Annotated in this window: 58 protein-coding genes and 2 pseudogenes (2 of these 60 only partly in view); 31 read left to right on the forward strand and 29 right to left on the reverse strand. The window is 65.5% G+C overall.

Annotation, left to right across the window (positions count from 1 at the left end):
• The 8 genes and pseudogenes from BST13_RS11095 to BST13_RS39300 all read left to right on the forward strand — a co-directional run.
• Nucleotides 1–388: the end of a CaiB/BaiF CoA transferase family protein gene (locus BST13_RS11095; RefSeq protein WP_245839506.1), read on the forward strand. The gene continues 851 nt to the left of window position 1, outside the view; the window shows 388 of its 1,239 coding nt (coding positions 852–1,239); the start codon falls outside the window, past its left edge; its stop codon occupies nt 386–388.
• Between the two features lies 1 nt (nt 389).
• Nucleotides 390–1,538, forward strand: a complete 1,149-nt coding sequence (locus BST13_RS11100) for a thiolase family protein (protein ID WP_083163648.1) — start codon at nt 390–392, stop codon at nt 1,536–1,538.
• A gap of 9 nt (nt 1,539–1,547) precedes the next feature.
• On the forward strand, nt 1,548–2,696 hold the full coding sequence (locus tag BST13_RS11105; protein WP_083163651.1) for an acyl-CoA dehydrogenase family protein: 1,149 nt from the start codon (nt 1,548–1,550) through the stop codon (nt 2,694–2,696).
• A 138-nt stretch (nt 2,697–2,834) separates the two neighbouring features.
• A complete protein-coding gene (locus BST13_RS11110) occupies nt 2,835–3,467 on the forward strand; it encodes a TetR/AcrR family transcriptional regulator (protein WP_083163653.1) in 633 nt (210 codons plus the stop codon).
• 14 nt (nt 3,468–3,481) lie between these two features.
• Nucleotides 3,482–3,982, forward strand: coding sequence for a hypothetical protein (locus tag BST13_RS11115; protein ID WP_083163899.1), 501 nt, complete (start codon nt 3,482–3,484; stop codon nt 3,980–3,982).
• A 131-nt stretch (nt 3,983–4,113) separates the two neighbouring features.
• A complete protein-coding gene (locus BST13_RS11120; RefSeq protein WP_083163656.1) occupies nt 4,114–4,488 on the forward strand; it encodes an Mtp family mycobacterial-type pilin in 375 nt (124 codons plus the stop codon).
• Between the two features lie 83 nt (nt 4,489–4,571).
• A pseudogene (locus tag BST13_RS11125) lies at nt 4,572–5,880 on the forward strand (adenylate/guanylate cyclase domain-containing protein).
• A gap of 251 nt (nt 5,881–6,131) precedes the next feature.
• Nucleotides 6,132–6,302 (forward strand): hypothetical protein, encoded by a 171-nt coding sequence (locus BST13_RS39300; RefSeq protein WP_170064275.1) that lies wholly within the window; start codon nt 6,132–6,134, stop codon nt 6,300–6,302.
• Nucleotides 6,303–6,374: 72 nt separating this feature from the next.
• On the opposite strand, the gene BST13_RS11130 is transcribed toward BST13_RS39300, so the two are convergent.
• From BST13_RS11130 to BST13_RS11150, 5 genes are all read right to left on the reverse strand, one after another.
• The gene (locus tag BST13_RS11130; protein ID WP_083163658.1) at nt 6,375–7,592 is read right to left on the reverse strand and encodes a cytochrome P450; all 1,218 of its coding nucleotides are present in this window, start codon (nt 7,590–7,592) and stop codon (nt 6,375–6,377) included.
• A gap of 87 nt (nt 7,593–7,679) precedes the next feature.
• Nucleotides 7,680–8,672, reverse strand: a complete 993-nt coding sequence (locus tag BST13_RS11135; protein WP_083163661.1) for an NADPH:quinone oxidoreductase family protein — start codon at nt 8,670–8,672, stop codon at nt 7,680–7,682.
• The gene (locus tag BST13_RS11140; RefSeq protein ID WP_083163901.1) at nt 8,669–9,652 is read right to left on the reverse strand and encodes a phosphotransferase family protein; all 984 of its coding nucleotides are present in this window, start codon (nt 9,650–9,652) and stop codon (nt 8,669–8,671) included. Before BST13_RS11140 ends, BST13_RS11135 begins: the two co-directional genes overlap by 4 nt.
• 59 nt (nt 9,653–9,711) lie before the next feature.
• Complete coding sequence (locus BST13_RS11145; protein WP_083163663.1) at nt 9,712–11,013, reverse strand: acyl-CoA dehydrogenase family protein; 1,302 nt, start codon at nt 11,011–11,013, stop codon at nt 9,712–9,714.
• A 16-nt stretch (nt 11,014–11,029) separates the two neighbouring features.
• Nucleotides 11,030–11,683, reverse strand: a complete 654-nt coding sequence (locus tag BST13_RS11150; RefSeq protein WP_083163666.1) for a TetR/AcrR family transcriptional regulator — start codon at nt 11,681–11,683, stop codon at nt 11,030–11,032.
• 186 nt (nt 11,684–11,869) lie between these two features.
• On the opposite strand from BST13_RS11150, the gene BST13_RS11155 reads away from it, so the two are divergent.
• Genes BST13_RS11155 through BST13_RS11165 form a run of 3 tightly spaced genes read left to right on the forward strand, consistent with a single transcriptional unit; the run spans nt 11,870 to nt 13,660 of the window.
• Complete coding sequence (locus BST13_RS11155) at nt 11,870–13,153, forward strand: cytochrome P450 (RefSeq protein ID WP_083163668.1); 1,284 nt, start codon at nt 11,870–11,872, stop codon at nt 13,151–13,153.
• On the forward strand, nt 13,150–13,344 hold the full coding sequence (locus BST13_RS11160; RefSeq protein ID WP_083163671.1) for a ferredoxin: 195 nt from the start codon (nt 13,150–13,152) through the stop codon (nt 13,342–13,344). Before BST13_RS11155 ends, BST13_RS11160 begins: the two co-directional genes overlap by 4 nt.
• Before the next feature lie 16 nt (nt 13,345–13,360).
• Nucleotides 13,361–13,660: a DUF1330 domain-containing protein gene (locus BST13_RS11165; RefSeq protein ID WP_083163673.1), complete on the forward strand. Its 300-nt coding sequence runs from the start codon at nt 13,361–13,363 to the stop codon at nt 13,658–13,660.
• Nucleotides 13,661–13,757: 97 nt separating this feature from the next.
• Here BST13_RS11165 and BST13_RS11170 read toward each other — a convergent pair whose 3' ends face one another.
• The 8 genes and pseudogenes from BST13_RS11170 to BST13_RS11205 all read right to left on the reverse strand — a co-directional run bounded on the left by BST13_RS11170 (nt 13,758) and on the right by BST13_RS11205 (nt 20,936).
• Nucleotides 13,758–13,955: a ferredoxin gene (locus tag BST13_RS11170; protein WP_245839508.1), complete on the reverse strand. Its 198-nt coding sequence runs from the start codon at nt 13,953–13,955 to the stop codon at nt 13,758–13,760.
• Nucleotides 13,952–15,154 carry a cytochrome P450 gene (locus BST13_RS11175; protein WP_083163905.1) on the reverse strand — a complete coding sequence of 401 codons (1,203 nt, stop codon included), beginning with the start codon at nt 15,152–15,154 and terminating at the stop codon, nt 13,952–13,954. The genes BST13_RS11170 and BST13_RS11175 overlap by 4 nt, the downstream gene beginning before the upstream one ends.
• Nucleotides 15,155–15,267: 113 nt before the next feature.
• Nucleotides 15,268–16,062, reverse strand: a complete 795-nt coding sequence (locus BST13_RS11180) for an NAD(P)-dependent oxidoreductase (RefSeq protein ID WP_083163676.1) — start codon at nt 16,060–16,062, stop codon at nt 15,268–15,270.
• Nucleotides 16,062–16,880 (reverse strand): NAD(P)-dependent oxidoreductase, encoded by an 819-nt coding sequence (locus BST13_RS11185; RefSeq protein WP_083163678.1) that lies wholly within the window; start codon nt 16,878–16,880, stop codon nt 16,062–16,064. The genes BST13_RS11180 and BST13_RS11185 overlap by 1 nt, the downstream gene beginning before the upstream one ends.
• Nucleotides 16,880–17,752, reverse strand: a complete 873-nt coding sequence (locus BST13_RS11190; RefSeq protein WP_083163681.1) for an alpha/beta fold hydrolase — start codon at nt 17,750–17,752, stop codon at nt 16,880–16,882. Before BST13_RS11190 ends, BST13_RS11185 begins: the two co-directional genes overlap by 1 nt.
• A gap of 5 nt (nt 17,753–17,757) precedes the next feature.
• The gene (locus BST13_RS11195; RefSeq protein ID WP_083163683.1) at nt 17,758–19,413 is read right to left on the reverse strand and encodes a thiolase C-terminal domain-containing protein; all 1,656 of its coding nucleotides are present in this window, start codon (nt 19,411–19,413) and stop codon (nt 17,758–17,760) included.
• Between the two features lie 33 nt (nt 19,414–19,446).
• Nucleotides 19,447–19,644: pseudogene (locus tag BST13_RS11200) on the reverse strand (ferredoxin); the annotation flags it as partial.
• Complete coding sequence (locus tag BST13_RS11205; protein ID WP_083163688.1) at nt 19,641–20,936, reverse strand: NADH-ubiquinone oxidoreductase-F iron-sulfur binding region domain-containing protein; 1,296 nt, start codon at nt 20,934–20,936, stop codon at nt 19,641–19,643. The pseudogene BST13_RS11200 and the gene BST13_RS11205, both read right to left, overlap by 4 nt.
• Nucleotides 20,937–20,968: 32 nt before the next feature.
• Here BST13_RS11205 and BST13_RS11210 point away from each other — a divergent pair, with 32 nt between their 5' ends.
• Nucleotides 20,969–21,442 (forward strand): hypothetical protein, encoded by a 474-nt coding sequence (locus BST13_RS11210; RefSeq protein WP_083163691.1) that lies wholly within the window; start codon nt 20,969–20,971, stop codon nt 21,440–21,442.
• A gap of 5 nt (nt 21,443–21,447) precedes the next feature.
• Here the strand turns inward: BST13_RS11210 and BST13_RS11215 are convergent, their stop codons facing one another.
• The 4 genes from BST13_RS11215 to BST13_RS11230 are packed head-to-tail and all read right to left on the reverse strand — an operon-like array spanning nt 21,448 to nt 25,031.
• Nucleotides 21,448–22,338: an alpha/beta fold hydrolase gene (locus BST13_RS11215; RefSeq protein WP_083163693.1), complete on the reverse strand. Its 891-nt coding sequence runs from the start codon at nt 22,336–22,338 to the stop codon at nt 21,448–21,450.
• A complete protein-coding gene (locus tag BST13_RS11220; protein WP_083163696.1) occupies nt 22,335–22,763 on the reverse strand; it encodes a Rieske (2Fe-2S) protein in 429 nt (142 codons plus the stop codon). The genes BST13_RS11215 and BST13_RS11220 overlap by 4 nt, the downstream gene beginning before the upstream one ends.
• A 1-nt stretch (nt 22,764) precedes the next feature.
• Nucleotides 22,765–23,907: an amidohydrolase family protein gene (locus tag BST13_RS11225; RefSeq protein ID WP_083163698.1), complete on the reverse strand. Its 1,143-nt coding sequence runs from the start codon at nt 23,905–23,907 to the stop codon at nt 22,765–22,767.
• A gap of 20 nt (nt 23,908–23,927) precedes the next feature.
• A complete protein-coding gene (locus tag BST13_RS11230) occupies nt 23,928–25,031 on the reverse strand; it encodes an amidohydrolase family protein (protein WP_083163701.1) in 1,104 nt (367 codons plus the stop codon).
• A 265-nt stretch (nt 25,032–25,296) separates the two neighbouring features.
• Here BST13_RS11230 and BST13_RS11235 point away from each other — a divergent pair, with 265 nt between their 5' ends.
• Together BST13_RS11235 and BST13_RS11240 are read left to right on the forward strand one after the other, a co-directional pair.
• Complete coding sequence (locus tag BST13_RS11235) at nt 25,297–26,301, forward strand: acyl-CoA dehydrogenase family protein (RefSeq protein ID WP_083163703.1); 1,005 nt, start codon at nt 25,297–25,299, stop codon at nt 26,299–26,301.
• A 1-nt stretch (nt 26,302) separates the two neighbouring features.
• Nucleotides 26,303–27,478 carry an acyl-CoA dehydrogenase family protein gene (locus tag BST13_RS11240; protein ID WP_083163706.1) on the forward strand — a complete coding sequence of 392 codons (1,176 nt, stop codon included), beginning with the start codon at nt 26,303–26,305 and terminating at the stop codon, nt 27,476–27,478.
• 73 nt (nt 27,479–27,551) lie between these two features.
• Here the strand turns inward: BST13_RS11240 and BST13_RS11245 are convergent, their stop codons facing one another.
• The 5 genes from BST13_RS11245 to BST13_RS11265 all read right to left on the reverse strand — a co-directional run bounded on the left by BST13_RS11245 (nt 27,552) and on the right by BST13_RS11265 (nt 31,224).
• The gene (locus BST13_RS11245; protein ID WP_245839521.1) at nt 27,552–27,884 is read right to left on the reverse strand and encodes a hemophore-related protein; all 333 of its coding nucleotides are present in this window, start codon (nt 27,882–27,884) and stop codon (nt 27,552–27,554) included.
• A gap of 138 nt (nt 27,885–28,022) precedes the next feature.
• Nucleotides 28,023–29,384 carry a cytochrome P450 gene (locus BST13_RS11250; RefSeq protein ID WP_083163711.1) on the reverse strand — a complete coding sequence of 454 codons (1,362 nt, stop codon included), beginning with the start codon at nt 29,382–29,384 and terminating at the stop codon, nt 28,023–28,025.
• 25 nt (nt 29,385–29,409) lie between these two features.
• Entirely contained in the window at nt 29,410–29,604 is a 195-nt protein-coding gene (locus BST13_RS11255) for a ferredoxin (RefSeq protein ID WP_083163713.1), read from the reverse strand.
• A gap of 28 nt (nt 29,605–29,632) precedes the next feature.
• Nucleotides 29,633–30,505: a mycofactocin-coupled SDR family oxidoreductase gene (locus BST13_RS11260; protein ID WP_083163716.1), complete on the reverse strand. Its 873-nt coding sequence runs from the start codon at nt 30,503–30,505 to the stop codon at nt 29,633–29,635.
• Between the two features lie 17 nt (nt 30,506–30,522).
• Nucleotides 30,523–31,224 carry an SDR family NAD(P)-dependent oxidoreductase gene (locus BST13_RS11265; RefSeq protein WP_083163719.1) on the reverse strand — a complete coding sequence of 234 codons (702 nt, stop codon included), beginning with the start codon at nt 31,222–31,224 and terminating at the stop codon, nt 30,523–30,525.
• Nucleotides 31,225–31,490: 266 nt separating this feature from the next.
• Between BST13_RS11265 and BST13_RS11270 the strand changes: the two genes are divergently transcribed.
• From BST13_RS11270 to BST13_RS11315, 10 genes are all read left to right on the forward strand, one after another.
• Complete coding sequence (locus BST13_RS11270; protein WP_083163907.1) at nt 31,491–32,963, forward strand: aldehyde dehydrogenase family protein; 1,473 nt, start codon at nt 31,491–31,493, stop codon at nt 32,961–32,963.
• A 56-nt stretch (nt 32,964–33,019) separates the two neighbouring features.
• Nucleotides 33,020–34,228, forward strand: coding sequence for a CaiB/BaiF CoA transferase family protein (locus BST13_RS11275; RefSeq protein WP_083163721.1), 1,209 nt, complete (start codon nt 33,020–33,022; stop codon nt 34,226–34,228).
• Between the two features lie 357 nt (nt 34,229–34,585).
• The gene (locus BST13_RS11280; protein WP_083163724.1) at nt 34,586–35,383 is read left to right on the forward strand and encodes an MlaE family ABC transporter permease; all 798 of its coding nucleotides are present in this window, start codon (nt 34,586–34,588) and stop codon (nt 35,381–35,383) included.
• Nucleotides 35,384–35,399: 16 nt separating this feature from the next.
• On the forward strand, nt 35,400–36,257 hold the full coding sequence (locus tag BST13_RS11285) for an MlaE family ABC transporter permease (RefSeq protein ID WP_083163726.1): 858 nt from the start codon (nt 35,400–35,402) through the stop codon (nt 36,255–36,257).
• 9 nt (nt 36,258–36,266) lie between these two features.
• Nucleotides 36,267–37,544 (forward strand): MCE family protein, encoded by a 1,278-nt coding sequence (locus tag BST13_RS11290; protein WP_083163729.1) that lies wholly within the window; start codon nt 36,267–36,269, stop codon nt 37,542–37,544.
• Nucleotides 37,541–38,566 carry an MCE family protein gene (locus tag BST13_RS11295; protein ID WP_083163731.1) on the forward strand — a complete coding sequence of 342 codons (1,026 nt, stop codon included), beginning with the start codon at nt 37,541–37,543 and terminating at the stop codon, nt 38,564–38,566. The genes BST13_RS11290 and BST13_RS11295 overlap by 4 nt, the downstream gene beginning before the upstream one ends.
• Nucleotides 38,566–39,648: an MCE family protein gene (locus BST13_RS11300; RefSeq protein WP_083163734.1), complete on the forward strand. Its 1,083-nt coding sequence runs from the start codon at nt 38,566–38,568 to the stop codon at nt 39,646–39,648. Before BST13_RS11295 ends, BST13_RS11300 begins: the two co-directional genes overlap by 1 nt.
• A complete protein-coding gene (locus tag BST13_RS11305) occupies nt 39,648–41,123 on the forward strand; it encodes an MCE family protein (RefSeq protein WP_083163736.1) in 1,476 nt (491 codons plus the stop codon). Before BST13_RS11300 ends, BST13_RS11305 begins: the two co-directional genes overlap by 1 nt.
• Complete coding sequence (locus BST13_RS11310; RefSeq protein WP_083163739.1) at nt 41,120–42,436, forward strand: MCE family protein; 1,317 nt, start codon at nt 41,120–41,122, stop codon at nt 42,434–42,436. Before BST13_RS11305 ends, BST13_RS11310 begins: the two co-directional genes overlap by 4 nt.
• Entirely contained in the window at nt 42,436–44,166 is a 1,731-nt protein-coding gene (locus tag BST13_RS11315) for an MCE family protein (protein WP_083163741.1), read from the forward strand. Before BST13_RS11310 ends, BST13_RS11315 begins: the two co-directional genes overlap by 1 nt.
• Nucleotides 44,167–44,189: 23 nt before the next feature.
• Here BST13_RS11315 and BST13_RS11320 read toward each other — a convergent pair whose 3' ends face one another.
• Nucleotides 44,190–44,699: an Rv2253/PknI dimerization domain-containing protein gene (locus tag BST13_RS11320; RefSeq protein ID WP_083163744.1), complete on the reverse strand. Its 510-nt coding sequence runs from the start codon at nt 44,697–44,699 to the stop codon at nt 44,190–44,192.
• A 149-nt stretch (nt 44,700–44,848) separates the two neighbouring features.
• Between BST13_RS11320 and BST13_RS11325 the strand changes: the two genes are divergently transcribed.
• A complete protein-coding gene (locus tag BST13_RS11325) occupies nt 44,849–45,235 on the forward strand; it encodes a hypothetical protein (RefSeq protein ID WP_211296064.1) in 387 nt (128 codons plus the stop codon).
• A 10-nt stretch (nt 45,236–45,245) separates the two neighbouring features.
• On the opposite strand, the gene BST13_RS11330 is transcribed toward BST13_RS11325, so the two are convergent.
• The 3 genes from BST13_RS11330 to BST13_RS11340 all read right to left on the reverse strand — a co-directional run bounded on the left by BST13_RS11330 (nt 45,246) and on the right by BST13_RS11340 (nt 47,574).
• On the reverse strand, nt 45,246–45,662 hold the full coding sequence (locus BST13_RS11330; protein WP_083163746.1) for a hypothetical protein: 417 nt from the start codon (nt 45,660–45,662) through the stop codon (nt 45,246–45,248).
• A gap of 2 nt (nt 45,663–45,664) precedes the next feature.
• Entirely contained in the window at nt 45,665–46,135 is a 471-nt protein-coding gene (locus BST13_RS11335) for a hypothetical protein (RefSeq protein ID WP_083163911.1), read from the reverse strand.
• 146 nt (nt 46,136–46,281) lie between these two features.
• On the reverse strand, nt 46,282–47,574 hold the full coding sequence (locus tag BST13_RS11340; protein WP_083163749.1) for a cytochrome P450: 1,293 nt from the start codon (nt 47,572–47,574) through the stop codon (nt 46,282–46,284).
• A 186-nt stretch (nt 47,575–47,760) separates the two neighbouring features.
• Between BST13_RS11340 and BST13_RS11345 the strand changes: the two genes are divergently transcribed.
• A complete protein-coding gene (locus BST13_RS11345; RefSeq protein WP_083163751.1) occupies nt 47,761–48,366 on the forward strand; it encodes a TetR/AcrR family transcriptional regulator in 606 nt (201 codons plus the stop codon).
• 130 nt (nt 48,367–48,496) lie between these two features.
• Here BST13_RS11345 and BST13_RS11350 read toward each other — a convergent pair whose 3' ends face one another.
• From BST13_RS11350 to BST13_RS11360, 3 genes are all read right to left on the reverse strand, one after another.
• Nucleotides 48,497–49,642 (reverse strand): thiolase family protein, encoded by a 1,146-nt coding sequence (locus tag BST13_RS11350; protein WP_083163754.1) that lies wholly within the window; start codon nt 49,640–49,642, stop codon nt 48,497–48,499.
• Nucleotides 49,639–50,070, reverse strand: coding sequence for a Zn-ribbon domain-containing OB-fold protein (locus tag BST13_RS11355; protein WP_425437006.1), 432 nt, complete (start codon nt 50,068–50,070; stop codon nt 49,639–49,641). The genes BST13_RS11350 and BST13_RS11355 overlap by 4 nt, the downstream gene beginning before the upstream one ends.
• 90 nt (nt 50,071–50,160) lie before the next feature.
• Nucleotides 50,161–50,877, reverse strand: a complete 717-nt coding sequence (locus BST13_RS11360) for an enoyl-CoA hydratase/isomerase family protein (protein ID WP_083163759.1) — start codon at nt 50,875–50,877, stop codon at nt 50,161–50,163.
• A gap of 57 nt (nt 50,878–50,934) precedes the next feature.
• Between BST13_RS11360 and BST13_RS11365 the strand changes: the two genes are divergently transcribed.
• The 5 genes from BST13_RS11365 to BST13_RS11385 all read left to right on the forward strand — a co-directional run.
• Nucleotides 50,935–52,512 carry an AMP-binding protein gene (locus BST13_RS11365; RefSeq protein ID WP_083163913.1) on the forward strand — a complete coding sequence of 526 codons (1,578 nt, stop codon included), beginning with the start codon at nt 50,935–50,937 and terminating at the stop codon, nt 52,510–52,512.
• A 35-nt stretch (nt 52,513–52,547) separates the two neighbouring features.
• Entirely contained in the window at nt 52,548–53,738 is a 1,191-nt protein-coding gene (locus BST13_RS11370; protein ID WP_083163762.1) for an amidohydrolase family protein, read from the forward strand.
• A gap of 58 nt (nt 53,739–53,796) precedes the next feature.
• Nucleotides 53,797–55,257 carry a FadD3 family acyl-CoA ligase gene (locus tag BST13_RS11375; RefSeq protein WP_083163765.1) on the forward strand — a complete coding sequence of 487 codons (1,461 nt, stop codon included), beginning with the start codon at nt 53,797–53,799 and terminating at the stop codon, nt 55,255–55,257.
• 148 nt (nt 55,258–55,405) lie between these two features.
• A complete protein-coding gene (locus tag BST13_RS11380; protein WP_083163767.1) occupies nt 55,406–56,230 on the forward strand; it encodes a hypothetical protein in 825 nt (274 codons plus the stop codon).
• Between the two features lie 74 nt (nt 56,231–56,304).
• Nucleotides 56,305–56,477 carry the beginning of a twin-arginine translocation pathway signal gene (locus BST13_RS11385; RefSeq protein WP_425437009.1) on the forward strand. It continues 346 nt past the right edge of the window, so 173 of the gene's 519 nt are visible here — the first part of the coding sequence; its start codon is at nt 56,305–56,307; its stop codon lies off the right edge, out of view.

The raw sequence follows: 56,477 nt of genomic DNA on the forward strand, positions 1-56,477 counted from the left end.
CGACCGCTGCGCGGGCCGTGACGTTCTCAACGAGGCGATCGGAACCTGGTGCGCGCAACACGATCTCGTCGAGATCCAGCAGATCGCCGATGAGGCGGGCATCGGCAACTCGCGATACAACCGGCCCAGTGAGGTGATCGTCCACCAGCACCTCAAGGACCGGGACCGGTGGCGTCCCGTCACGACCCCCAATGGGGAGATCAGTGCGCTGCTGCCGCCCCCGGTGATCGCGGGATTCGACCAACCGATGGGCGCGGTTCCTGGCCTGGGCCAGCACACCGATGCCATCCTGACCGATATGGGTCTGTCCGCCGCTCAGATCGATGCCCTGCGGGAGCAAGGTGCGATCGGCCCGGCCTACCCGAGTAACCGAGATCGGAGCAACTGATATGCGTGAAACCGTCATCGTCGAAGCCGTGCGCACGCCCGTCGGCAAGCGCAACGGCGGACTGTCCGGATTCCACGCCGCTGACCTCTCCGCACTGGTGCTCGACGCGCTCGTGGAGCGCGCGGGTATCACCCCCGACATCATCGACGACGTGGTGTGGGGCTGCGTCTCACAGGTCGGTGACCAATCCAGCAACATCGGTCGATATGCGGTCCTCGCGGCGGGCTGGCCGGAACACATCCCGGGGACCACGGTCAACCGGGCTTGCGGATCCAGCCAGCAGGCACTGGATTTCGCAGTCCAGGCGGTGATGTCGGGCCAACAGGACGTCGTCGTCGCAGGCGGGGTCGAGGTGATGAGCCGCGTCCCACTGGGCGCGGCACGCACCACGGGGCAGCCGTACGGCCCGAAAGTACTCGACCGGTACCAGGGTTTCGCGTTCAACCAGGGCATCTCGGCTGAAATGATCTCGAAGAAGTGGGGTTTCAGCCGGACCCAGCTTGACGAGTACTCCGTGGCATCGCACGAGCGGGCGGCCGCCGCGCAGGACAGTGGCGCCTTTGAGACGCAGATGATCACGGTGTTTCCCGACGACGGTGACCCCGTGGTGGACGACGAGGGTGTGCGGCGGGGGACCACCGTCGAGAAGCTGGCTGGGCTCAAACCCGCATTCGCCGAGGACGGCGTGATCCACGCAGGCAACTCGTCGCAGATCTCCGACGGGGCGGCCGCGTTGCTGGTGATGACCGAGGAAAATGCTGTGGCGCTGGGGCTTTCGCCGATCGTGCGATACCGGGCCGGCGCGGTCACCGGAGCCGATCCGGTGTTGATGCTGACGGGCCCGATTCCGGCCACCGAGAAGGTGCTGCACAAAGCGGGTGTGCGGTTGGAAGAGGTGGGCGTGTTCGAGGTCAACGAAGCGTTCGCGCCCGTGCCGCTGGCCTGGCTCGCCGAAACCGAGGCAGACGAGGCCAAGCTCAACCCGCTCGGTGGGGCGATCGCGCTGGGGCATCCGCTCGGGGCGTCGGGTGCGGTTCTGATGACTCGGATGATCAATCACATGCGCGACAAGGGAATTCAATACGGATTGCAGACCATGTGCGAAGGCGGCGGTACCGCGAACGCCACGCTGGTCGAACTTCTCGGCTAAGGAGAATGAGTGCAGCGAAATCTGTTCACCGACGACCACGAGGCGTTCCGGGTGCTGGCACGCGATTTCGTCGAAAAGGAGGTCGTCCCGGCCTACCCCGAATGGGAGAAGGCCGGCCGCATGCCGCGCGACGTCTTCAAAAAGATGGGCGCACTGGGCATGCTGGGCATGGCCATCCCGGAGGCTTACGGCGGCTCGGGGGTCACCGACTACCGCTACAACGTCGTGCTGCAGGAGGAGGCGGCCCGGGCGCTGGTCACCCTGTCGACGGTGCGCACCCAGCTCGAGGTGATCCTGCCGTACTTCCTGCGATACGCGAACGATGAACAGCGGCAGCGCTGGTTTCCGGGGCTGGCCGACGGGACGCTGTTGACCGCGGTGGCGATGACCGAGCCGGGCACCGGGTCAGACCTCGCGGGTATGCGGACCACGGCCGTGCGCGACGGGGACGACTATGTGCTCAACGGCGCCAAGACGTTCATCACCGGAGGCATCCAGGCTGACCTCGTCATCGTCGTCGCCCGCACCTCGACCGATCCGGAGAACCGGCGAAAAGGCTTGACCCTAGTGGTCGTCGAGGACGGGATGCCCGGCTTCACGCGGGGTCGTGAACTGGAAAAGATGGGCTGCAAGGTCCAGGACACGGCAGAGTTGTCGTTCACCGATGTGCGGGTGCCGGTCGCCAATGTGCTGGGTGAGGAGGGGGAGGCGTTCAGCTATCTGGGACACAACCTGCCGCAGGAACGGCTGACCGTGGCGGTCGGGTCGGTGGCCCAGGCTCGCTCGGCCATCGCCGCGGCGATCGACTACACCAAGGATCGCAAGGCGTTCGGAACCCCGGTCGCGTCGTTTCAGAACACCAAGTTCGAACTCGCGGCCTGCTCGACGGAGGTCGAGGCGGCCCAGGCGATGCTGGATCGTGCGGTTGCTCTGCATGTCGACGGCGAACTGTCCGGCGCCGACGCGGCACGCGTGAAGCTCTTCTGCACCGAGATGCAGGCGCGGGTGATCGATCGATGCCTGCAGTTGTTCGGCGGGTACGGCTACATGACGGAGTATCCGATCGCCCGGTTGTACACCGATGCCCGCGTGGCCCGGATCTACGCCGGGACCAGCGAAGTGATGAAGGTGATCATCGCCAAATCGCTGGGTCTGTAGCTGCGGCCCAGCAATCGCGCGTTACAGATCTTGGGACAGGCGTCACGAAAATAGTTCCGGTGAGACCCTTGTCACAGCCGCGAAACCTACCTACTGTGTGTTCACTAGGTTGGTTTGGCCGGAGTGTCAGGGAGTTCGGTGGCATCGGTTTCTGAGGGTCCAGCGGCACGGCCGTACGAGTCGCTGCTCGCGAAAGGCGAGGACCGCAAACAGCGGATCCTTTCCGTCGCGGAGAAGCTGCTGGCGCGCAACGGATGGCGCAACACCTCCCTGGCTCAGATCGCCAAGGAAGCCGGCGTCACCCCGGCGGGGCTGTTGCACCACTTCGAATCCAAGGAGCAACTGCTCAACGCAGTGCTCGACGCCCGCGACTACGACGACGACATCCACGCCGACCGCTCAGGGGATCTCGCGGAGGAGATCACCCGGGTCGCAGAACGTTTCGAGCGAGCACCCGAGCTGGTAGGCACCTTCACCGTGCTGCTCGTGGAGAACATCCAGCCCGACGCGCCCCTGCACGACCGGCTGCTCAAGCGCCAGCAGGACGCTCGCGCCATCGTCGCCGACATCCTCTGCCGCGGCCAGGACAGCGGCCGCTACCGCACAGATTTCGACGCGGCCAACAAGGCCGTGGAGATACTCGCCTTCGTAAACGGAATGGAGACCTCGTGGTTACTCGATCCCTCACTACCGCTGGTGGACGTGTTCAAGAGCTACGCGCAGATGCTGGCCCGGGACATCGAGGCGCCCGGCGGAGCGGCCGACCTGTGAGAGTGGAGGACGACATGCGGTATCGACTCGATGTGGTGGCTCCCTGCGTCGTCGATGCGGTGAAGTTCGCCGGCGGTTGGCTGGTCGACCGGGTGATGGCCGGCTGGGACGTCACGGTGCTCATCGGTGCCGACGAAGATGTCCGCCCCCTGGAGATCCTGGGCGTCGAAACCATGGATCTGGAAAGCGTGCTGGAATCGTGGGACGACCGGCCGCATCCGCACACCGTCGCGGTCGCCGCCGAGTTGTTCAACACCGACGACCGGGTGCGTCAAGGCGTGCTCAACGCCTTGGAGCAGGGCCGCACCGAGGTGACCCTGTGGGGTGAGGGTTGTCCCGAAGAACTGAGTGTCAGCCCCGTGCGACACGAATTATCCGCAGCCGCATGCGCTTTCAAGGCACAGGCGTTGACGGCGGTCGACGCCGCCGATGCCGTCGTCGGCAACACCGAGACATTCCGTTGCGGTGTCATGGCGATCCGGTCGGTGCCTGCCGACCTGATCGCGGTGGGCTGACATGGGTGCCCGCTGGGTGGGCGCTGAGTGCTACCGGCCAGCAAGCTGAAAAGTAGCCACTGACAACTACTTTGGCGGCCGCCGGTCGGCAGAAGGTGTTTGGGATCTGCTCTGCGGGCAATCCTCAGGGTATGAATACCGTCAAGATGAGAAGACCGTGGGTTCGGGCCTGTGCCACCGCGGTGGCCGCGGGGGCTCTCGGGTTGTCCGGCCTCGGACTGACCACCGGCATTGCTCAGGCCGTCCCTGCTCCTGCTCCGGCAGATCACCATCACTGGTGCCCGGGTGATCGTTGGGACTCCGCCTGGGGCGGCAACTCGGACTGGAACAACTGCCATGACTGGGACGACAACTTCCGCGGCGCGCCATACGGATATGGCGTACCGGACTGGGCGCCGGCGCCGCCACCGCCGCCGTTCTGGGCGCCGTGGGCCCAGGTGGTCTGGAATCCTGATATGAATGCGTGGGGCTTCTGGAACGGGCCAGGAATCTGGATTCCGCTGTAGAGCTCGAATTTGTAAAGCGTTGTGCCCCAAGGCTTCAGTCCTAAACGTCTGTCGACGCATTGCCGTGGAACTAGACTTCCGCAATGTTCTCGGAGACACGGTATGCACTGAACGGCGATTTGCGCGTCGCCTACCGTGCGTCCCGTGAAGGGGTGCGCGACTTCGTATTCGTCCCGAACTGGTTCACAAATTGCGAGCACCTGCCGGATCTACCCTCCATACAAGGGTGGGTCGAGGCGATGACGTCGCTTGGACGCCTGATCTTCTTCCGACCAGCCGGGTACGGGGGCATCGGATCCAGTCGAGCCGAGCTTGCCGCCGACATTGGAGCAATGGGCAGACAGCATCATCGCGGTGCTCGATGAATTAGGGATTCGCGAGGCGGTCCTCCTGGCGATCCCAGGTGCGCTGCCGGCAGCGGCACTATTCGCAGCAACACATCCATCGCGCACAACAGCATTGGTTGTGCTCGAAGGCAACGCAGATCCGTCAGGCATCGCCAATCTGGACGATGTGCTCGCTGCCTTCATCTCGACATGGGGTACGGGCGAGTTTGAACGTGTCCTGAATCCAGACATGCCGTGGAACGATGAGATTCGCGCGACGTGGGCACGCATGGAACGCCTCGCGAATAGGCCAGCTACCGTCGCACGGATGTTGGAGCTCGCAGCCAGACAGGACATGCGGGCTGTGCTGCCGACGATCCGCATACCCACCCTCGTCGTCCAACACGCGGACAACCCATTTATCGCGCCGGCAATGGGCAAGTACGTCGCCGACCACATACCGGGCGCGAAGTACGTAGAGCTGCCGGGTCGCAACATGTGGCACTGCGTCGAGCCGTGGCGCGACTCGTTCCAGGAGGTCGCCGAGTTCCTCACCGGCCGCCATGCCGACGTGTCCGACGATCGAGTGCTCGCGACGGTGCTGTTCACCGACATCGTCAACTCGACACGGCAGGCTGCCAAGATGGGTGACCGTGACTGGCATGCGCTGCTCGACGCGCACGACGCCGTCGTCCGGTCGCAACTTGCTCGGTTTCGGGGCCGCGAGGTGAACACTTCGGGTGACGGCTTTCTCGCGACGTTCGACGGGCCGCAACGAGCGATACGCTGCGCCATGGCAATTCGCGACGCGGTGCAGGCGCTGGGCATTCAGGTGCGTGCCGGGTTGCATACCGGCGAATGCGAAATTCGCGGTGACGGGATCGGCGGCATCGGCGTGCACATCGGCGCGCGAGTGAGCGCATTGGCCGGAGCGAACGATGTCCTGGTGTCCAGCACGCTGCGAGACCTCGTCATCGGATCCGGGCTGGAGTTCGACGAACGCGGCACGCACCAACTCAAGGGTGTGCCCGGCGAATGGCGGCTATTCGCCGTCTCCTCTCCGTAGCAGCGAGCGGTTTGCGCGATCGAACGCGCGAAGCTATCGGCTTGGTGTCGGAAACTTCGGCCGCCGTTTCGCGAAGGCGAGACTGCGGCCCATTTCTGCCAGCCGCCGAACAATTTCTGCCACCGGAATTATCCCGCTGACCTCCATGTTTGATGTGTCAGATCGGCAAGATGCACTACCAAATAGCCGACCATGGCGTCCGGGCCGCACGACTCGAACACCGCCCGACACATATGGAAGAAGGCTCCACAATGAACAAGATCGGATTTGCCACTCTGATCGCCAGTGGCGTGGCCGCAGCAGTGTTCGGCTTGGCGGCGCCGGCGCAGGCCGAGCCCGTGTCACCGGTTGGCCCGCACTACACCGTCGACAATCACGACGAAACCAACACCACGGGCGGCTTCGTCGACCTGCCCTTCTGATCTGCGGCAGCAAGCCCGCTCGATGTCCGCCCCGGACCGCACCACAGTGCCGGCCCGGGGCGGACATCTTGATCAAGAGATGAATGTGGGCATCGCGGCCCATCCCCGGACTGCGGCGGTTTCCGACGCCACCACGTTCGACCAGTCGACCTCCCACTCCGGAAATCGGTTGAGGATCTCCTCCATGGCGATGCGCAGCTCCAATCGAGCCAGCGCATTGCCCATGCAGAAATGCGTACCCGCGCCGAAAGTCAGATGCGAGTGATGTTCCCGGTGAATGTCGAAGACGTCCCCGTCGGGAGCAAACCTGCGGTGGTCGCGGTTGGCCGCGCCGACCAGCAGCAGCATCGCCGAACCTTCCGGCACCGTGTGGCCGTGGTAGTCGACGTCGCGGGTGACATAGCGGGCGAGCTGTAGCGCCGGTGGTTCCCAGCGCAAGATCTCCTCGATTGCCTGGGGTATCAGTTCAGGATTCAGTGCCAGGTCGCGCCGTTGATCCGGAACTTCGGCCAGAGTCTTACCGGCCCAGCCGAGCAGCCGCGTGGTGGTTTCGGAGCCGGCAGTGGCGATCACGGTCAGATACAGCAGCAGCTCGTCGCGGCGCAGCTTGCGCAGCGTGCCGGTTTCGTCGGTGAATTCGGCGTTGAGTAGATCGGTCATGATGTCGTCGGACGGGTGTTCGGCCCGCCAGTCGATGAACTCTGCGAACACTTCGCCGGTGGCCAGCGTCTCGACCGTCTTGCCTTGCAGGGACTCCTCGCCGTGGTCGGTGATCCGCTGCTGCTGGTCTTCGGGGATGCCGAGCAGCATGCCGATGACTCGCATCGGCATCTGCTCGCCGAGATCGTTGACGAAGTCGAACCGGTCCGACCCGACCAGCGGATCCAGACAGCGCGTGGTGAACTCGCGGATCTGTGGTTCGAGTGCGAGCACCTTACGCGGCGTGAACACGCGTGACAGCAGGTTGCGGTGGATGTTGTGGATCGGTGGATCCTCGAAGATCAATGTGCCCGGTGGGATTTCCATGCCGGACTTGATGAGCTCCAGCAGTGCTCCGCGCCCGGAGATGAACGTGTCGTGGTCGATGACGGCCTTGTTGACGTCGTCGTAGCGGCTCAGCGCATAGAAGTCGTGCTGTTCGTTGTAGTACAGCGGGGCTTCTTCCCTGAACCGGGCGAATACCGGGTAGGGATTCATATTGAGGTCGACGTTGTACGGGTCGTAGTACAGATCGGCTTCGGTTGACGTGGGCACAGCTGATCTCCTGACCGGATCGAAGGTGCTGTGCATCTGCTTAGCAGGCCGAGGATCGCTCGGTCAAGGATTTCCAGGTGTATCTATTGCCATTACAATATTTCCGCAAGATGTAATACACGGTCACGGTGTGGCGTGAGCGCTTCCATCAGTCGAAAGAACGATGAGCACCTTACCCACGGCGCGCCCGTCGGCGACGGTGCGCAGTGCAGTGGCGACCTCGGACAGGGGATACACCGCGCCGACGTGCGGCACGATGGTGCCGCTGGCCAGCAGCCCGCGCAATTCGGCCTCATTGCGCGCGAACTCCTCGGAGGGCACGTCCTGGAACTGGAATCCGAGAACGTGAATACCCTTGACCAGCACCAAGTTCAACGGAATTCGAGGGATGACGCCCGACGCGTACCCGACCGTGACGAACCGTCCACCGCGCCGCAGTGAGCGCAACGCCGGTTCGGACAGTTCCCCGCCGACCGGGTCGATGACTGCATGCGCACCGTCGGGCACGGCCTCCCGTAGCGCGGCGCGAAGGTCACCGCTGCGATGGTTGACGACGGCGCTAGCGCCGGAACGCTGTGCCACGTAGAGCTTTTCGTCCGACGATGCCACGGCGGTGACGCGGGCACCCATGGCGGCGGCGAGCTGGACGGCGGCCAGTCCGACCCCGCCGCCTGCGCCGAGGACCACGACGTCATCGCCGGCGTGTACGCGTGCCATCGAGCGCAGGGCGTGACAGGCGGTGCGGTGCGCCACACCGGACGCGGCTGCGATGCGGGCGTCGACGCCGTCGGGGATCTGCGTGAGCGATCCGGGGGAGATGCACACCTCCTGCGCGAACGCTCCGAACATCCCGGACCCGGTGACCCGGTCGCCGATCGCGAAACCTGTTCGCGTACCAGATGTCTCGGTGACCATGCCGGCGAACTCACTGCCGGGGACGAATGGCACCGGCACCTGCACCTGGTACCGGTCGGCCACGAGAAGCACGTCGGGATAGTTGACCGCGGCTGCAGTGACGCGAACGCGTACCTGGCCGGGTTGCAGTGCGGGAGGAGGCAACTCTTCGACTCGCACCACTTCCGGTGGGCCGTAGCGCGGGCAGACGGCGGCCTTCACCGGTAGTCGCTGGATTCGGCGAGGTCTGCCGCCGAACGCATCAGCCCGGTGACCACCGGGCCGAACGCCAGCAGCTTCTCGTCATCGCCCGCACGCTGGAACCCCTGCTCCAGCACGATCGCCAATTTCCACTTGGCCAGCACCAGGTAGTAGTCGAGATCGTCGACCTGACGGCCCGATACCTCGGCGTAGTGCGCGACCACCTGGTCGCGCGACGGCATCCCACGCATGTCCACGTAAGTCATGTCGGACTCGCCTGATTCGCCGGCAGGCCAGCTCTGGACCATCCACGCCAGATCGAGTTTCGGGTCGCCGACGGTGCCCATTTCCCAGTCCACGATCGCCGCCAGCCGAGCGGGTGCGCCGTGGCCGAACATGACATTGGCGAACTGGTAATCCCCGTGCATGAGGCCCGGCACGAAGTCGCGCGGCCGGTGCGCGCGCAGCCATGTGGTGGCGACCTCGAGCCCCGGCAGGTCACGGTTCTTGATGCGGTCGAGGAAGCCGATCCAGCGGTCCACCTGGCGTTCGTGGAACCCTTCGGGCCGTCCGAGATCGCCGACACCCCGTGCTCGCCAGTCCACCTTCGACAGCAGCGCGATGCCTTCGGCCAGTTGATAGCTCAAGCCGGGCCGGGCGGTCAGATCGCTGTGAAACGGTTCGGGCCAGCGGCCGTGTTGGTCCATCGGCGACCAGCCGTCGACGAAACCCATGAGATAGAACGGTCGTCCGAGGATCTCGGGATCGGCACAGACCCCGACTGCAGCGGTGTGCGGAACATCGGTGCCGTCGAGCGCTTCGATGATCCGCCACTCCCGCAGGATGCCTTTGTCGCGGTCGGGCGGGGCGCCCGGCGGCGGCATGCGCAATACGCATCGTTCCTGACCCCGACGGATTTCGTAGATGACGTTCTGGGTGCCCCCGGACAGGTACCGTGCCTCGGCCGGTTCGCCCTTACCGGGCATACCGGCGTCGTCCATCCAATTGGCGAGGCGCACAACATCTATACCGCGCACGTGCGAAGCAGATTCAGATTGCGTCACAGGTTGCCGACCTCCGCGTCGAGGTATTCGGCCAACTGGGCTCGCGCGGCCTCACGCTTGCCGGGGATCCACTCGGTCGGCCAGGTGCCCTCGGTCGGCTGGTAGTCGCGCAGCACTTGGCGCGCCACGGTGGTCTTGTGGACCTCGGTGGGGCCGTCGGCCAACCCCATCACGGCCGCGCCGGTGACCATGCCCAGGAACGGCATCTCGTTGGTGACTCCCAGTGCACCGTGGATCTGCATTGCCCGCCAGGCGATGTCGTGCAGCACGGTGGGCATCACGACCTTGACGGCGGCGATGTCCTTGCGGACTCTCTTGTAGTCGTTGTACTTGTCGATTTCCCACGCGGTGTAGAGCACCATCAACCGGAACTGCAGCAGCTGTGCGTAGGAGTCTGCGATGTAGCCCTGCACGAACTGCTTGTCCGACAACCGACTGCCTTGCGTGTGGCGGCTCAGGGCGCGCTCACACATCATGTCCAGTGCCTTGCGGGCCAACCCGATGGTGCGCATGGCGTGGTGGATCCGGCCGCCGCCCAGGCGGGTCTGCGCGATGATGAAGGCCTTCCCCTCACCTCCGAGCAGAGCGTCGCCGGGCACCCGGACGTTGTCGTAGTGAATCAACGCATGCGAACCCTCGTTGTCTCGCTCGCCGTACAGGCCGACGTTGCGGACGATCTTCACGCCGGGGGTGTCGGTCGGCACCAGAAACATCGACATGCCTTGGTAGGCACTGACGTCCGGGTCGGTCACCACCATGACGATGAGGAACGACGCGGTTGCGGCGTTGGAGGAGAAGAACTTCCAGCCGTTGATAATCCAGTCGTCGCCATCGCGTATCGCGCGGGTGGTGAACAGTGTCGGGTCCGCGCCCGCATGCGGTTCGGTCATCGAGTAACACGAGAACAGCTCGCCCTCGAGCAGCGGGTGTAGGTAGCGTTCCTTCTGTGCGTCCGTGCCGTAGTGCGCGATGATCTCGGCGTTGCCGGTATCCGGTGCCTGACAACCGAAGACGATGGGCGCCCACTGGGAGCGGCCGAGGATCTCGTTGAGCAGCGCGAGCTTGAGCTGGCCGTGGCCCTGGCCGCCGAGTTCGGGGCCGAGATGCGTGGCCCAGAGGCCCTGACTACGGACCTCGGCTTTCAAGGGATCCACCGCATCGCGCCTGCTGCCCTCAAGCGGGGTGAACTGTTGGTGCGGCCACACCAGGTCGAGCGGTTCTACCTTTTCGCGGACGAATTCGTCGGCCCAGTCGAGCATCTTCTGGTACTCGGGGTCGGTCTCGAAATCCCAAGCCACGGTTGGGTCCTCCGATCTACTGGTGGTTGAATCCGGTGATGAGTGCGGCGATGTCGGCGGTGATGATGTCGGCGAACGAACGCTTTCCGTAGCTGCCGCCCGCCCAGTGCCGTACGCCCTCGCTGACAAGGATCTGCGCCAGGTGCGACAGGTGCGCGACATCGACGTGCTCGGCCAACTGGCCGTCGGACTGAGCCCGGGCGAACAGTGCGCCGAACATGTCGGCGCCGGCCTCATCGGGAGCCGGGGCGCCCGCCAGGATGCGGTGCTCGTGCCGGTAGCCCTCCAGGATGGTTTCGATGATGAGGTCCGGAGGGTTGCGTGCCATGGACCGTTCCAAACTGCGTAGTCCTTGGCCGATCACCTCCACCAAGTCGTAGTCGGCGCCGACCAACGACTCCATGCGCTGCTGCGCCGACCGGGTGGACAGCAGTCCGACCTCGAACAGCACATCCTCTTTGGCCGGGAAGTAGAAGTAGAACAGCGCGCGGGACACGCCTGCGGCCCGGCAGATGTCGGCGACCGTGGTCTTCGTGTAGCCGTTGGTCCGCCACAGCGCCATCGCTGCCTGCACCAACTCACGCTTCGTGCGGTGCGACCGGGCCCGCTGAAATGACGCTCGACGCTGACTACCGTCAGGCGTCGCCGGAAGCGCATCTGATCGGGGCATATAGCGACTGTAACAGGGGAGAAAGCTGGGGAGAATAGTTGACGCTCGTCTAACTATTGAACCGACGACGACGTTCCGCTGCGGTCACCCGCTGCCGTACGTTGACGCGCAACCAGGCCTATGGAAATGTAATGTTCAAAGATGAGAGCCACGTTCTCATGGTCGTGGCAGGAACGGGAGCAGCACATGGCGATCGACCCGACGGGTATCGATTTCTTCCGCGATGAACGACTGGTCGACAACCCGTATCCGTACTTCGAGGCGCTTCGCGACAAGTGCCCCGTCAGCCGGGAGGACCACTACGGCGTGACGATGGTGACGGGCTGGGACGAAGCAGTTGCCGTCTACAACGACGAGGAGACATTCTCGTCGTGCATCTCGGTCACCGGTCCCTTCCCCGGCTTCCCGGTTCCACTCGAGGGCCGCAGTGCCGACGAGGTGACCGAGCTCATCGACAAGCACCGCAACGAACTTCCGTTCAGCGATCAGCTGCCGACGCTGGACCCGCCCACTCACACCGACCACCGCTCGCTGCTCATGCGGCTGATCACGCCCAAGCGCCTCAAGGAGAACGAGGACGCGATGTGGCAGCTCGCCGACGTGGTGCTCGACACGTATCTGGCCACGGGCAAAGGCGACTTCATCAAGGGCTTCGCGAGCCCGTTCACCCTCTTGGTCATCGCTGATCTGCTCGGCATCCCGGCCGATGATCGCGCGGGCTTCGTGGAAGGCATCAAGCAGCACTCGGGCGGTGGGGTCGGGAGCACCAGCAAGGAATCACTGTCGCACAGCCCGCTGGAATTCCTGTATGGGCAATTCTCCGAATATGTTGCCGATCGTCGGGCGAACCCCCGCGAGGACGTGCTGACCGGACTTGCCGAGGCCACCTTCCCCGATGGCTCGGTCCCCGACGTCGGCGATGTGGCCCGCGTGGCCACCAATGTGTTCTCCGCCGGGCAGGAGACCACGGTGCGGTTGCTGAGCACCGCGCTCAAGGTGCTCGGGGAGCAGCCCGACATCCAGCGGCGGCTGCGCGAAGACCGCAGCCTCATCCCGAATTTCATCGAAGAGGCGTTGCGGATCGAGAGTCCCGTGAAGGGCGACTTCCGGTTGTCGCGTTGCCCGGTCACCGTCGGTGACGCCGAATTGAGTGCGGGCACAACGGTAATGGTGCTCAACGGTGCCGCCAACCGGGATCCGCGGCGGTTCCAGGACCCCGACACCTTCGACCCGGCCCGCAAGAACGCCCGTCAGCACTTGGCTTTCGGTCGCGGCATCCACAGTTGCCCGGGTGCGCCACTGGCGCGCGCGGAGACCCGCGTCGGCATCGAACGGCTGCTCGATCGGACGACGGACATCCGTATCTCCGAGGCCGAGCATGGGCCGGCCGGTGCGCGGCGCTACACCTACATCCCGACCTTCATCCTGCGCGGACTCACCGAACTACACCTGGAGTTCGACGTCCGATGAAGGTGACCGTCGACGAGGATCGCTGTCGCGGACACGGCATGTGTCTGACGCTGTGCCCCGAGATCTTCAGCCTGTCCGACGACGGTTACGCGGTGGCCGACCCCGAGGACGTCCCCGCCGCGCTACAGGATTCTGCTCGTGAGGCCGTCGCGAACTGTCCCGAACGCGCAATCATCGAAACGAACGACTAGTCAAGGAGATTCGTCCATGGCCGGTGGGCCCAAGGGGTATGTGATCATCACCGAGGATGTCAAGGATCCGGCCGGCATGGCCGAATACGGCAAGCTCGCGATGAAGGCAATGGCCGGTGCGACCATCGTGGCCGTTGCCCAGAAGCCCGAAGTGATCGAGGGTTCGTGGCACGGAACCCAAACTGTGGTGCTGGAATTCGACTCGGTGGATGCGGCGCGCGAGTGGTACTACTCCGACGCCTACCAGGCGGCCGCGAAAGTACGCGCACGTGCCGCCGAGTGCAACGGCGTCATCTTCTCGGGCTTCCCGACCTGAGGCGTAGGCCGTTGATTCTGCGGTCAGGGCGGCCGGCACTCGTGCTTGTGCGCCGTGGCCGCAGAGTCAACACGTAGGTCAGGAGGTCACGCCAGAACTACCCGTCCTCTATGGAGATCGCCTGCCGAGGGCATTGCCGCACCGCCTCGCGGATCTGCGCCTCGTTGTCCGGCGTCACGTCCTCTTGCAGGATGTGCAGATAGTCCTGGTCGTCGAGGTCGAACACCTCGGGGATGATGCCCATGCACACCGCATTGCTTTCACACAGGCCGAAATCGACGTGCACCTTGCTCACGACAGCCTCCTCACCGGTACATGGGAGTAGCCTGCCACGTTCTGCATGTGAACCCGTTGCAGGCCATCCCAGTTGACCTCGTACCGTGGCATGAAGTCGAGGAGTCTCTCCAGGGCGATGCAGCTTTCCATCCGTGCCAGCGCCGCACCGAGACAACTGTGGATCCCGTATCCGAGGCCGAGATTCTGCGCTTCCGTACGATCGCGGTCGATGTCGAAGGCGTCGGCATCGGTGAATGCGTCGGGATCGCGGTTGGCCGCTGCACTGATCAGGAACACGGCCTTGCCTGCCGGAATGGTGCCGCTGGGTACGTCGGCTTCCTTGAGCGTGTAGCGCACGTTGTACTGGACGGGGCCCTCATAGCGCAGCAGCTCTTCGACAGCGGCCGGGATCTTGCCGCGATCGTCGAGCAGCTTCTGCCACTGCTCGGGATGGCGGGCGAACAACACCATCGCGGTACCGACCAGCTTGGTCACGGTCTCGGCCCCGGCGCCGCCGAGAAGCGTGGCGAAGCCGGTGATCTCGATGTCGTCGAGCCGCCGTAGCTGACCGTCCTCGCCCGGGATCTCGGCGGCGATCAGCCGGCTGATCATGTCGTCCCGCGGGTCTTCGCGACGCTTCTGCACCAGCGAGTAGTAGTAGATTGCGGTGTCCATGGTGGCCTGCATACCGGCCTCGGTGTAGCCGATCTGCCCGGGTTCGCGCGAAAGACTGGTGTCGATCCAGTGCCGGACCTGTTGGCGGTACTCGGGGTCGACGCCGGCCATCCGGGTGATGACCTCAACCGGGAACGGGCCCGAGAAGTCTTGCACGACATCGAATTCGTCGGAGTCGATCTGTCGCAGGAAGTGATCGATCTGCTCGATCACGGTGTCCTTCTGGGCCTGGATCGCTCGCGGGGTGAAGGCTTTGTTGAGCAGGCTGCGCATGTGCCGGTGGTCAGGTGGATCCATGAAGATGATCGACTTCTGCGGAGGCTCGCCACTCTGCACCATGGCCAGATCGCAGCCGCGCGACGAGGAGAACGCGTCGTGATTCTTCAGGGCAGACGCGACGTCGTCGTGGCGGGTGAGCGCGAAGAAGTCGAGGTCAGCGTTGTAGTACAGCGGGGCGTCCTGGCGCATCCGCCGGTACATGTCGAACGGGTCGGTGAAGAACTCTTCGGAGAACGGGTCGAAAATCACCTGGGGCTTGGTCATTTGCTCCTCCTTCACGGCTGGCTGCTGCCGGAAGCACCGCAACGAAGCGTTACGGAAAACTGATGAACTGTAACGGTAACAGTAACGGCCTCCGGGGTGGTTGAAAAGGGAAATCAGCGCAGTCCGGCATCGACCACGGTGTCCAACAGCCCGAGGTCGGTGTCCAAGTCGGCAGCGGTGCTGCGGACGACGGCCACGTCCTTGCCGATGAACTCGCCGACTCTGGTGATGAACGCGTCCGCCGAACCCGTGGCGGCGATCCCGCTGAGGGCGCGACTGCCTGCACTGCCGTTGACCAATGCCTTGAGCAGGGTTGGTTCATCGATGCCGAGCCGACTGCCGAGCCGAACCCCTTCGGCCACCAGGCCGATCTGCGCGGCGAACAGCGTGTTGTTGATGAGCTTGACGCGTTGCCCGGCGCCGAGCGGGCCGACATGCAGGACCGGCTCGGCGTAACTCTCCAACACCGGCCGGGCGTGTGCCACCGCCCGGTCGGTTCCGCCGGCGAACACCGTCAACTGTGCCGCGGCGATATCGTGCGGGCCGCCGCTGACCGGCGCATCGATGACGTCGACATGACGAGGCGCCGCCAGGGACGCGACCTGCTCGGCGGTGTGGGGACTTCCGGTGGTGTGCACTACCAGCACCGACCCCGGGCGCATGGTTGCCGTGAGGTCGGCTTCGACGCAGATCTCGCGGACCTGTTCGTCGGTGAACACACAGACGATCACCACGTCCGCTCCGTCGGCCACCGTGGCTTGATCGAAAGCCGCCGTCGCGCCCAATTCGGTGAGAGCCTCGCACTTTTCGGATGACCGACCCAATGCGGTGACGTGGTGGCCGGCGGCGACCAACCGGCTGACCATGGGTGCGCCCATCCGGCCCGCCCCGATGAAGCCGACACGCATCAGCGGGCGTGGTTCATCAAGAGCAGTGCGGCGTCAGCGGCGGCGAAGACCGCTCCCTCCGCAGCCGATGCGGCGCCTGCCAGGCTCGCGGCATGGCGGCAATCCTTCTGCAGCAGCGCCCCTGCGATCGGCGCGAGGTTGTCCAGGGTGCCGCCGAACATCGCGATGCTGTTGAGCGCCTTGCTGGTGGCGGACCCGCGAGTGATCACCTCACACAGCCGGTCGCGCGGAACCCCCAGCGCCTCACCGAGTTCCAGCGTGCTCATCGCGGCGCCGAGGTTGGCGCTGAACAACAGGTTGTTCAGGATCTTCGCGACCTGGCCGCTGCCCACCGCGCCGAGGTGCACGATGGGGTCGGCGTAGGTGGCGAACACCGGCCGGGCGCGCTCGACGACGTCGTCGTCGCCGCCGACCATGACCAGCAGGGTGCCTGCGGTGGCCGCGGGCTCGCCGCCGCTCACCGGCGCGTCGATCACCCAGATATCTTGCTGTGCCGCCAGATCCGCTATTCCCCGGCAGGTGTCGGGATGCACGGTGGAGTGGATGGCGATGATGCCACCGGGCGCGAGGCCGGCCAGCACTCCGGTATCGCCGCCGAGCACCTGCTTCACGTCGTCATCGCCCACAACGCACAGGCACACCAGATCGCTCGCGGCGGCCAATTCGGCGGGTGAGCCGGCGACTTTGGCCGCTGTGTCGGCGAACGGTTCGAGCGACGCGGGACGGCGTGCCCACAGTGTGGTCTCGTAGCCACCTTCCACGATCCGGCGCGCCATGGGGGCGCCCTGACTGCCCAACCCGATGAAGCCGACACGCATCAACCTGCCTCCACTTCCATATCGGTGCGGCCACGGGTGGCCACGCAGTCTTCGGCGAACGACAACACCCGCTGGTGATAATGCCCGGCGGTCAGTCCGACGCTGAGGTTGTGCCCGGAATCGGTGAGCTCACCGACGTTCACGCGCGGCGCTGAGCAGAACATCGCGCCGATCGCCGCCAACGCCGTGGCGTCCGACTCCCACACGTTCTCGTGATCGCCGGCGAGAAACTGGACAGGACTGGTGATCTTGGCCGCGAGCTCCGGAAAGTCTTGTGTGGCCCAGGTTTTGATGACATCGGCCTCGTAGGCGGTTCCGGCCGACGAGAGCCCGTTGCCGATGACGTCAGGCGGATACAGCCGGGCTGGTTCCCACAGGAGATCACGCAGCCCCCTGGGCCGGTGGTCGATTGCCGCGTTCTTGAGGATCTCCTGGGCCGCGGCCTGATAGCGGCGTCCCGTACCGGCCAGCGAGATGCCCAGCACGTCGGAGCCTCCGTCAGCGGCCATCCGGACCGCCAGTTCGCATCCCATCGAATGGCCCAGCACGAACACCGCGTCCGTCCCGGCGATGCGGTGGACCGCACCGAAAGCCAGCGCCACACGTTGGTCGGGATGTGCCATGGCGTCCGGGTACGCTGCCGACGCACCGTATCCCGGCCGATCCAGCCCGATCACGGTGTAGCCGTTGGCCACTCCCGCACGGAGCAGCGAAAGTTCCGGGTGCCCGGGGCAATCGAAGTACACCGAGGTGGTGGCTCCGCCGTGCAACGCCACGACGACGGCCCGGGGTTCGGCGGCCTCCGCGACGAGCGCGGACATCGGGACGCCGTCGACCATGACGACGCGGGGGTGCGGAATCGTCCTGTCCATGGCGGTCAATCGTCCGTCCGCAACAGGAGAACACCACTGGGGGTCAGGCCGCCTGAACTGGCCACGGCCACCTTGGCATCTGCGACCTGGCGGTCGCCGGCCTCACCGCGCAGCTGACTGACCGCTTCGTGGATCAGGCCCATGCCGTGCGTGCGGCCATGAGACAGCTGACCGCCGTGGGTGTTCAGGGGCAGTACACCGTCACGGGCGATGTTGTGGCCGCCGTCGAGAAAGTCCTTGGCCTCGCCGATGCCGCAGAAGCCGAGGGCTTCGATCCAGGACAGACAGTTGAAGCTGAAGCCGTCATAGAGTTCGGCCACGTCGACGTCGCTGGGCCGCAACGAGGTTCGCGACCACAAGTGGGCGGACTGGCCCAGCACCTGTGGTTCGTGGGTCATGGTGGTCTGGTCCCAATCGGTGCGTTCGATGATCTGCGTCCCCACCGCCTCGAACCGGATCGGCGGTTTGGCGAGGTCGCGTGCCGCGTCGACGGCCGAGACGATGACGGCCACCGCGCCGTCGCACGGCACGTCGCAGTCGTACAGTCCGAACGGCGTGGTGATGGTGCGCGCCGAGAGATAATCCTCCATCGTGAGCGGATCCCGATAGATCGCCGTCGGGTTCAACGCGGCGTTCGCGCGTTGGTTCAGCGCGATCCAGCCCAGGGTTTCCCGGGTGGTGCCATACCGGTGGAAATGGCGTCCCGCGTTCTGCGCCAAGGTATGTGCGGCCGAGGTGGCACCGTACGGGTGTTGCCAGCTGGTGGTGCGGCCGCCCATCGGAGCGGCGAGCTTGCCCTCCTTGACCAGCTGGCCGAACGTCGCCTCCCACAGGGTGCGGAAGCACAGCACGTGGCGGGCCATGCCGGTGGCGACAGCCATCATCGCCGCGATCACCGAACCGCCGGGCCCGAAAGTGTCCATGCCACCGTTGATCCAGGTGGGCCGCAGCCCGAGGGCGCCTTCCAGCGCGGTGACGCCACCCTCACCCATACCGGCGACATCGAGTCCCGGATATGTGGACAGGCCGTCGATGTCATCGAGGCTGAGCCCGGCATCGGCGACCGCGGCCTCACAGGCCTCGATGGTCAGCGCCAGCGGTGGCACCATCAACCGGCGCCCGAGGCGGGAGGCGCCGATCCCGGTAATGGCCGAATGATCTTCGAACTTCTGGGTGCTCAGCATCGGCCGGACGTGCTTGGCGAAGTCCTCGGGCGCGATGAGGTCGACGGGCTCAGGGGTAGGTGCGAGGTGCGCTGCCGGGCGGAAGACAGGCAGCCAGACATCGTCGAGCTGTTGGAAGGTGACCTCCACCGGCTGCCCCAGCTGGAGGTCGGCGGGGTCGGCATCGACGATGTTGGTGGTCAGCCGGACGCGGGGATCCTCGGCGATGGCCACTTCGGCGACCACATACGGCGGCGGCAAATCCGGGAAACCGAAGCGGTGGTTGACGGTGAAGCCGGCCAGCGAGCCACGACCCGAGACCTCACGGGGTCCGAGTTTGTGGCTCCGGCAGTACCGGCACACCGGCTGCGGTGGGTGGATGAGCGCATTGCAGTCCAGGCATTCCTGGATCCGCAGCACTCCGTCAGCGCCCGCAGTCCAGAAGTACTCGTTCAGCGCGGTGACCGTGGGTAGTGGCCGGCCCGGTATCTCTGACAACTCGACTCCCTAGCCGGCCTCGACGGCGGACCGTTGTTCGGACAACTCGATGATCGCGTGCACCGGACAGTCCAGCAGCGCACGCTTGACCGCGTCGTGATCGGCCTCCGCGATCGTGCCGTCGCCCGCCAGGGAGGCATATCCCCAGTCGTCGAGCGGGAAGTACTCGGGCGCGTGTTTGGCGCACAGCCCGAATCCGTCGCACATCGTGCGGTCCAGCTTGATCCTCATACCCCCACCACTTCGTCGAGTCGTTCCACCTCGTAGGGTCGCGTCGCGGTGAACGCGCCGGAACGGCAAGCCGGACAGTCGCTTCCGAGATGACTGTGCACGACATCGGGAAATTGGGCCACGAGGCTGGCCGCCACATTCGCCGCGCCGTCGAGCGTCGCGCATGCGCCCCGCCCACGCAAGACCACCGACCAGCGCCGCAGCCGGGCCACATCGTCCTCGCCGGCCACACCGTCGCGCAACGCCGACGCCACCGCCGCCATTGCCGCCGTGCCGTTGAAACAGGAACCGCACTGTCCGGCGTTCTCCCGGTCGAAGTAGGACAGCACCGACGCGGCGACCGCCACCGGGCAGTCGTCGGTGAGCACCGTGATCGCGCCGCATCCCAGACCGCTGCCGAGGCTGCGGATCGTCTCGTGATCCAGGGTGGCTCCGAGGATGGCGCGATTGAGCAGACCCGCGAAATACCCACCCATGAGCGCCCCGGTGACCTGCTCCGCCGGGACGCCGTGCACGGTCAGCAGATCCGCGACCGCGACGCCGTGCGGCAGCTCGTAGAGGACGGCCGGACGGTCCGCGCCGGTGACGGTGGCCAGGAAGGTTCCCGGCGACACATCGGTGCCCAGCGTGCGGAACTGCGCGGCTCCGTGGATGTTCAGGTACGCCAGCTGAGCCAGGGTCTCGACGTTGCTCACCAGCGTCGGCAACCCGTCGACGCCCTGCTCGAACGGCCGTGGGGGCTTGTCGGTGGGTTTGGCCGGACCACCGTTGACCACGTGGACCGCTGCGGTCTCCTCACCGGCCACGTAACCCGGTGCGACGAGCACCAATTCGATGCGCAGCGAGCCCAGTTCGCCGCCGAGCTCGGCGAGCGCGGCCTGGGCATGCTCGGCGGCCAGGCGGTCGGACACGTACAGGTAGGCGTGCTCGGCACCGATCACCGTGGCCGCCAACCGCAGGCCGTCGAGGACCGCATGGGGCCGGGTGCGCAGCAACCAGCGGTCCTTGATCGATGTCGGTTCACCTTCTTCGCCGTTGCCGATCGCCACGGCGCCCCCGGCCTCGCGTCCGTTGGCGCGAACCGTACGCAGCTTGACCGCCAGCGGGAAGGCCGCGCCGCCGCGGCCGAGCAGACCGCTGACCTGCACCTCGTCGAGTAGTTCGTCCGGATTGTCAAGGGCCGCATAGCCGCCGGCTCGGGTGTAGGCGGTGAGTGTCTCCGGCTCCGGGTCTGTCCGCAGCATGCGCGGCGTCATACCGGGCCACACCGCGACGGTGAGATCGGCTGTCATATCACATCCCGTCCCCGGCTACGCTAACCGGCATGAGAACTGCTGTGGTGCGCGTCGGAGTCGATCCGGCCGGCGAGCTCGGACGGCAACAGCTGGCCGACGGCATGACGATGCTGCGCGACATGATGATCGAACGTGGCGCGCAGGTGCTGGACAACCAGCTCGCCGGTCTGCCCGCGCACCGGCGTGAGGTGGAGGTTCTCATCGCGGGCGACGACGCACAGCAGCTTCAACAGCTCGTGATCGAACTGTGTGCCAAGGCTTTCGGTACGGCTCCGGAGGCCGGCGTGGTCACCTTCGTCAGCCGCGGCACCGACGACGACGCCCGCGGCGTGCTGGCCGGTTTCGGGTTGTCCGGTGAGATCGAGCGCGGTGTCGACCGCGACGGCTGGGATGTGGTGTGGGTGACGCTGCGCAAGGCCGACCTGGAGCGTATTCCCGAAAGCCGGGTCCATACCGCCCTCGAGGCCTCGCTCAACTGCGAGGTGCACATCCGAACGATGTGAGCCTGTCATTTGTCGAGAAACTCAAGGATCGCCGGCGCGGCCTGCACCCACGTGTCGAACATGTTGAACCGCTTGACTTTTCCGGTAGCGCGATCCTCTCCGGCGCGTTCCCAGGCGTCCTCGGGCCATGGCGGGTCGATCAGCGTCGAACCCTTGATCAGGCAACTCACTTCCAATGAGGTGCGCTTGGGGTGGTCGAGATCGTTCTCACCACCCCGGATGATCAACGTCGGAACCTTGATGTTGTCGAACATCTCGTCCTCGACCCCCGGGATGGTCTGTCCGGGCTTGGGCACGAACGCGTTGAGCCAGCGCAACATCAGCTTGAGGAATTCGTCCGGGTCCTGCGCCAGGATGCGGGCTTCGTTGGCTGGGTTTTCCCCGATCCGCTCCTTCCACTCATCAATGTGGGCAACGGCTTTCATGCCCGCACCGCGAACCGCGAGGATACTCGGGACGATGTAGTAGGAACCCAGCACGAACGAGCCGTACACCCCACCGACGATGTTCCACACCACGAGCTTGGTGACGATCTCGGGGTAGAGCATGGTCGTCAACATCGAATCCCGCGCCCCACCGGACCCGCCGGCCAGGACGCAGGGGCCGATGCCCAGCTGGGTGATCAACTGATGCAACGTCTCGGCCCGCATGTGCGATTCGCTGTACCCGTAGAACTGCACGTCGGACTTGCCGCAGTTCGGGCGGTCCCACAGCAGCACCCGGTAGCCACCCTTGACCAGTTCCTCGGCCAGCGGACGCAATCCGGGGATGTCCTTGCTGAACCGCCCTCCCGGCGTCAGCGCGATGAAATCGCCTTGAGCGCCGAGTATTTCGTACACGACGTTGCCGCCGTTGATCTCGATGACCTTCTCGTCCTGCTCGAGTACCGCCGTCACGCCATCACCAACACTTCGTCGTCAACGATCCGCACCGGGTAGGTACGGATACTCCACTCCGGCTTGACCGCGGTCGTTCCGGTCGCCAGTTCGAAACCCCACTGGTGCCACGGGCAGTAGATGAACTCCTGATCGCGCACCATCACTGCGCCGCCGGGGACGGTTTCGTCGACGACGGTGCGTCCGCGGGCTCTGCCCGAACACAGCGGGCCGCCCTCGTGCGGGCAATAGTTCGCGATGGCGTAGAAGGTGCCGTTGACGTTGTACACGCCGACCCCATGTCGCCCGATCGGCACCAATTTGTGGGTTCCGGGCGGGATTTCGTCGACAGTCGCGACGACGTGCTCACGCCCTTGCGCAAGGCGGGGGCGCTCGGCAGGCTGCGTAGATTCCCCGGCCGCTTCGCTGCTGCCCTCCGAACCCATGTCAGAACACCCGGACCTGACCCTCGAGAACCGGGACGGTCTCGGGCAGCTTGTAGGTCTCGATGCCGTTGCGGAACATGATCGCCTCGCGGGTGTGCTCAGGCAGGTGTTTGACGAGCCAGCGCGGATCGTCGAAGGTCCAGTGCGGATAGTCGCTGCTGTAGAGCAGGATCTTCTCGCATTCCATCCACTCGAACGCCCGGGACAGTTCGGTCTTGTCTTCGGGGTAGTCGAGCGGTTGGGTGGTGAACTTGATGTGGTCCTTGACGTATTCGCTCGGTTTGCGCTTGATGTCCAGCCAGGATTTGCGCGCCGCGTAGATCGCGTCCATGCGCCACATGAGCGGCAGGATCCAGGTGAACGCGTGCTCGACGAACACGATGCGCAGTGTCGGGAAGCGGTCGAAGACACCGTCGAAGATCAGGCTCATCACCTGATTGGCGGCCAGCAACGAGTACGTGACCATGAAATCGTGGTTGTAGCTGGGTAATCCGACCGGGGGGAGGGGTAACGTGTCGAACTCGCCACGCGAGAGGTGGCAGCTCACGGTGATGTCGTGCTTGGTGGCCGCCGCCCACACCGGGTCGTACTTCGGGTCTCCCCACGACGGTCGCGGCTCGGCCTTGATCAGCACTTGAGCCATGTAGGGGTGATCGGCCCACTTCTCGATCTCGGCGACCGCCAGCTGCGGCTCCTCGATGGCCACACACACCGAGCCCCGCCACCGTTGATGCCAGTTGTTGTGGCTGTCGAGCCAGTGATTGGCCAACCACTCGTTGGTCGCGGTGCAGTAGGCCGCGGTGGCCTCGGCCAACCGGCTCTCGGCGTGCGTCGGCTCCAAGATGGCGATGTCGGAGCCGGCCTCCATGATCAACTGGCGCAGCGCCATATCGGGATCGCTGCAGGCGAATTCGCCGTCCGGCGGGAACGCATCGACCCGCATGGCATAGGAGTGCGCGTAATCCGGTGCGTCATAGTAGATCTGCTCACCGACAGGGTGATTGAGGAAGTACTTGCTGCGCCACGGCTCAGGGATGTAGTCGATGAGCTCACCGCGTTTGGGCATGGGGTGTACGTCGGAGTCGACGCACCGGACCGCGATGCGTTCGGCCGCGGGTACTCGTGGGTTCGCTGTGACGGACATGAATCCTCCCTCGCGTACTTCTACCGTGCCGCAACGGCCGACGGTGTGACTGCGCTGTGCAGCCCGTAGAGCTCTGCGGCGTTGCGCCACAACAGCTTGTCCCGCTGCTCGGCGGTGAACCTCGCCGGTACCGTCGGTTCGTTCAGTTGCCAATGCGGGTAACTCGACCCGAACATCACCATGTCTTCCTTGCCCGTCAATTGGAACCATTCACCGGCGAATTCGACGTCGCCGGGCCCGTCGAGCGCGCCCTGGACGAAGTAGACATGGCCGGGCAGATAGTCGCTGGGCATCTTGGGCGCCCACGGTGTCTGCTCGAGATGCGGCCTGCCGAAGCAGTCCATGCGCCACATGAACGGCGTCAACATGTCTGCCGCGCCGTCGGCCCACACGAACTGCAGTGCGGGGGTGCGTTCGAAGAGGCCTTCGGCGATCATGTTCATCAGGTGGTACAGGTAATTCAGCGCCATGAAGCCGAGATACTGTTCGTAGGTTCGGGTTTTGCCCGACGGCGTCGGTGGGAACTGCACGCCCGCACCGCCTTCGATGTGCACCGCCACCGGTAGACCGGCATCGGCGGCAGCGTCCCACAGTGGCCAATACTGCGGCTTGCCGTACAGCTCGCGGGACTGCAGGGGCACGCCGATCTGCACGACGCGCGGATGGTCCTTGTAGCGGTCGATCTCGCGCAATGCGCCGGCGATGTCGTCGGGGTTCACTCGGATGGTGCCGCGGAACCGGTGGCCGTGCGCGTCGTGGTCGAGCCAGCGCGTCACCATCATCTCGTTGTGCGCGTTGGCAAGTGCGGTGCCCAGGTGGCGGTCCGGCATGATGCCGCGGGTCATGGGATGCAGGATCGCGATGTCGACGCCGCGGTCGGCGAACAGGTGCTGTGCGGTCAGATCGGGATCAGAACCGGGGTACTGCCGTTCGGGACCCCTGGCGTGCTTCGCATACTCGCCGCCCGGCGCGCCGTACCAGTTCATCTCGTAATCAGGGAAGCCGCGGCTGGCGAATGGCTCGCGTAGAAAGTTCTGCCTCAGGTCTTTGTTCGACCCGAAGAAGACGTGCACGCTGGCATCGATGACCGGGGTGCTGGTCCCGTCGGGGTGCTGCACTGCCAAGGCTGACCTCCGATGTTCGTCCGGTGCACACGTTGTCGACGGTGTGACCGCGACACCGGACCTTCTGCCAGTTTAGATCCTTATTCTTCAATAGCAAGAATATTGTTCTCCGACCGACCGGTGGCTCCCGCCCAGGTAGACGCTGATGCTGGTCAGTTGCCCAGCGGACCAAGGTGGAGAGACCGTCCTTCTCGGCGGAGAATGCTAGATCATCTGACGAGAATGATATTCTCGCACGGATGTGACAGCCCACAGGAGGCGGCGCGTGCTACTCGAATTCGATGCCGATCAGCGGCTATGGCAGGAAACCGTGCGCGATGCGGTCGGCAAGCAGTGTCCGGCGACGCTGGTCCGGGAGGTCGCCGAGCAGGGGGTTGATCCAGCGGCGCTGTGGCAGAGCTACATCGATCAGGGCTGGACCGAGCTGACCGATCCGCAGAATGCGGTCGAGCTCGCGATCGTGCTCGAAGAGCTGGGTCGGGCCACCGACCTGACTCCCTATCTGTCAACCATGACGCAGTACGCGCCGCTGGCCGGGAGCCGTTTCGACCACGCCGTCGCGGGGACCGCCGTGTACAGCGGGGTGACCGCGCGGCGCGATGACGCGGGCTGGGTGCTCAACGGCACCGCGCACCACGTGCTCGACGGTGACCGTGCACAAGCGCTCGCGGTGGTCACCGACGCAGGGGTGTTCCTGGTGCAGGCCGACAAGGTGGTCACCCGGCGCACACCGGTTTTCGATCCGGTGCTGCACATTGCCGAGGTGACGTTCACGGGCGTGAGTGTGCCCGACACCGATCGCGTGCATGTCGATGCCGAGAAGGCCCGGCACCTGGCCCTGACCGGTATGGCGGTGACGACTGTCGGTGCCTGCCAACGGGTTTTGGACCTCGCGCTCGAACACGTCAAGCAACGCCATCAATTCGGTGTGCCGATCGGATCCTTCCAGGCGGTGCAGCACAAGGCCGTCGACATGCATGTGGCCATCGAACGGGCCCGGGCCCTCGCGTACTTCGCCGCGCTGACCATCGCTGCCGATGATCCACGACGGCGACTGTCCTCGGCGATGGCCAAAGCCGCGGCGGGGGAGTGCCAGGCGGTGGTGTTCCGCCACGGCCTGCAGTTGTTCGGGGCGATGGGATTCACCTGGGAGAACGACGTCCAGTTCGCGCTCAAACGCGCGAAGGCCGGGGAGCTGCTGCTGGGTGGGGCGGCCGAGCACCGCGCGGTGATCGCCGCGGAATACCGCACGACGTACAGGGGGCTCTGAGATGCAACTGACCTTCGATTCCGACGTCGAGGCGTTCCGTGCCGAGTTCACCGCGTTCCTCGACGCGCATCTGCCATCCGAGGCGCAGACTCATGCGCGGCCCCGCTCGGTGTCGCACATGCCGCAGTGGGCCCGCGACTGGCAGCGGCTGCTGTTCGACAACGGCTGGCTACTCCCTGCCCAGCCGCCGGAGTTCGGTGGCCGCAACGCCACCGTTGTGCAGCAGTTCGTGCACCTCGATGAGCTGTGCCGCAGGCGCATCTACCACAGCTTCAATCCCCAGGGTGTCAATATCATTGCCGCGTCGTTGCTTTCGTTCGGATCGGATGAACAGAAGCATCGCTGGGCGGTACCCGTGCTGCGCGGTGAGCGCACGGCGTCGCTGGGCATGAGTGAGCCGAGCGCAGGCAGCGACCTTGCCTCGCTACGCACCCGCGCAGTTCTGGAGGGAGACCACTTCGTCGTCAACGGCCAGAAGGTGTGGACGTCGGGCGCCCACGACGCCGACTTCCTGCTGACTTTCGTCCGTACCGATCCGGACGCGCCCAAACACAAGGGCATCAGCGTGCTGATCATCCCGACCGACACCCCGGGTGTGGTGTGCCGACCGTTCGCCGACATGACCGGACAAGAGAACCTCGACTTCAACGAGGTCTTCTTCACCGACGCGAACGTGCCCGCCGAGAATCTCGTCGGCCCGCTGAACGGTGGTTGGGCTGTGGCCAACGGCTCGCTCGGCCACGAGCGAACCATGATGTGGCTGGGGTTCGCCGACCGCATCGACAACATGCTCGCCGACTTCCATCCCCGCACGGAGCTCGAACGGGACCAGTACGCCACCACCGTCATGGACTATCAAGCATTGCGGGCCATGGGTTCTGCGGCGTTGGCCCGGGCGTCGCGCGGCGAGATGGACACCGCGTCGGTGTCGGTGTTGAAGCTCTTCGGTTCCGAAGCCGAGCGCAGTGCTTTCGAGAACGCGTTGACCGCTGCCGGACCCGACGGACTGGTGCACCCGTCGACGACCGGTCCCTACGAACACATGAACCTCGACCATTACTTCGCCAGCTGGTTCGAGCGTTACGCGCGCAGCTTCGGCGGAACGATCGCCGGTGGCACGTCGGAAATCCAGCGCAACATCATCGCGACCCAGGTGCTCGGATTGCCGCGGCGCTGACTGTCCCCGCTCGCGCGACATGACAAACGGCGGCAGGCATGGACCTACCGCCGTCTGTGCGAAGAACGCGGGATCAGTAGTTGTTGCAGCTACCGGCGATCGAGGTGATCGCACCGAAATACTGCGCGGCCGCCGGGCTGGCCTGCAGCTGTGTCACCGTCTGCTGACGCTGGGCCGGCGGCGACGACAGGAAGCTGCGAAGCGCGCCCTGCGCGAACGGCGACGCGTTGAACTCCTGGGCCAGGTCCGGCCGCTGCGCGGTGAGCGCCGCGACGACCTGGTCATATGTGCACGTGGTGTTGACCACCGCGTCGTACGGCGCAGCAGTTGCGACACCGGCCGAGGCGGGGATTGCGACTGCGAGGCCGCCGACGGCGATCGCGAGTTTCGCGCGCGACAACTTGATCATGTCTTCATACCCCCATCTGGTTCCGCCGGCCCGGCGGCGAGTTTGCTCACACGTCTGTAGAGAAGTGACCTCTGTCGAGGTTAACAGGACTATCGGGGTATGAGGCCGACGTGTTACTGGTGTGAATTGCGCTGATCAGTCGATGACGGCTGTTTCCTTGCGCTCCGTGATCGGCCGCGCGAGTTCCTGTTCATTGCAGATGCGCTGCAACTTCTCCAACGTCTCGTCCAGGCCGGGGCCAAGTCGTTTGCCCGGAGTGAATGTGGCGGGCAGGTTCCGCATGCCCTGGATGACGCCGATGGTGTCGTAGTGCACGGTGCCCTCGGGGTCGCACACGTAGTCGGGCATGCGGTCGAGCACGGCGGTGAGCATCGACTTGAAGACCGTTCGCGCCACGTTCGAACCGACGCAGCGGTGCACCCCGATACCGAAGCTGAAATGCCGGTTGCCCTTGCGGTCGAGGACGACCTCGTTGGGCTTGTCGAACACCGACGGATCCCGGTTCGCCATCGCCCAGGACAGCCACAGGCGCTCGTGCTGCTTGAACTGCTGACCTTCCACCACGACGTCTTCGGAGAAGGTCCGGCCGTCACCGGGCGCCGGGGTGAAGAAGCGCAGAAACTCCTCGGTGGCCGGGTCGAGCAGGGCCGCCCGTTCGGTGCTGAGCCGGGTGCGCTCAGCCGGGTGCTGACCGAGCCACTCCAGGGCATGCGCTGTCAACGCGGTCGTGGTGTCGAATCCACCGCCGATGACCAGGCCCAGGTTGCCCAGGATCTCGATGTCGGGTGCGGGTTCACCGTCGATGCGCAGCTGCAGCATCGCGTTGACCAGACCGGGCCGCGGATTCTGCCGGATCTCCATCATGTTGTTGATGATGTCGATGCCCATCTCGCGGTGCTGCTCGTTGATCTTCTCGCGGTCAGGTGAGTGCTCCGGGGTGTACACCGATGCGTGGGTGGGCTCGCTGTAGACGTTCCACTTCTTGAGCTCGATGCCCATCATGGCGAGGGTGAACACCGCGGGTACCACGTTGGCGAGATGCTCGACGAAATCGATCCGGCCCGACTCGATGTGCTCATCGAGCGCGGCGCGCGTGATCTCGTCGACGAACGGCACCCAGCGTTTGATCGCGGCAGGGGACAGGTACGGGTTGAGCGCCCCGCGGTAGGCGCTGTGCTCGGGCTCGTCCATCTCCAAGATGCCGCCGCGAACGACGGTTGCGCGGCTGGCCTTCGGGATGGTGATGCCCTGATACGGAGTGTTCCCGCTGATGTCGTGATGGTTGGACACCGCGGGGCAGCGGGCCAGCTCGAACACATGCTTGCTGTCGGCGGCCACCCAGTGGCCGTTGTAGGTGTCGGTCCACGCCATGGGGCAGCGGGACTGCATCTCCTCGGTGATCTTCTCGAACTGCACACGGTATTCGGGTGTGTGCCGGTCGAAGTGGTAGGTGTTCTTCTTGCGTTCGTCGTCGGTCGTGACATCGTGCACGCTCACGGCGTTGTCTCCCTAGGTGTTTGGGTCAGTCCTCGATGACGATGGCCTGCTCGGGGCAGGAGTGCGCGGCCTCACGGACCGCGTCCTGTCGGTCGGCAGGCACGACTTCCGACACCGGTGATGCGTGACCGTCCACATCGTCGAGTTCGAACGAGTCGGGCGCGATCATCGAGCACAGGGTGTGGCCCTGGCAGCGACTGGCATCGACCGAAACCTTCACTACACCAACCCCTTTCGAGTCAATCAGCTCACACGTGGTAGTCGTACCACTTGAGGTAGCCGCCCGCGTCGACGCGCAGCTGCATACCGGTGACATAACGCGCTTCGTCGGAGGCCAGCCACAACACGGCGTTGCTGATGTCGACCGGCTCGATCCACGGCACCTTCATGGCCTGCTGGACGTAGAACACCGGTTCGGCGTCGGCCTGCGTCGGGTGCTCGAGGTCGGGGCGAAACGAGCGGTACATCGGTTCGCTCTGCAGCATGTTGGTGTTGCAGTTGGTCGGGTGGATGACGTTGGCCCGGATCCCGCGTGGTGCGAGTTCGGTGGCGATGTCGTGCACGTACTGCGACAGCAGACGTTTGGAGGTCATGTACGCCATTCCGCCCGGGTCGGCGCCCGGGTTGGGCTTGTTGTGCGCGTCCATCAGCGCGGCGGCCGACGCGGTCGCGACGATCGAGGCGCCCTCGGTCAGGTGCGGCAGCGCGACCTGGATCGCGTTGATGGTGCCGACGAGGTTGGTGTTGATGACGTCGGTCCAGGCCTGCAGCGGGGGATTGCCCTTCATTCCGGCGACGCCGGCCTGGGCCACCACGATGTCGACCTTGCCGAGTTCGGCGAGACCTGCCTCGAGCGCGTCCTTCAGTTGGTCGGCGACCCGCACGTCGGCCTGTGCGGTCACGATGCGGCCACCGGCCTTCTCGACGAACCGTGCGGTCTCCTCGAGGTCCTCGGGTGTCGCCATCGCGTACCCGATCGAGTCGACGTTCCGGCAGATGTCGACCGCGATGATGTCGGCGCCCTCTTCGGCCAGTCGGACCGCGTGGCTGCGTCCCTGCCCGCGTGCGGCGCCGGTGACGAAGGCAACCTTGCCGGCCACCCGGCCTTCTGAATTACCCACTGCCCGTGTTCCTTTCGTTAAGTGTTGCGGCCACCGTTGACACCGAGGATCTGGCCGGTGATGTAGCCGGCCTCGTCGGAGATCAAGAAGGCACACGCCGCGGCGATGTCCTCGGGTCTGCCGATGCGCCGCACCGGAGTCGCCTCGATGGTCTTGTCGATATCGCCGAGGTAGCCCTTGTCCGCCGCGGCGCGCAGCATCGGCGTGTCGATGAAACCCGGTGGCACCGCGTTGACGGTGATGCCCGCAGGCCCGTATTCCAGGGCAAGGGTCTTGGTGAGTCCGTTGACCGCCGACTTCGCGGCGACGTACGGCGCCATGTAAGGGGCGCCGGAATGGGTGCTGGACGACGAGATGTTGACGATGCGGCCCCAGCCGGCGTCGATCATCTCCGGTAACACCGCCTGGATGCAGTGGAAGACACCGTTGAGGTTGACGTCGATGACACGCTGCCACCGGTCGAACGACACTTCGGTGAAACGTTGGAAACAGTCCAGCCCGGCGGCGTTGACCAGAACCGAGATCGGGCCGAGCTGTTCGCGTACGGCGTTGAGCGCAGTGTCGACCGCGGTGCGGTCCGTCACGTCGGCGACATGGGCGAATTCATCGTCGGATGGCTGCAGGTCGAGGATGGCGACGTTGAGTCCGTCGGCCCGCAGTCGTGCGACGATCGCCGCGCCGATACCGGAGCCTCCGCCGGTGACGACGGCATTCTTCACAGCAGCACTCCTCGCGCCGGGTCGGCCGCGCGTTTGTCAGGCTTCAAGAATCTTCCTTCCGATTATGAGAACCGTACTCTCGTCATTGTGCACATCGCAAGGTCTGCGCGCTCGCCAGGGGGCGGTCGCGGGCGGTGTCACCGGGGCCACTATGTGCCATGACTAGCCAATCTATCTTTTGCTTGAGTTCTCATGATGCGAATGTATGATTCGCCGGTGATGAGAATGAAGTTTCCGTCACAGTGTGTAAATCGGCGAGGAGGATGATGCAGGAAACGCCCACGATCACGGATACCAAGCAGGCCGACCGGAAGATGTTGATCGGCGGTGAACTGCGCGAGACGCCGCGGACGTTTCCTTCCGTCAACCCTGCGACCGGTGAGGTGCTCGGCTACGCACCCGACGCCACCGTCGCGGATGCCGAAGCCGCCGTCGCCGCCGCGCGGCAAGCCTTCGACACCACGGAGTGGGCGACCGATACCGCGCTGCGCGTGCGCTGTCTCCAACAGTTTCATCAAGCCCTGATCGACCACCGTGACGAACTCGCCGCCCTCACCACGGCAGAGGTGGGTGCGACGGCCGCGCTGTGCGCCGGTGCGCAACTCGACCAGCCCATCGACATCGTGCGGTACTACGCCGAACTCCTGGCGAGCTACCCGCTGACCGAAGACCTCGGCAACATCTCCAGCCGCGGCATGCAGCACCACCGGTGGGTGGAAAAAGAAGCCGCCGGGGTGGTGGCGGCCATCATCGCCTACAACTATCCGAACCAACTGGCGCTGGCCAAGCTGGCCCCGGCACTGGCCGCGGGCTGCACCGTGGTGCTCAAGGCCGCCCCTGACACCCCGCTGATCACGCTGGCGCTCGGCGAGCTGATCGCCGCTCACACCGATATCCCAGCCGGCGTCGTCAACGTCATCAGCGGCGCCGATCCGGCGGTGGGCGCAGTGCTCACCACCGATCCGGCCGTCGACATGGTCACCTTCACCGGTTCGACGCCCACTGGGCGCGCCATCATGGCCGCGGCGAGCGCGACGCTCAAGAAGGTGTTCCTCGAGCTCGGCGGCAAGTCGGCGGCGATCATCCTCGACGATGCCGACTTCAACACCGCCGCACTGTTTTCCGCGTTCAGCATGGTGACGCATGCCGGCCAGGGCTGCGCGCTGACCTCGCGCCTGCTGGTGCCCGCCAAGCATCGCGACGAGATCGTCGAGCTGATCAAGAACAACTTCGGCTTGGTCCGTTTCGGAGATCCGACCGACCCGAAGACCTACATGGGACCGCTGATCAGCGAGAAACAGCGCGACAAGGTCGACGGCATGGTCCAGCGCGCCGTCGCGGCCGGAGCGACGTTGGTGACCGGTGGCGAAAAGGTCGACCCCGGCTTCTTCTACACGCCGACCCTGCTGGCCGACGTCGATCCCGACAGCGAGATCGCGCAGGAGGAAGTCTTCGGACCCGTCCTTGCGGTCATCGCCTACGAAGACGACGACGACGCGGTGCGCATCGCCAACAACTCGATATACGGTTTGTCCGGCGCAGTGTTCGGCAGCGAAGAGCGCGCCCTCGCCATGGCGCGTCGCATCCGTACCGGAACGTTTTCGATCAACGGCGGCAACTACTTCAGCCCGGACAGTCCGTTCGGCGGCTTCAAACAATCCGGCATCGGCCGGGAGATGGGCCGCGCCGGGCTCGAGGAGTTCCTGGAGTCGAAGACGTTCGCGACGGTGGTGTCGTGACCGGGGGCGAGCGGAGCGACGGGGAAATGACCGGGGGCGAGCGGAGCGACGGGGAAATGACCGGCCCTCTGGATGGCATCCGGGTCCTCGAGGTCGCCATGTACGGCTTCGTGCCATCGGCAGGCGCGGTGCTCGGCGAGTGGGGTGCCGATGTCATCAAGGTCGAACACGCCGTCACCGGCGACCCGCAGCGCGGGCTGCGCCAGACCGGGCCGCTGCGCGTGGAAGGCGACCCGAATCCCAACATCGAGCACGCCAACCGCGGCAAACGCAGCATCGGGCTGGACATGTCGGTGCCCGAAGGTCGTGAGGTCCTGCTGGAGCTGGCGCGCCGGGCCGATGTGTTCCTGACCAGCTTCCTGCCCGGGCACCGGCAGAAGTTCGGCATCGATGTCGACGACATCCGCGCGGTGAACCCGAAGATCATCTACGCGCGCGGCAGCGCGCTGGGGCCTCGCGGTGAGGAATCGGTGAAGGGCGGTTACGACATGACCGCCTTCTGGTGTCGGGCCGGTACCGCGGCGACCATCACCCCACCGGGGATCGAAGGCATGATCGGGCCGCCAGGCCCCGCGTACGGCGACACCATCTCGGGCACCAACCTGGCCGGCGGTATTGCGGCAGCGCTTCTCAAACGGGAACGCACCGGCGAGCCGTCGATCGTGGACGTCTCACTGCTGGGCAGTGGACTGTGGTCCATGGGCCACACGTTCGCGCTCACCGGCCACCTCAATCAGCTGATGGTGCAACCACCTCCGGGCGTGCACGGCTCGCCGATCAATCCGCTGGTGGGGCTCTACGCGACCGCGGACGGCCGTTACATCTCGTTCGTGATGATGCAGCCGACGAAGTTCTGGGCCGACGTGTGCCGGCACATGGACCTCGAGCGCTATCTCGACGATCCCCGATTCGCGACGCCCGAATCGTTCGCGGAGAACACCCCGGTTGCCGTCGAGATCCTCAGTGAGGCAATGAAGAAGCGGACGCTTCCGGAATGGAGCGAGCGCTTCGCGACCTTGGCCGGGCCGTGGGCCCCGGTGCAGGACACCCTGCAGGCCGCGCAGGACGCGCAGATCCGGGCCAACGAGTACCTGGTGCAGGCCGGCGAACTGGAGCTCGTCGCGAACCCGGTGCAGTTCGATGTCGCCGCGCCCAGCACGGGGCCTGCGCCCGGGTTCGCCGAGCAGACCGATGAGATCCTCGTCGAACTGGGACTGGACTGGGACCGCATCATCGAGCTCAAGACGGCCGGCGCCGTCACCTGAGCGGCGGACACCATGCCTCATCTCGCGCCCATCGGGATCCACGTGCCGTGTTTGGCCCTGCCGCACCGGCATGGTCCGATAGCATCGGCCCTTTGGTTGCGGTCGAGTAAGCGAGTTTGTCCGGTATCACCGTCGCAAGTGGGGAGACACAGGTGATCCGATGTGAACGACACGCGCGTCCGGCGCCTGCCGGCACCGCTATGGGCAGTGTCGATCGGTGCGCGCGTGTTGGAAATATCCGTTGGGAGACAGCTGAATTCGTCTCCGCTCCTCCCGGCGGTGCACGAATCGGCTTGTCACACAACGCTGGTGGCCCGACCGTGATGTCGACAGTGGCGATCCGGGACCGGAGGGCACATGGCAGATAGATGGTCGTCGGGCATATCGCTGGGCCGCAGCCTGGCGGGCCCGATGCAGGCAGTCGGAGCATTGTTCTCGATGTCGCTGGACGCGATCCGCTTCACGTTCCGCCGTCCGTTCCAGGGCCGCGAGTTCCTGGAGCAGTGCTGGTTCATCACCCGGGTGTCGATGGCTCCCACGCTGTTGGTGGCGATCCCGTTCACGGTCCTGGTGAGTTTCACCCTCAACATCCTGTTGCGTGAACTCGGTGCTGCCGACCTGTCCGGCGCCGGTGCGGCGTTCGGTGCGGTGACCCAGATCGGGCCGATGGTCACAGTGTTGATCGTCGCCGGAGCAGGCGCCACGGCGATGTGTGCCGACCTGGGTTCGCGGACCATCCGGGAAGAGATCGACGCCATGGAGGTGCTCGGGATCAATCCGGTGCAGCGGTTGGTGACCCCGCGAATCCTGGCCTCGGGCCTGGTGGCCCTGCTGCTCAACAGCCTGGTGGTGATCATCGGAATCCTGGGCGGCTACACGTTTTCGGTGTTCATCCAGGACGTCAACCCGGGTGCGTTCGCGGCCGGGATCACCCTGCTGACGGGTGTGCCCGAAGTGATCATCTCGTGCGTCAAGGCAGCGCTGTTCGGTTTGATCGCCGGACTGGTCGCCTGCTACCGCGGGTTGACGATCACCGGCGGTGGCGCCAAGGCGGTGGGGAACGCGGTCAACGAGACAGTGGTGTACGCATTCATGGCCTTGTTCGTCATCAACGTGGTGGTCACCGCCATCGGTATCCGCATGACGGCGCACTGAGGCGGGCAGGGACGCCATGGGGACGTTGACGATTCTGCGGAGCACGTATCCGCGGTTGACCCGCCAGATGAACAAGCCCGTGTCGCTACTTGGGCGCATCGGCGATCACACGTTGTTCTACCTCAAGGCCATTGCCGGAACTCCGCATGCGGCGTTGCACTACCGCCATGAGGTGATCCGGCTGATCGCCGAAATCTCCATGGGCGCGGGCACGTTGGCGATGATCGGCGGCACGGTGGTGATCGTCGGGTTCCTCACCCTGGCCACCGGCGGGACGCTGGCCATCCAGGGCTACTCGTCATTGGGCAACATCGGCATCGAAGCACTCACCGGATTCTTGGCGGCTTTCATCAATGTGCGCATCGCCGCCCCCGTGGTCGCAGGCATCGGGTTGGCGGCCACCTTCGGTGCCGGGGTCACCGCGCAGCTGGGGGCGATGCGGATCAACGAGGAGATCGACGCGCTGGAGGCGATGGCGATCCGGCCCGTGGAATACCTGGTCTCGACGCGCATCGTGGCAGGCATGGTCGCCATCACCCCGCTGTACTCGATCGCGGTCATCCTGTCGTTCTTGGCATCTCAGTTCACCACGGTGGTGTTGCTCGGCCAGTCGGGCGGCCTGTACGACCACTATTTCTACACCTTCCTGAATCCGATCGACCTGCTGTGGTCGTTCCTTCAAGCGATCCTGATGGCCATCACGATCCTGTTGATCCACACCTACTTCGGATACTTCGCCAGCGGCGGCCCGTCGGGTGTCGGTGTCGCCGTGGGCAATGCGGTACGCACCTCGCTGATCATCGTGGTGTCCGTGACGCTGCTCATCTCACTGGCCATCTACGGCTCCAACGGCAACTTCAACCTGTCGGGATAGGGAGAAGAGTTGACACAGAACATCGGCCCGGGCCCGGCGCACCGGTCCGAAACCACCAGTGCGGCAACGCCGGTGGCGGCGCGTCCCGGACGCAGCTTCGGCGTCGGCGGCCACGTCCGCCCGCTGGCCGGTCTGGCCACCGTGGTGGCCCTGGGCCTGGTGGTGCTCGTGGCCATCGGCATGTTCCGGGGCAGCTTCACCACGACCGAGCCGATCACCCTGATCTCGGACCGGGCCGGGCTGGTGATGAACCCCGACGCCAAGGTCAAGATGCGTGGCGTGCAGGTCGGAAAGGTCGCCTCGATCGACTACCGGTCCGACGGCAAAGCTGTGCTGCATCTGGCGATGGATCCAACGCAGCTGCGCCTCATCCCGCAGGATGTTCAGGCGGACATCGCCTCCACCACAGTGTTCGGCGCCAAGTACGTGCAACTGGTCGTGCCGCCGAACTCCTCCACCGACACGTTGCGCCCAGGGCATGTGCTGCAGGGGCAGCACGTCACGGTCGAGATCAACACGGTGTTCCAACAACTCACCCGGGTGCTGGACAAGATCGACCCGGCCAAGCTCAACGAAACCCTCGGCGCCATGTCGGCGGCCTTCGGTGGCCGGGGCAAGCAGATGGGGCAGACGCTGACGGACTTCGAGGCGCTGCTGGCCAAGCTTGAGCCCAGCCTGCCCAACATGTCCCATGACATCGAGTCGATGGCCCCGGTGGCCAATGCCTACGGCGACGCTGCACCGAACCTCGTGCGCACCGTCGACAACACCAACCGCATCAGCGACAGCATCGTCGACGAGCAGACGAATCTCGATGCGTTCCTGGTCAGTTCGATCGGCCTGGCCGACGTCGGCAACGACGTCGTCGGCGCCAACCGTCCCGCGCTGACCGATGTGCTGCACCTGCTGGTACCGACGACAGAGCTGCTCGACAAATACGCGCCCAGCCTCAATTGTGCGCTCGAAGGCATGAACTTCATGCGGTTGCAGCCGCCCCAGATGGATCCGGGTGTGCTGGTCAACGTGGCGTTCACGCTCGGCATCGAGCGGTACCGGTACCCGCAGAACCTGCCCAAGGTGGCGGCCAAGGGCGGTCCGAACTGCATGGGGTTGCCCTACATCGGGTTCGGCAACAGGGCGAAGTACCTCGTCACCGACACCAACGCCAATCCCTGGCAGTACGGAAACCAGGGGATCCTGCTCAACTCCGACGGCCTCAAACAGATCCTCTTCGGCCCGCTGGACGGGCCACCGCGCAACACCGCACAGATCGGACAGCCGGGATGACGCGCGGCAGAAGCACTTTCATCAAGTTCGCTGTCTTCGCCGTGGTGATGGCGGTGCTCACCGCGTTTCTGTTCATGACGTTCTCGCAGTACCGCGGCGGTTCCTACAACACCTATTCGGCGGTGTTCGGCGACGCGTCGCGCCTGAAAGGCGGTGACACCGTGCGGGTCGCAGGTGTGCGGGTCGGAACGGTGAAAGACGTTTCGCTGCAGCCGGACCGGTCGGTCCGCGTCGAGTTCGAAGCCGACCGCAACATCGCGCTGACCACCGGAACCAAGGCCGCGGTGCGGTATCTCAACCTCGTCGGTGACCGCTATCTGGAGCTGATGGACAGTCCCGGCTCGACCAAGTTGCTGCCGGCCGGCTCTCAGATCCCGAAGGACCGCACCGCAAGTGCGCTCGACCTCGACCTGCTGCTGGGCGGCCTGCGTCCGGTGATCCAGGGCCTCAATCCCCAGGACGTCAACGCGCTGACATCGTCGTTGATCCAGATCCTGCAGGGCCAGGGCGATTCGCTGGACTCGCTGATGAACCGGACCTCGTCGTTCTCGAACACGTTGGCGGACAACGATCAGGTGATCCAACAGCTGATCGACAATCTCAACACCGTGGTGGGGACGCTCGGCAAGGACGGCGGCAAGTTCTCCACCACGATCGACCGGCTCGAGCAGTTGGTCAGCGGGCTCTCGCAGGACCGTGATCCGATCGGCACCGCCATCACATCACTGGACAACGGGACCGCGTCGATCGCGAGCCTGCTCACGCAGGCCCGCCCGCCGCTGAAGGGCAGCGTCGAGCAGCTCAACCGGGTGGCCACCCTTCTCGACGACCAGAAGGCGACGCTGGACAGTGGGTTGCAGAAAGCTCCCGACAACTACCGCAAGCTTGCGCGGCTGGGCTCATACGGCAGCTGGATCATGTACTACATCTGCGGAATCTCGCTGCGGGTCACCGATCTGCAGGGCCGCACCGCGGTGTTCCCCATGATCAAACAAGAAGGCGGAAGGTGCGGGGAGCCCTGATGCTGAAGTACCGCGAATCGAATCTCGTCAAGGCCGGCTTCATCGGCACTGTGCTGATCATTCTCGTCATTGCGGTCGGGCTGCAGCCGGAAAGGTTGCTGCAGTGGGCCACGTCGTTGCGTCATCAGGCGCTGTTCACCGAGGGCGGCGGCATCGCGGTCGGCAACGACGTCACGTTGTCGGGCATCAAGGTCGGCAAGGTCACCGATGTGTCGCTGCGCAACGGAGATGCCCTCGTCACCTTCACCACCGACGGCAAGTACCCGCTGGGGTCGCTGACCACAGCGCACATCCGCACCGGCTCGCTGCTGGGCGAGCGCGTGCTGACCCTGGAGTCCGACGGCAGCGGGACATTGTGTACCACGGACGTGATCCCGACCTCACGCACGTCCTCGCCATACTCCCTGACCGATGCCGTCAGCGATCTGACGACCAATTCGGCAGGCACCGACACGGCATCGCTGAACCAGTCGCTGGACACCCTTTCGGCGACCATCGACCAACTGGCCCCCCGGCTGGGTCCCACCTTCGACGGCCTGAGCCGCCTCTCGCGTTCGATCAACAGCCGCAACGAGAGTCTGTCCGCGCTGCTCAAGAGCGCCGGCGACGTCACCACCGTGCTGGCGCAGCGCAGCGATCAGCTCAACACCCTGATCCTCAACGCCAACGACCTGGTGGGCGTCCTCAACGAACGTCGTGAGGCCATCGTGGACCTGCTGGCCAATACCGCCGCGGTGTCCCAACAACTCACCGGTTTGGTGGCCGACAACGAGGCACAACTGGCACCGACACTGGAACGGCTCAACCGGGTGACCGCGGTGCTGGAGAACAACCGGGACAACATCGCCAAGGCGCTGCCCAACATCAAGAAGTTCATGCTGTCGCAGGGCGAAACCCTGGCCAACGGGCCGTATTACAACGCGTATGTGCCCAATCTGCAACCGGCCCAGCTGATGCAGCCGTTCCTCGACTACGCGTTCGGGTTCCGGCGCGGCGTCAATGCCGGTCAACCACCGGACAACGCCGGGCCACGAGCCGAATTGCCGCTGCCGTACAACGGGATTCCGGGAGGGTCACGCTGATGAACCGCAACGGGATGGCGAAGCTCCTGGCGGTGGCGCTGGTGGCGTTGCTCGTCGTCGGCGCCGGATTCCTGGTCCGTCAGCTGTATTTCGCCCCGAAGACCATATCGGCACTGTTCACGTCGGCAACGGGCATCTACCCGGGTGACGACGTGCGGGTGTCCGGAGTCAAGGTGGGCACGATCGCGTCGATCGCACCCGAGGGCACGCAAACCAGGCTGACGCTCAGGGTCGACCGCGATGTGCCGGTGCCTGCCGACGCCAAGGCTGTGATCGTCGCGCAGAACCTGGTCGCCGCGCGGTACGTGCAACTGGCGCCGGCCTACCGCTCGAGCGGCCCGACGCTGCCTGACAACGCGGTGATCGGCCTGGACCACACCGCCGTGCCCGTGGAATGGGACCAGGTCAAAGAGCAGCTCATGCGGCTGGCCACGGACCTGGGTCCCAAGAGCGGGGTCGACGGCACGTCGGTGTCCCGGTTCATCGACAGCGCCGCCAATGCGATGGACGGCAACGGAGACAAGTTGCGCCAGACCATAACTCAGCTCTCCGGCGTCGCGCGCATCCTGGCCGAGGGCAGCGGCAACATCGTCGACATCATCAAGAACCTGCAGACATTCGTCACCGCACTGCGCGACAGCAACGAGCAGGTGGTGTCGTTCCAGAACCGGCTGGCCACCCTCACCAGCGTCATCGACGGCAGCCGGTCCGACCTCGACGCGGCGCTGAAGAACCTGTCGGTCGCGGTCGTCGAGGTGCAGCGGTTCGTCGCAGGTACCCGCAACCAGACCTCCGAGCAGGTCCAGCGCCTGGCCAACGTGACGCAGAACCTCGTCGACCACAAGATCGACGTCGAGAACATCCTGCACATCGCGCCGAACGCGTTCATCAACGGCTACAACATCTACAACCCGGACACCGGCAGCGCGGTGGGCCAGTTCGTGCTGAACAACTTCTCCAACCCGGTGCAGTTCATCTGCGGCGCAATCGGAGCCGTCGAGAACACGACCGCACCGGAGACCGCAAAACTCTGTTCGCAGTACATGGGACCGGCCCTGCGGTTGCTGAACTTCAACTACCTGCCGTTCCCGATCTCGCCGTACCTGATGCCGTCGGCCAACCCCGCGAACATCCTCTATTCCGAGCCTGGGCTGGCACCCGGCGGCGACGGCGGGGCGCCCACCGCGCCGGAGGCGCCGCCGACGCTCTCGGCGTACAACCCGGGTCCGCCTCCGCCGGCACCGTATACGGGCAGGCCGCCAGGGACGCCGCCGCCCGGCGCGCAGCAGATGCTGCCCGAAGGGCGTCCTGTCGAGCAGCCCAGCGTGCCGTCCTCCGTGCGGGACATGCTCACCCCGGCAGGCCCCCCAGACGGTGCCACGACAGGGCCGGCTCCCGGCCCTGCGAACCCGCCGACCGGAGCGCCGCTGCCTGCGGAAGCGCCGCAACCCGCAGAAGGGACGCCACCAGCATGAGCAGGGCAAAACCGGTACGGCTGGCGATTGCCGTCGGGTCATGCGTCGCGTTGACCGCGAGCGGCTGCGCCTTCCAGGGCGTCAACTCGCTGCCGTTGCCGGGTGCGGTCGGGCGAGGCTCCGAAGCCACCGTCTACCACGTCGAAATCGCGAATGTTGCCACGCTGGAACCGAACTCACCGGTCATGATGAATGATGTCGTGATCGGCAGCGTGCGCTCCCTGGGGGTCAGCAACTGGCACGCCGACGTCGAGTTCTCGGTGCAGCCGGGCACGGTGATACCCGCCAACGCCATCGCCAGCATCGGGCAGACCAGTCTGCTGGGCTCGATGCACCTGGCCATCAATCCGCCGGTGGGCCAAGCGCCGGAAGGCAAACTCCCTGCAGGAGCGACCATTCCGTTGAACGACTCGTCGACCTATCCGACCACCGAGCAGACCCTTGGGTCGCTCGCCGCAGTGGTCAACGGCGGCGGGCTCGGGCAGGTCGGCGATGTCATCCACAACTTCAGTGCCGCGCTGGACGGCCGGGAAGGCGACATCCGTTCACTCATCACGCGACTCGACACGTTCGTCGGCACCCTGGATGCCCAGCGGGACAACATCGTCGCGAGCATCCAGGGGCTCAACCGGTTGGCGACGACGTTCGCCGGTCAGCGCGACGTCATCACCCGGGCACTGGACAAGATTCCACCGGCTCTCGACGTGCTGATCAGGGAACGGCCCCGGCTCACGACGGCATTGCAGAAACTGGGGACGTTCAGCGACACCGCAAACCGATTCGTCAACGATTCGCAGGCCGACCTGGTCGCGAATCTGAAGAACATGGAACCGGCGTTCAAAGCGCTGGCCGACGTCGGCCCCGACCTCGCTGCGGTCCTGGAGTACGCGGTGCACTTCCCGTTCACCCAGAGCTTCATGGACCGGGCCATCCGTGGCGACTACTACAACCTGTTCGCCACCATCGACCTCACCGTCCCGCGGCTGAAGCACACCCTGATGTTGGGCACGCGCTGGGCGCAGGAGGATGCGGGACTGGTTCCGGCGCCGGGTGATCCGCAATATCTGAACTACACCTACGATCCGCTCAAGACCGGGTTGAACCCGCCACCGCCGGGGGCCTTCCCGCCGGCACCGGACGCGCCGCCGCCCGGCGAAGCGCCGCCACCACTACCGCCGCCTGCCGCGACCGGACCGATCCTGCCGGTGGCGCCGCCCGCGCCGCTGCCGATCCCCGGTGCCCCGGCTCCGGACACGGCGCCGGCACCGGGCACACCGGCTCCGATATTCGCCGGACCTTATGGGGGGCACTGATGCTCACACGTTTCGTCCGTACCCAGCTGGTCCTCTTCACGGTTGCCTCGATCGTGGGGGTCGCGGTGATGCTGTTCGCCTACATGCAGGTGCCCACGCTGGTGGGCCTCGGCCGGATCACCGTCAAGGTGGAACTGCCGGCCACCGGGGGGCTCTATCAGTTCAGCAATGTCACCTACCGTGGCTCCCAGATCGGCAAGGTCACGTCGGTCGATCTGACCGACAAGGGTGCGGTGGCCACGTTGTCACTGGACCGGTCGCCCAAGGTGCCTGCCGACCTGCAGGCACAGGTCCGCAGCATGTCGGCGGTGGGGGAGCAGTACATCGACCTGCTGCCGCGCACGGACTCACCACCCTACCTTCAGGACGGATCGGTTGTCGCCATGTCCGACACCACGATTCCGCAGCAGGTCGGCCCGATGCTCGATCAGCTCAGCGCTCTGGTGGACACCATTCCCAAGGACAAGCTGAGCCAGTTGCTCGATGAGTCATTCAACGCGTTCAACGGCACCGGATACGACTTCGGCTCGCTGCTGGATTCGGCGTCGACCATCACCCGGGACGCCAACGCGGTTTCGGACCACACACGCACGTTGATCGACGACTCCGGTCCGTTCCTCGACGCGCAAGCCCAGACCACCGATTCGATCCGGACGTGGGCGGCGAGCCTGGCCGGCGTGACCGATCAGGTTTCCAACAATGACCCGCAGTTCCGGTCGATCTTGCGCAACGGTCCGGGATTCGCCAGCGAGACATCGCAATTGCTGCAGCAGATCAAGCCGACACTGCCGGTGCTGTTGGCGAACCTGTCCACCTTCGGTCAGATCGCGGTGACCTACAACCCGTCGCTCGAGCAGATCCTGGTGCTACTGCCGCCGTACGTCGCCCAGATACAGACTTATGCGCCGACCAACAGTCCAACGGGTCTGCCCAACGGCGACTTCTCGCTGGGCCTCGGCGACCCCCCGGCCTGTACCGTCGGATTCCTTCCGCCGTCAGCATGGCGGTCACCGTCGGATACCTCGGTGATCGACACCCCGGACAACATCTATTGCAAGCTCCCGCAGGATTCCCCGATCGGTGTGCGCGGCGCACGTAACTACCCGTGCATGGGACACCCGGGCAAACGGGCGCCGACCGTCGAATTGTGTGACGATCCAAGGGGATTCCAGCCCCTTGCGCAGCGGCAACACGCGCTCGGCCCCTATCCGATCGACCCGAACCTGGTATCGCAGGGTATTCCGCTGGATCAGCGGGTGTTGCCCGACAACAACATCTTCGGGCCGCTGGGGGGCACGCCACTGCCGCCCGGAGTTTCCGCGCCGCCTCCCGGCGCCGCGCCGCAGGCGCAGCCGCCGGCCAGCTTCCCCGGCATGCCCCCGGGTCCGTTGTTGCCCGGTCAGCCGATCTACACCGAGCCTCCGGTGCCGGGGCAACCTGCACCGCCTGCGCCTGACCCGAATGCGGTTCCGCTGGCCCCTGCGCAGCGTCCCGAGGCCTCCGAGGTCCCGGTGCCGCACGGACCTGCGTTGCCCGGGCCGGAACAACCCGACGGCAGCGCCCCGGCCGCAGCACCGAGTGCATTCCACGGCAGCCCAGCGGGCCCGTCGGTGGCGATCGCCAAGTACGACCCGCGCACCGGTCAGTACATGGGCAGCGACGGCAAGCTGTACCAGCAGGCCAACCTCGCCACGACACCGAAGTCGTGGCAGGACCTCATGCCCAATTGATCAGTGGCCGAGCGCTTCTGGTGTCAGAGCTTCTTCATGTAGAACGGCATCCGGATCACCGGCCACTGGTTGCGGCCACACGAGCCGCTGGCGCCGACGGTGATGCTCTCCCCGGCGTACTCGGTGGATGCGAGGTCCACATGTGCGTCGGCGCCGACGGGATACAGCTTGTGGGTCTCCAGCCCCTCGATGGGGGTGCCGTCGGCGCAGAATCGCCACTGGGGCACAACGCGTTTGACGTACCACAGGCCATTCGTGGTGTAGATGGGGGCGGTCCAGCCCGCGTCGCTGCTGACCGTGCCCGCGCAGTCGGTGGGCGAGGTGCACGACGTGCTCACGGTCCAGGTGCTCCGAACCGATGGCTGGTTCTCGTAGCGCTCGTTGATCTTGGCCCAGTCCCCGTTGTCCGATGTGGCGAACGTGCCGTTGATGCCCCAATCGTCCGACGCGCCGGCCGGTGCGGCCCCGCTGAGGCCGACCCATGCCGCCGCGGCCACCACTGCCACGGTCGCCCTTATCTTCGACGCCGACATGGAGCCACTCCTTTGGCAGTGGAAGTCACGTTCTCAATGAGCGAGAATAACACTATCGAGGCTGGCTCATTCTCTCATCGCCAGAGACGTTGCGTAGTAATATTCTCGAATACCGAGAGTTTCATTTTCACCTATGCGAGGGTAGAGACGTGCGTGTGACCGTGATCGCGGCCGCTTCGGCGATTGTCGCCGCGACAATCGCTGCGCCGCAGGCGAATGCGGGGCCACAAACATGCAATGACGCCTTCTGCGTGCCGGGTATCGACGGGAATGCCGAACTCGGGGCGCCATGCGCGAACACGTCCTATTACGTCTTCGGCGTCGACGGTCGCAACGGATGGGGCCGGCTGCTGTTCTGCGGTTCGCCGCGACGGTATGACCCGAGGTGGTTCCGGTCGCCGCCGATGGCCGGTATTCGTGACGAGGGCAGCCTCTGCACGACCGAGATGGATCAGGTGGCCCAGGCTCCTGACGGCCTGTTCCTGACTTGTGTACCGATGAACGGTGATTCGCGTTGGCGGCGCGGCGACGCGTAGTCGCCTCCGGTCACCAGTTGCGAATCGAGCAGAGCACGCCCTTTGCGCCGCTGCTGGTCTTGACGACCGTACCGTCTACGGCCAGTTCGCAATTGAAGCCAGGCGTAGGTGTATTCGGCGACTCGCCGCTCTGCGCCAGCACCATGGCCCACAGGTCCGGATCGGCGAGCATCGCGTCGAACACCCAGGGCTTGTTCGGGGCGAGATCAGCCTCGGCCCGCGGGCTGAACTCATATGGATTGTGGCTGTAGTCCGACCACGTCGGCGGATCGGTGTCGCGGTAGTAGATGTGGGCGTAGAACGGGGCATTCGCGGTCACTGTGTAGCGGACATGGTGCAGCACCGGATCGTCGTCGGCCGACGCCGGTGTCGCGGTGGCGCCCATGGCGAGCGCGAGCGCTGTGGTCACGGCCAATATCGCGCGCATCGTCACATCCTGATCAGCGTGAACGGATAGGTCAGTGTGCCGCCCGGCGCGCCGTCGCACCCGGCGTCGAACGTCGACACCATATCGCCGGCAAGGGTGTTCGCATCCCAGGTGTAGACATCGTGGGTGGGGATCGTGGGCCCGTAATAGATGTCCCCGCAACGCAATCCGAACGGATCGTCGACGATCATGGTGTAGCGCCCGTCCGACAGATTCGCCTCCACATGGGAATACGCGGCCTTGGCGACCGGCTGCGGAGTTGTGACGACGCTGATGCAGCTGTATCTGTCGGGGGCGCCCTGGGTCTGGCACGGAGCCAGGGCCGACCAGATCCAGGTGTGGAAGTCCCGCCGGTCCGGCATGTTGAGCACGTAGTTGCCGTAGTACATGGCCGAAGCCGGGGGAGCCAAGGCGACCGCGACTGCCACGCCCAGCGCTGCGGCCGTCACGGTGGTCAACGAAGGTGACTTCACAGGCTCCTCCACGCGTCCGGCACTGCTCGGCTGACTATAGAACGAGACCCGGCCCCAGTGTCCGGAAACCGGAAATATCGTCTTCGTCACGCGAGATCATCATTCTCGCAAATGAGAATAGCAGCACGGGTGCGTGCCGCCGACCGTCAGTGAACCGGGGTGAACCTGATGTTCAGCGCGGTGAGCCCGCGCAGGATGAAGGTCGGTTCATAGGTGTAGCGGCGATCGTCGGCGGGGCCGTGGTGCTCCTCGTCGATGGTGATCTCGCTCATCCGGTCGAGGATCCGCTCGAGGGAGACGCGGCCCTCCACGCGGGCCAGCGGACCGCCCGGGCAGCTGTGCACGCCACGGCCGAAGGCGATGTGCTCACGGACGTTCTTGCGGTCGAGGCTGAACGTGTGGGGATCCTCGAACCGCACCGGATCGCGGTTGACCGCGCCGGGGCACACCATCAGCGTGGTGCCGGCAGGCACGTCGACCCCGCCGAGTTCGGTGTGCTTCTTGGCGAGCCGGAACTGACTCTTGACGGGTGCGTCCATCCGCAACGCCTCCTCGACGAACGTCGGGATGCGGCTGCGGTCCTGGCGCAGTGCGGCCTGTACGTCAGGGCGGTCGCCCAAGACGCGGAGCGACGCCGACAGCAGCTTCGTGGTGGTCTCCTGGCCTGCGGCGAACAAGAACGTCGCCGAACGGACGACGTCGATGACCTCCGGCGTCGACCCGTCCGGGTACTTCGCGGTGGCCAGCGCAGTCAGCACGTCGTCGCGCGGGTTCTCCCGCCGATCCTGCAGGTACCCGACGAACTTCTCGTCGAGCCACGCCAAGGGGTTCATCGCGAGTTGATCGCCGTCGAGTGAACCGACGATGGCACCTGGCCGGGGCGCGCCGAGCACCTGACGGAACTCGTCGTGGTCGGACTCCGGCACGCCGAGGAGGTCGGCGATCACCAGCAGCGAGAACGGTTTTGCGTACGCGGACAGGAACTCGCAGCGCCCGTCGGCGAGGAAATCGTCGAGGCACTCATCGGCGAGCCGCCACATGAAGTCCTCGTTCTCCTTGAGCCGCCGCGGCGTCAGCAGCCGGTTGAGCAGGGAGCGCGCATCGGTGTGCTGTGGGGGATCCATGGTGACCATGTGCTCGAACATCGGCAGTTGCGAGCGGTGGGCCTCGATCTGCTCGGTGATGTCCTCACCTTCTGGCGTGAACGGCAGCGGCGGGAACGGTCCACCGACCGAGATGCACGACGAGAAGGTGTCGGTGTCCTTGAGCACCGTGGTGGCCTCGTCGAAGCTCGTGATGGCCAGGACGCCGTAGTGGGGCTCGCGGACGACGGGACATTTGCTGCGCAGATGGTCGAAGTACGGATGCGGGTCGGGCACCAGGGATTGGTCGGTGAAGTAGTCGACGGTGTCGAAGTCGGTGGTCGGTGAATCGGCCATGGTGTGCGCTACCTCCCGAAATCAATGTGCGCGCTGACGGTTTCGCGGCGGGCTGGGCCGCGCGACGAGATGGGCCAAATGTGCTGAGCACTTGCTTAGCATGGAGATAGAGTCGTGGTCAAGATCACGCCGCGCGGCGCGGTTACGATTTGCGTGCCGTTTCGTGTGGTGGGAAAGGAGCCTGGCATGGCATCGGCGCGGAGGATCGGGGCGCCGGACGCGAAGAACCGCATCGTGCTGCTGGAGGCCGCAGAACAGCTGATGGTCGAGGAGGGCTACGCCGCGGTGACCTCGCGCCGGGTGGCCGACAAGGCCGGTCTCAAGCCGCAGCTGGTGCATTACTACTTTCGGACGATGGACGATCTGTTCCTGGCGGTGTTCCGCAGACGCGCCGAGGAGGGCCTGGTCGAGCAGGCGCGCGCGCTGGATTCCGCTCAGCCGTTGTGGGCGCTGTGGCGGTTCGGGACAGACCCCGCGGCCACCCGGCTGACGATGGAGATCATGGGCCTGGCCAATCACCGCAAGGCGCTGCGGGCCGAGATCGCGCACTATGCCGAGCGGTTCCGGGACGAGCAGACCAAGGCGATGACGGCTGCGCTGCATCGCTACGGCGTCGACGTGTCCGAGGTTCCGCCGATCGTCTGGACCATCTTCGCGACGAGCGTCTCCCGGGTGATGGTCATGGAGCAGGCGCTCGGCATGTCCTCGGGCCACGCCGAGGTGATCGAGTTCTGTGAGGGCTGGCTGCGGCGCCTGGAGGGCGAGCCGCAGCCGGTCGAGGCATCCGCCTGACGTCACCACCCGATCGGCGCTCGCGACCCCGGAAATCTCATTTACGAATTATAGAACCTCATTTGCAGATCTGCGGAGGTCGTCTGCGTCCAGGTGTGCCCGGGCCTGTTGACGTCGGATGCGGAAGAACTTAGAGGGACAGGATGGTGGCGGACGCGGTGCCGGGTGCGCCGTACACCTGGGCCAGGCCGACGCGGGGACTGCCCGGCACCTGACGGTCGCCGGCCTCGCCGCGCAATTGCCGCACCAGTTCGTGCATCTGACGCAGGCCCGACGCGCCGATGGGCTCACCGTTGGCGATCAAGCCGCCGTCGGTGTTGACCGGGATGGAACCGTGGATCTCGGTGGCCCCGTCGGCCAGCAGCTTCTCTTGTTCGCCGTCGGCGCACAGACCCGTCTCGGCCATGTGGATGACCTCGGCGCCCGCGTCGGTGTCCTGTAGCTGTGCGATGTCGACATCCTCGGGTCCGATACCGGCCGCCTCGTAGGCGGCCTTGGCCGCGTACACCGTCGGCGACGGATCCTCGTCGAGCGGCGCCGAGGTGGCGTGCACCTCGTATGCCCCGAACGTGCGGGTCCGGATCTCACTGGCCCGCACATAGACCGGCTTGTCGGTATAGCGGTGGGCGATATCGGCACGGCACATGACGACGGCGGCGGCGCCTTCGTCGGGCGCGCAGAACATGTACTGGGTGAGCGGGTAGTTGAGCACCGTCGAGTGCAGGATCTCGTCGACGGAAATTTCCTTGCGGCGGAAGGCATTCGGATTGAGTGCGCCGTTGCGGAAGTTCTTGTTGGCGACCCGCGCCAGCGTCTCCCGCGAGATGTTGTGTTTGTGGATGTAGTGATTGGCCTTCATGCCGAAGAACTTGGTGGTGACGAACTGGCCGTTCTCGGCGTACCACTGGGGTAGGGCGAGCTTGGCCGGGTCGTCCGTGAACGCGCCACGCGGATGCTTGTCCAGGCCGATCGCGATACCGATGTCGTACTTGCCCAACCGAATGGTGTCGGCGGTCTGCTGAATCGCGCTGGCCGCGGTGGCGCACGCGTTGAAGACGTTGGTGAACGTGATGCCCGTCAGGCCCACGAGACGGGTGACGGCATCCGGGTTGGACACCTCGTAGCTGCCGCCGAACCCGAATTGGATGTCTTTCCAGGCGATTCCGGCGTCGTCGAGGGCAAGCTGGATGGCTTCGGCGCCCATCTGCATGGCGGTCTTGTCGAAGCGGCCGAAGGGGTGCAGGCCCACGCCGATGATGGCTACGTCATTTGTCATGCTGGATCCTGGATCGGCCGGAAGGCAAACGTGACGACCTCGTTGCCGTCGTCATCGGTGGTGAACGGGATCATGGTGAGTTCGACGTCCTGGCCGAATTGCAGTTTGGCCGGGTCGTTTTCGGTGAGCCGGCCTTCTACGCGGATGATGTCGCCGAGTCGGACAAGCCCGACGCCGAAGGGCACGAAGTCTTTCCCCGTCGGACCTTTGTACGGGGCGCCGGGCGGGAAGCCCTGGGTGGTCCACGCGATCAGGGTGCCGCGGCGGGGCAGCAGCAGGTCGGAAGTGTTGGCGCCGCTGCACTTTGGGCAGCGGTCCTGGGTGGGGAAGGTGGTGGCCTGGCAGTCGGCGCAGTGGCTGCCGATCAGCTGCGGGTCGGCCTCCGGCCAGGTCGAGATCTCCGGCGCGAGAGCAATCTGTGTTGGCACGTCGCTGACGATAACCGGAAATATAATTCTCGTCCAGAGAGAACAGTATGCAGATACGCTGCCTGAACATGAACCCCGTCTGGCCGGGGCCTACTTGGCTTTCTTCATGACGTTCTCGGCGGCTGTCCAGTGCTCGTCGGATGCCCAGAGGCGGGCGAACGCGCTGACGGCTTCGGTAGCCGGTACCCCGCCCAGGACCCGCTTGATCTCACCGGCCGGTCGGCGCGCCAGCAGTGCCGCTGTCGTGCGCCAACTCTCGGCGAACTCGGCCCGCGGCACCACCTGGTCGACCAGGCCGATGCGCAGTGCCGCGTCGGCGTCGAGGACCTGCCCCGTTCCGGCCAGCAGCAGTGCTCGGCTCCGGCCCACCAGTGCGCCGAGGCGTTCGGCGCCGCCCCAGGCCGGCATGATGGCCAGCGACACCTGATTGAAGCCGATCCTGATGTCATCGGCCGCGATGCGGATGTCGGCGGCAACCGCGACCTCGGCGCCCCCGCCGAGAGCATGACCGTTGAGTGCTGCGATCACCGGGCCGGGGAAGCCGGCGATGCGATCGCAGATCGTGCGCATCCGCCAAGCCATCTGTGACGCTTCGAGTTCGGTCCGCAGTGCGGCGAGCTCCTTGAGATCGCCACCGGAGACGAAGGCGCGGTCCCCGCCGCCGGTGATGACCAGCGCCCGGGCCTCGGCGGCCCCGTCGAGTGCCTTGTCGAGCTCGTCCATGGTGTCCAGCGATATGGCGTTGCGGGCGTGCGGCCGGTCGATGGTGATGACGGCGAGGCCGTCGGCGATGTCGAGGTCGACCATAACCGCTCTCCAGTTCTGATATTGGCATTCTCGCTGAGTGAGAATAACATCACCATCGTGCGTGTCATCCCCGCTGAGCTGACCAAACGGTACGTCGAGCAAGGGTGGTGGCGCCCCGAGACGCTGGGACAAATGCTGGCCGAAGGTTTGGCCGCCAGCCCGGACGCCGGCTTTCACGCGCACTCCGAGATACGCCCCTACGCGGGAACCTTCGCCGACGTCGAACGCACCGCCCGGCGACTGGCCGCGGGCCTGGCCGAACGCGGCGTCGGCCCGGGCGACGTGGTGGCATTGCAGCTGCCCAACTGGATGGAAGCCGCGGCCGCCTTCTGGGCGTCGGCGTTCCTCGGCGCCGTCACCGTACCGATCGTGCATTTCTACGGTCGCAAGGAACTCGCTCACATCATGACGACCGCGAAACCGAAGGTCTTCATCACCACAGAGCAGTTCGGCCGCATGACGTTTGTGCCCGACCTGTGCGCCGACGTGCCGATCGTGGGGCTTGTGGGCGACCAGAGTTTCGATGACCTGCTGGCCGACGAGCCGATGGCCGCCACCCTGCCTGCCGACCCGTCCGGGCCCGCGCTCATCGCCTTCACGTCGGGCACCACCCGAGCGCCCAAGGGGGTCATCCACAGTCATCAGACGTTGGCATTCGAGACCCGTCAGCTGCTGGCGAACTATCCGCCCAACCGGGGTCGCCAGCTCACCGCCACCCCGGTCGGGCACTTCATCGGCATGGTCGGCGCCTTTCTGATCCCCGTCCTCGAGGGCGCCCCGATCGACCTGTGCGATGTGTGGGATCCCGGCAAGGTGCTCAAACTCCTTGACGCCGAGGGGATGTCGATCGGCGGCGGGCCGCCGTATTTCGTCACCAGCCTGCTCGACCACCCGGACTGCACCGAGGCGCACCGGTCGCGGTTCACCACCGTCGGGCTGGGTGGGTCCACCGTGCCGGCCGCGGTCACCCGTCGGCTGGCCGACCTCGGCATGTTCGTCTTCCGCGCGTACGGCAGCACCGAGCATCCGTCGATCACCGGTTCGGGGCCGTCGGCGCCGGAAGCCAAACGGCTGTTCACCGACGGCAACCCGCGGCCCGGAGTGGAGATCCGGCTCGGCCCGGACGGCGAGATCTTCAGTCGGGGGCCGGATCTGTGCCTGGGCTACACCGACGACGAGCTGACGGCCAAGTGTTTCGACGCCGACGGCTGGTACCGCACCGGGGACATCGGCGTGCTCGACGACGACGGCTATCTGACCATCACCGATCGCACCGCCGACCTGATCATCCGCGGCGGCGAGAACATCAGCGCCATCGAGGTCGAAGATGTGCTGCTGACGATGCCCGAAGTGGTCGAGGCGGTGGTGGTGGCCGCACCCGACGCCCGACTCGGCGAACGCGTCGCCGCCGTCCTGCGGATCGGGGCCGGGCATGCCATGCCGTCGCTGGACCGGGTCCGGACGCACTTCGAGCGGGCCGGGGTGGCGCGCCAGAAATGGCCGGAGGAGCTTCACGAGGTTCCAGCCGGGCAGGACTATCCGCGCACGGCGAGCGGGAAGGTGCAGAAGTTCGTCATCCGGCGCGAGCTCGCGTGCAGCGCCGCCAGGGGCGGGATTGCGACATCCACAAAGTGAGAATAATATTCTCGTGAACCGAAAAGGAGCATTTCATGGGGCAACTGTCGCACCGCGTCGACATTCCGTTTCCGCTGTTCGATGCGGACAACCACCTCTATGAGCCGCCAGAGGCGTTGCTGACCTACCTGCCCAAGGAGTACCAAGACGTCGTCCAGTACGTCGAGGTCAAGGGCCGCACCAAGATTGCGATCAAGGGTCAGATCAGCAACTACATCCCCAACCCGACGTTCTCGGTGGTCGCCAAGCCAGGGGCGTGGGAGGAGTACTTCAAGTTCGGCAACCCCGACGGCAAGAGCAAGCGTGAGCTGTTCGGCGAACCGATGAAGTCCATCCCGGCGTTCTTCGAGCCGGCGCCGCGCCTCGAGCTGATGGACCAGCTGGGCGTGGATCGCTCGCTGATGTTCCCGACCCTGGCCAGCCTCATCGAAGAGCGGCTGCGCGACGATCCGATCGCCATCCACGTCCTGATCCACTCACTCAACCAGTGGCTCGACGAGGTCTGGGGCTTCAACTACAAGAACCGCATCTTCACCACGCCGGTCATCACGCTGCCGATCGTGGAGAAGGCCATCGAGGAACTCGAGTGGGCCGTGAAGCGCGGGGCGCGCGCCATCCTGGTCCGGCCTGCGCCGGTGCCCGGCTTCCGTGGCCCGCGGTCCTTCGCGCTGCCCGAGTTCGACCCGTTCTGGCAGAAGTGCGTCGAATACGACGTGTTCGTCGGCATGCACTCATCCGACAGCGGTTACTCGCGCTACACCTCCGAATGGGACGGCGCCGCACAGGAGATGCTGCCCTTCCAGACCAATGCCATGTCGATCCTCAACGAATGGCGCCCGATCCAGGATGCGGTCGCCTCGTGGGTCATCCACGGCGCGCTCTTCCGCTTCCCGAAGCTCAAGGTTGGGATCGTCGAGGCCGGCTCGAAATGGATGTTCCCCCTGCTCGATTCGATGACCGAGGTGTACAAGAAGGCGCCCGAGGCGTTCTTGGGCAACCCGATGGAGGAGATCAAGAACCGCATCTTCGTCAGCCCGTTCTACGAGGAGGGCATCGACGATCTGATCAACCTCATCGGGGTGGACCAGGTGCTCTACGGGTCGGACTGGCCGCATCCCGAGGGCCTCGCCGAGCCGACGCACTACGTGACCGCACTCGAGCACCTGTCGATGGAGGACCAGGCCAAGATCATGGGTGGCAACCTCGGCCGCCTAGTCACGGTGTGACACAAAGCCGCGCTGTGACGTTCAAGGGCGCCCTGCGTCCGTTGAGGAGCAGCGGCTGATGACGCAATGGCGGACCATCCCCGAGATGGTGCGCAGCGCTGCGGACCGGTTCGGCGACGCCGAAGCCGTCGTCGACGGTCCGCTGCGGCTGTCCTTCGCCGAAGTCGCCGAACGCATCCGCACCGCCGCAGGCGCGTTCGCCCGCTCCGGGGTCGGCAAGGGGGACCGGGTCGCGCTATGGGCGCCCAACTCCGCGGAGTGGATCATCGCGGCGTTCGGCCTGATGACTGCGGGCGGGGTGCTCGTCCCGGTGAACACCCGGTTCAAGACCGATGAGGCTGCCGACGTCATCGCCCGTAGCGGTGCCAAGGCGGTACTGGTCCAAAGAGGTTTCCTGGGACAGGATTTCGACATACCGGGCGTTCCGACGATCGATCTGAAGTCGGATTTCCTCAGTCGTGGTACGCCATTCGAGTGTGTGGTCGACGGCGGCGACATCGCAGATGTCATCTACACCAGCGGTACGACCGGGCGCCCCAAGGGCGCCATGATGAATCACAGTCAGACCCTTCGGATGTACGAGGAGTGGGCGACACTGGCGGACCTGCGCGAGGGCGACCGCTACCTGATGATCAACCCGTACTTCCACACCTTCGGGCTGAAGGCGGGCCTGGTGGCGTCGTTCCTGCGGGGTGCGACGATGTTGCCGGTCGCGGTGTTCGACATCCAGCGGGCGGTGGATCTCATTGCCGCGGAACGGATCACGATGCTTCCCGGCCCGCCGACGCTGTACCACTCGCTCCTGACGGTCACTGACAAGAGCAGATTGGCGACGTTGCGGGCCGGGGTCACCGGCGCCGCCGACATCCCGGTCGAACTCGTCCGCCGCATCCACGACGAGTTGCCGTTCCAGACGCTGATGACGGGATACGGGCTCACCGAAGCCGGCAATGTCACGCTGTCGCGGCCGGGAGATTCGTCGGTGGATGTCGCGACGACGGCCGGTCTGCCGTGTGAGGGCGTCGAGGTGCGGGTGGCCGACGACGGTGAGGTGCTGGTCCGCGGGTACAGCGTCATGCAGGGGTACCTCGAGGATCCCATCGCGACCGCCGAAGCCATCGACGCCGACGGCTGGCTGCACACCGGGGACCTCGGTGAGTTCACCGAGTCGGGCCGACTGAGGATCGTCGGACGCAAGAAGGACATGTTCATCGTCGGCGGCTTCAACGCCTACCCGGCCGAGATCGAGGGATACCTGCTGGAGCATCCCGCCGTCGCGCAGGTGGCCGTCATCGGCGTCGCCGACGACAGGCTCGGGCAGGTTGGTAAGGCGTTCGTCGTACTCGACGAAAACCCTGGTGCCGCAGGGACTTCCGCCGATGAGTTGCTCGCCTGGAGTCGCGAGCGCATGGCGGGCTACAAGGTGCCGCGTTACCTGGAGTTCCTCGACGAGCTACCCCTCAATGCGACAGGCAAGGTGATGAAGGATCGGCTCGGGACGCGACTCGGTGCCGGTTAAGCACAGTGCTGACACAGCTCGTAAATAACATTTCCGCAGATAAATGGGCATTTATCTGCGGTCTGTAGATGATGTAGTGTCGGGGCACTACCCAAAACTGATAACGTGATTCTCGTTAAGCAGGCTGCTGAACGGACAGGAGGTCGACATGCCGTCCCGCAAGCCTTCAGCGTCGCTACTCGATAGTAGCCAAGACGACCCGTCTCCGGAGGACGCATTGGCGCTGGCCGAACAGGCCGAGGCGGAAGCCGAGGAAGCCGAGGCCGTCGCCGCAGCCGCGCGCGCCAGAGCGCGTGCGATCCGGCTCCGCAACCAGGCTGCGGCCCGGGAACTGCTGGCCGGCAACGACACTGAGGCCGAGCCCTCGTCGGTCGGGTCGACCGTGACGGAGCAGGCTCCACCAGCCGAGACTGACGTCGCCGAAGATGCGGAAGCACCGGAAGAAGTAGACGAGGCGCAGGCGCGTCGACGGCGGTTGCACATCCCGCGGCTGTTCTGGAAAGTCCTGGCGAGCTGCCTGGCGATCATCGCCATCTGTGCGCTGCTCGGCGCCAGCGGCTTCATGCTCTGGAAGCACGGTCAGGCCGATCATCGTCGCCAGCTCACGGCGGAGTTCACCGCGGCGGCCCGGCAGAGTGTCGTGACGCTGATGTCGCTGGACTTCAACCACGTTCAGGACGACGTGAAGAACATCCTGGAAAACTCGACCGGAGATTTCAAAAAAGACTTCGAGGCCCAGCAGAACGACTTCATCAAGCTTGCCCAGCAATCCAAGGTCGTGACCGAGTCGACTGTCAACGCCGCAGCGGTCGACACCATGAGCGACGACAACGCAGTGGTCCTCGTCGCGGCCACTACCCGTGTCACCAACACCGCAGGCGCCCAGCAGCAGCCGCGGTCCTGGCGGGTCGCGGTGAGCCTGGACAGGGAGGGCGGTCAGATCAAGCTGGCGAAAGTTGAGTTCGTACCGTGACCGTGAAGCCTGACACCGAAGAACTCGATGTGTTCGACCTGGTCGAACTCGAGGACGCCGCAGACGTAGCAGACATCGAGACCGGCAAGCGGCGGTGGTGGACACCCTTGCTGCGCCACTGGTTTCCGTTGACGCTGGCATTGGCGCTGGTGTTGTCGGCTGCGTTGGCCGGGTGGTTGTGCTTCGCGCAGTACCGACCGGACCGCGCGACCGATCAGCCCGTGCAGCAGACGGTTCTCAAGGCCGC

This window comes from Mycobacterium aquaticum, assembly GCF_002086485.1.
Lineage (GTDB): Bacteria > Actinomycetota > Actinomycetes > Mycobacteriales > Mycobacteriaceae > Mycobacterium > Mycobacterium aquaticum.

Coding starts and splice junctions, on each gene's coding strand:
- BST13_RS11115 (WP_083163899.1), top strand. CDS start 3,482: ATGCGGTATCGACTCGATGTGGTGGCTCCCTGCGTCGTCGATGCGGTG.
- BST13_RS11350 (WP_083163754.1), bottom strand. CDS start 49,642: ATGACAAATGACGTAGCCATCATCGGCGTGGGCCTGCACCCCTTCGGC.
- BST13_RS11345 (WP_083163751.1), top strand. CDS start 47,761: ATGGCATCGGCGCGGAGGATCGGGGCGCCGGACGCGAAGAACCGCATC.
- BST13_RS11300 (WP_083163734.1), top strand. CDS start 38,566: ATGCTGAAGTACCGCGAATCGAATCTCGTCAAGGCCGGCTTCATCGGC.
- BST13_RS11340 (WP_083163749.1), bottom strand. CDS start 47,574: ATGGCCGATTCACCGACCACCGACTTCGACACCGTCGACTACTTCACC.
- BST13_RS11130 (WP_083163658.1), bottom strand. CDS start 7,592: ATGCACAGCACCTTCGATCCGGTCAGGAGATCAGCTGTGCCCACGTCA.
- BST13_RS11180 (WP_083163676.1), bottom strand. CDS start 16,062: ATGCGTGTCGGCTTCATCGGGGCGGGCCGGATGGGCGCACCCATGGTC.
- BST13_RS11225 (WP_083163698.1), bottom strand. CDS start 23,907: ATGTCCGTCACAGCGAACCCACGAGTACCCGCGGCCGAACGCATCGCG.
- BST13_RS11240 (WP_083163706.1), top strand. CDS start 26,303: ATGCAACTGACCTTCGATTCCGACGTCGAGGCGTTCCGTGCCGAGTTC.
- BST13_RS11275 (WP_083163721.1), top strand. CDS start 33,020: ATGACCGGCCCTCTGGATGGCATCCGGGTCCTCGAGGTCGCCATGTAC.
- BST13_RS11140 (WP_083163901.1), bottom strand. CDS start 9,652: ATGGACGACGCCGGTATGCCCGGTAAGGGCGAACCGGCCGAGGCACGG.
- BST13_RS11305 (WP_083163736.1), top strand. CDS start 39,648: ATGAACCGCAACGGGATGGCGAAGCTCCTGGCGGTGGCGCTGGTGGCG.
- BST13_RS11185 (WP_083163678.1), bottom strand. CDS start 16,880: ATGCGTGTCGGCTTCATCGGGTTGGGCAGTCAGGGCGCCCCCATGGCG.
- BST13_RS11210 (WP_083163691.1), top strand. CDS start 20,969: ATGAGAACTGCTGTGGTGCGCGTCGGAGTCGATCCGGCCGGCGAGCTC.
- BST13_RS11320 (WP_083163744.1), bottom strand. CDS start 44,699: ATGTCGGCGTCGAAGATAAGGGCGACCGTGGCAGTGGTGGCCGCGGCG.
- BST13_RS11330 (WP_083163746.1), bottom strand. CDS start 45,662: ATGCGCGCGATATTGGCCGTGACCACAGCGCTCGCGCTCGCCATGGGC.
- BST13_RS11375 (WP_083163765.1), top strand. CDS start 53,797: ATGACGCAATGGCGGACCATCCCCGAGATGGTGCGCAGCGCTGCGGAC.
- BST13_RS11205 (WP_083163688.1), bottom strand. CDS start 20,936: ATGACAGCCGATCTCACCGTCGCGGTGTGGCCCGGTATGACGCCGCGC.
- BST13_RS11380 (WP_083163767.1), top strand. CDS start 55,406: ATGCCGTCCCGCAAGCCTTCAGCGTCGCTACTCGATAGTAGCCAAGAC.
- BST13_RS11155 (WP_083163668.1), top strand. CDS start 11,870: ATGGCGATCGACCCGACGGGTATCGATTTCTTCCGCGATGAACGACTG.
- BST13_RS11100 (WP_083163648.1), top strand. CDS start 390: ATGCGTGAAACCGTCATCGTCGAAGCCGTGCGCACGCCCGTCGGCAAG.
- BST13_RS11120 (WP_083163656.1), top strand. CDS start 4,114: ATGAATACCGTCAAGATGAGAAGACCGTGGGTTCGGGCCTGTGCCACC.
- BST13_RS11310 (WP_083163739.1), top strand. CDS start 41,120: ATGAGCAGGGCAAAACCGGTACGGCTGGCGATTGCCGTCGGGTCATGC.
- BST13_RS11285 (WP_083163726.1), top strand. CDS start 35,400: ATGGGGACGTTGACGATTCTGCGGAGCACGTATCCGCGGTTGACCCGC.
- BST13_RS11190 (WP_083163681.1), bottom strand. CDS start 17,752: ATGGACAGGACGATTCCGCACCCCCGCGTCGTCATGGTCGACGGCGTC.
- BST13_RS39300 (WP_170064275.1), top strand. CDS start 6,132: ATGAACAAGATCGGATTTGCCACTCTGATCGCCAGTGGCGTGGCCGCA.
- BST13_RS11150 (WP_083163666.1), bottom strand. CDS start 11,683: ATGCCCCGATCAGATGCGCTTCCGGCGACGCCTGACGGTAGTCAGCGT.
- BST13_RS11175 (WP_083163905.1), bottom strand. CDS start 15,154: ATGACCAAGCCCCAGGTGATTTTCGACCCGTTCTCCGAAGAGTTCTTC.
- BST13_RS11315 (WP_083163741.1), top strand. CDS start 42,436: ATGCTCACACGTTTCGTCCGTACCCAGCTGGTCCTCTTCACGGTTGCC.
- BST13_RS11360 (WP_083163759.1), bottom strand. CDS start 50,877: ATGGTCGACCTCGACATCGCCGACGGCCTCGCCGTCATCACCATCGAC.
- BST13_RS11220 (WP_083163696.1), bottom strand. CDS start 22,763: ATGGGTTCGGAGGGCAGCAGCGAAGCGGCCGGGGAATCTACGCAGCCT.
- BST13_RS11270 (WP_083163907.1), top strand. CDS start 31,491: ATGCAGGAAACGCCCACGATCACGGATACCAAGCAGGCCGACCGGAAG.
- BST13_RS11295 (WP_083163731.1), top strand. CDS start 37,541: ATGACGCGCGGCAGAAGCACTTTCATCAAGTTCGCTGTCTTCGCCGTG.
- BST13_RS11370 (WP_083163762.1), top strand. CDS start 52,548: ATGGGGCAACTGTCGCACCGCGTCGACATTCCGTTTCCGCTGTTCGAT.
- BST13_RS11160 (WP_083163671.1), top strand. CDS start 13,150: ATGAAGGTGACCGTCGACGAGGATCGCTGTCGCGGACACGGCATGTGT.
- BST13_RS11280 (WP_083163724.1), top strand. CDS start 34,586: ATGGCAGATAGATGGTCGTCGGGCATATCGCTGGGCCGCAGCCTGGCG.
- BST13_RS11165 (WP_083163673.1), top strand. CDS start 13,361: ATGGCCGGTGGGCCCAAGGGGTATGTGATCATCACCGAGGATGTCAAG.